General features: G+C 60.5%; 56 protein-coding genes (1 of these 56 cut by a window edge). 26 read left to right on the top strand and 30 right to left on the bottom strand.

The features are described 5' to 3' along the window. Positions 1-503 precede the first annotated feature (503 nt). Positions 504-1,997 carry a YifB family Mg chelatase-like AAA ATPase gene (locus tag BLR16_RS12970; RefSeq protein WP_074806554.1) on the top strand — a complete coding sequence of 498 codons (1,494 nt, stop codon included), beginning with the start codon at positions 504-506 and terminating at the stop codon, positions 1,995-1,997. Between the two features lie 68 nt (positions 1,998-2,065). On the opposite strand, the gene BLR16_RS12975 is transcribed toward BLR16_RS12970, so the two are convergent. Continuing rightward, a complete protein-coding gene (locus tag BLR16_RS12975) occupies positions 2,066-3,373 on the bottom strand; it encodes a CitMHS family transporter (RefSeq protein WP_003432156.1) in 1,308 nt (435 codons plus the stop codon). Between the two features lie 296 nt (positions 3,374-3,669). On the opposite strand from BLR16_RS12975, the gene BLR16_RS12980 reads away from it, so the two are divergent. Continuing rightward, positions 3,670-4,071, top strand: coding sequence for a GFA family protein (locus BLR16_RS12980; protein ID WP_054081206.1), 402 nt, complete (start codon positions 3,670-3,672; stop codon positions 4,069-4,071). A 62-nt stretch (positions 4,072-4,133) separates the two neighbouring features. Here BLR16_RS12980 and BLR16_RS12985 read toward each other — a convergent pair whose 3' ends face one another. From BLR16_RS12985 to exbB, 6 genes are all read right to left on the bottom strand, one after another. Continuing rightward, positions 4,134-5,531: an aminoacyl-tRNA deacylase and HDOD domain-containing protein gene (locus BLR16_RS12985; RefSeq protein WP_003432160.1), complete on the bottom strand. Its 1,398-nt coding sequence runs from the start codon at positions 5,529-5,531 to the stop codon at positions 4,134-4,136. An 86-nt stretch (positions 5,532-5,617) separates the two neighbouring features. Then, positions 5,618-7,693: an ATP-dependent DNA helicase RecG gene (gene recG / locus BLR16_RS12990; RefSeq protein ID WP_003367498.1), complete on the bottom strand. Its 2,076-nt coding sequence runs from the start codon at positions 7,691-7,693 to the stop codon at positions 5,618-5,620. Between the two features lie 11 nt (positions 7,694-7,704). Beyond that, positions 7,705-8,628, bottom strand: coding sequence for a hydrogen peroxide-inducible genes activator (locus BLR16_RS12995; protein ID WP_002551493.1), 924 nt, complete (start codon positions 8,626-8,628; stop codon positions 7,705-7,707). Positions 8,629-8,720: 92 nt separating this feature from the next. After that, complete coding sequence (locus BLR16_RS13000) at positions 8,721-9,467, bottom strand: energy transducer TonB (RefSeq protein WP_054081208.1); 747 nt, start codon at positions 9,465-9,467, stop codon at positions 8,721-8,723. Then, positions 9,464-9,889, bottom strand: coding sequence for a TonB system transport protein ExbD (exbD, locus tag BLR16_RS13005; RefSeq protein ID WP_002551495.1), 426 nt, complete (start codon positions 9,887-9,889; stop codon positions 9,464-9,466). Before exbD ends, BLR16_RS13000 begins: the two co-directional genes overlap by 4 nt. Before the next feature lie 3 nt (positions 9,890-9,892). Then, positions 9,893-10,846, bottom strand: a complete 954-nt coding sequence (gene exbB / locus BLR16_RS13010; RefSeq protein ID WP_074806557.1) for a tonB-system energizer ExbB — start codon at positions 10,844-10,846, stop codon at positions 9,893-9,895. Positions 10,847-11,055: 209 nt separating this feature from the next. On the opposite strand from exbB, the gene BLR16_RS13015 reads away from it, so the two are divergent. Beyond that, positions 11,056-11,904 carry an NAD-dependent epimerase/dehydratase family protein gene (locus tag BLR16_RS13015; RefSeq protein WP_074806559.1) on the top strand — a complete coding sequence of 283 codons (849 nt, stop codon included), beginning with the start codon at positions 11,056-11,058 and terminating at the stop codon, positions 11,902-11,904. Positions 11,905-11,956: 52 nt separating this feature from the next. On the opposite strand, the gene BLR16_RS13020 is transcribed toward BLR16_RS13015, so the two are convergent. The 6 genes from BLR16_RS13020 to BLR16_RS13045 form a co-directional block, all read right to left on the bottom strand. Continuing rightward, complete coding sequence (locus BLR16_RS13020) at positions 11,957-12,694, bottom strand: lipoprotein (protein WP_003432171.1); 738 nt, start codon at positions 12,692-12,694, stop codon at positions 11,957-11,959. Positions 12,695-12,748: 54 nt separating this feature from the next. Beyond that, positions 12,749-13,129 (bottom strand): RidA family protein, encoded by a 381-nt coding sequence (locus tag BLR16_RS13025; RefSeq protein WP_003367486.1) that lies wholly within the window; start codon positions 13,127-13,129, stop codon positions 12,749-12,751. Between the two features lie 24 nt (positions 13,130-13,153). Then, positions 13,154-15,259, bottom strand: a complete 2,106-nt coding sequence (spoT, locus tag BLR16_RS13030; protein ID WP_003367484.1) for a bifunctional GTP diphosphokinase/guanosine-3',5'-bis pyrophosphate 3'-pyrophosphohydrolase — start codon at positions 15,257-15,259, stop codon at positions 13,154-13,156. A 60-nt stretch (positions 15,260-15,319) separates the two neighbouring features. Next, on the bottom strand, positions 15,320-15,583 hold the full coding sequence (rpoZ, locus tag BLR16_RS13035; protein ID WP_003320174.1) for a DNA-directed RNA polymerase subunit omega: 264 nt from the start codon (positions 15,581-15,583) through the stop codon (positions 15,320-15,322). A gap of 147 nt (positions 15,584-15,730) precedes the next feature. Further along, the gene (gene gmk, locus BLR16_RS13040; RefSeq protein ID WP_003344442.1) at positions 15,731-16,375 is read right to left on the bottom strand and encodes a guanylate kinase; all 645 of its coding nucleotides are present in this window, start codon (positions 16,373-16,375) and stop codon (positions 15,731-15,733) included. 13 nt (positions 16,376-16,388) lie between these two features. Next, complete coding sequence (locus tag BLR16_RS13045; RefSeq protein ID WP_003432173.1) at positions 16,389-17,252, bottom strand: YicC/YloC family endoribonuclease; 864 nt, start codon at positions 17,250-17,252, stop codon at positions 16,389-16,391. Between the two features lie 313 nt (positions 17,253-17,565). Between BLR16_RS13045 and rph the strand changes: the two genes are divergently transcribed. Together rph and BLR16_RS13055 are read left to right on the top strand one after the other, a co-directional pair. Beyond that, entirely contained in the window at positions 17,566-18,288 is a 723-nt protein-coding gene (gene rph / locus BLR16_RS13050) for a ribonuclease PH (RefSeq protein ID WP_003313989.1), read from the top strand. 20 nt (positions 18,289-18,308) lie between these two features. Further along, positions 18,309-18,677, top strand: coding sequence for a DUF4870 domain-containing protein (locus BLR16_RS13055; RefSeq protein WP_003367477.1), 369 nt, complete (start codon positions 18,309-18,311; stop codon positions 18,675-18,677). Positions 18,678-18,745: 68 nt separating this feature from the next. Here BLR16_RS13055 and BLR16_RS13060 read toward each other — a convergent pair whose 3' ends face one another. Next, entirely contained in the window at positions 18,746-19,525 is a 780-nt protein-coding gene (locus BLR16_RS13060; RefSeq protein ID WP_002551505.1) for an exodeoxyribonuclease III, read from the bottom strand. An 82-nt stretch (positions 19,526-19,607) separates the two neighbouring features. On the opposite strand from BLR16_RS13060, the gene pyrE reads away from it, so the two are divergent. Beyond that, positions 19,608-20,249, top strand: a complete 642-nt coding sequence (pyrE, locus tag BLR16_RS13065) for an orotate phosphoribosyltransferase (RefSeq protein ID WP_002551506.1) — start codon at positions 19,608-19,610, stop codon at positions 20,247-20,249. Positions 20,250-20,259: 10 nt separating this feature from the next. Continuing rightward, positions 20,260-20,892 (top strand): DUF4124 domain-containing protein, encoded by a 633-nt coding sequence (locus BLR16_RS13070; protein WP_074806565.1) that lies wholly within the window; start codon positions 20,260-20,262, stop codon positions 20,890-20,892. A gap of 350 nt (positions 20,893-21,242) precedes the next feature. Here the strand turns inward: BLR16_RS13070 and argB are convergent, their stop codons facing one another. From argB to coaBC, 4 genes are read right to left on the bottom strand one after another with little or no spacing between them, the layout of a single operon-like run. After that, entirely contained in the window at positions 21,243-22,148 is a 906-nt protein-coding gene (argB, locus tag BLR16_RS13075) for an acetylglutamate kinase (RefSeq protein ID WP_002551508.1), read from the bottom strand. A gap of 28 nt (positions 22,149-22,176) precedes the next feature. Then, complete coding sequence (locus BLR16_RS29285) at positions 22,177-24,762, bottom strand: phosphomannomutase/phosphoglucomutase (RefSeq protein ID WP_054081213.1); 2,586 nt, start codon at positions 24,760-24,762, stop codon at positions 22,177-22,179. 51 nt (positions 24,763-24,813) lie between these two features. After that, complete coding sequence (gene dut / locus BLR16_RS13085; protein ID WP_058397843.1) at positions 24,814-25,269, bottom strand: dUTP diphosphatase; 456 nt, start codon at positions 25,267-25,269, stop codon at positions 24,814-24,816. Positions 25,270-25,275: 6 nt separating this feature from the next. Further along, on the bottom strand, positions 25,276-26,484 hold the full coding sequence (coaBC, locus tag BLR16_RS13090) for a bifunctional phosphopantothenoylcysteine decarboxylase/phosphopantothenate--cysteine ligase CoaBC (protein WP_003367473.1): 1,209 nt from the start codon (positions 26,482-26,484) through the stop codon (positions 25,276-25,278). A gap of 135 nt (positions 26,485-26,619) precedes the next feature. On the opposite strand from coaBC, the gene radC reads away from it, so the two are divergent. Beyond that, positions 26,620-27,294: a RadC family protein gene (radC, locus tag BLR16_RS13095; RefSeq protein WP_003432182.1), complete on the top strand. Its 675-nt coding sequence runs from the start codon at positions 26,620-26,622 to the stop codon at positions 27,292-27,294. A gap of 168 nt (positions 27,295-27,462) precedes the next feature. On the opposite strand, the gene BLR16_RS13100 is transcribed toward radC, so the two are convergent. Continuing rightward, the gene (locus BLR16_RS13100) at positions 27,463-29,049 is read right to left on the bottom strand and encodes an ABC transporter substrate-binding protein (RefSeq protein ID WP_072365182.1); all 1,587 of its coding nucleotides are present in this window, start codon (positions 29,047-29,049) and stop codon (positions 27,463-27,465) included. 364 nt (positions 29,050-29,413) lie between these two features. On the opposite strand from BLR16_RS13100, the gene rpmB reads away from it, so the two are divergent. Next, on the top strand, positions 29,414-29,647 hold the full coding sequence (gene rpmB / locus BLR16_RS13110; RefSeq protein ID WP_002551514.1) for a 50S ribosomal protein L28: 234 nt from the start codon (positions 29,414-29,416) through the stop codon (positions 29,645-29,647). An 11-nt stretch (positions 29,648-29,658) separates the two neighbouring features. Then, on the top strand, positions 29,659-29,814 hold the full coding sequence (gene rpmG, locus BLR16_RS13115) for a 50S ribosomal protein L33 (RefSeq protein WP_002551515.1): 156 nt from the start codon (positions 29,659-29,661) through the stop codon (positions 29,812-29,814). Between the two features lie 164 nt (positions 29,815-29,978). Here rpmG and BLR16_RS13120 read toward each other — a convergent pair whose 3' ends face one another. After that, complete coding sequence (locus BLR16_RS13120; protein ID WP_057432204.1) at positions 29,979-30,182, bottom strand: I78 family peptidase inhibitor; 204 nt, start codon at positions 30,180-30,182, stop codon at positions 29,979-29,981. Between the two features lie 77 nt (positions 30,183-30,259). Beyond that, the gene (locus tag BLR16_RS13125; RefSeq protein ID WP_004666557.1) at positions 30,260-30,628 is read right to left on the bottom strand and encodes a cupin domain-containing protein; all 369 of its coding nucleotides are present in this window, start codon (positions 30,626-30,628) and stop codon (positions 30,260-30,262) included. 239 nt (positions 30,629-30,867) lie between these two features. On the opposite strand from BLR16_RS13125, the gene BLR16_RS13130 reads away from it, so the two are divergent. Continuing rightward, a complete protein-coding gene (locus BLR16_RS13130) occupies positions 30,868-32,361 on the top strand; it encodes an aldehyde dehydrogenase (protein ID WP_058397904.1) in 1,494 nt (497 codons plus the stop codon). A gap of 306 nt (positions 32,362-32,667) precedes the next feature. Next, the gene (locus BLR16_RS13140) at positions 32,668-33,816 is read left to right on the top strand and encodes an MFS transporter (protein ID WP_074806574.1); all 1,149 of its coding nucleotides are present in this window, start codon (positions 32,668-32,670) and stop codon (positions 33,814-33,816) included. On the opposite strand, the gene BLR16_RS13145 is transcribed toward BLR16_RS13140, so the two are convergent. After that, entirely contained in the window at positions 33,813-35,393 is a 1,581-nt protein-coding gene (locus BLR16_RS13145; protein WP_003432186.1) for a phospholipase D family protein, read from the bottom strand. The two genes, BLR16_RS13140 and BLR16_RS13145, sit on opposite strands and share 4 nt — an antisense overlap. A gap of 72 nt (positions 35,394-35,465) precedes the next feature. After that, complete coding sequence (locus BLR16_RS13150; RefSeq protein WP_003432187.1) at positions 35,466-36,887, bottom strand: aminotransferase-like domain-containing protein; 1,422 nt, start codon at positions 36,885-36,887, stop codon at positions 35,466-35,468. 175 nt (positions 36,888-37,062) lie between these two features. On the opposite strand from BLR16_RS13150, the gene BLR16_RS13155 reads away from it, so the two are divergent. Further along, positions 37,063-37,314: a DUF1127 domain-containing protein gene (locus BLR16_RS13155; RefSeq protein WP_054081215.1), complete on the top strand. Its 252-nt coding sequence runs from the start codon at positions 37,063-37,065 to the stop codon at positions 37,312-37,314. Between the two features lie 2 nt (positions 37,315-37,316). On the opposite strand, the gene BLR16_RS13160 is transcribed toward BLR16_RS13155, so the two are convergent. Continuing rightward, a complete protein-coding gene (locus BLR16_RS13160) occupies positions 37,317-38,630 on the bottom strand; it encodes an NAD(P)/FAD-dependent oxidoreductase (RefSeq protein WP_074806577.1) in 1,314 nt (437 codons plus the stop codon). Positions 38,631-38,735: 105 nt separating this feature from the next. On the opposite strand from BLR16_RS13160, the gene BLR16_RS13165 reads away from it, so the two are divergent. Continuing rightward, entirely contained in the window at positions 38,736-39,089 is a 354-nt protein-coding gene (locus BLR16_RS13165; RefSeq protein WP_003367455.1) for a YkgJ family cysteine cluster protein, read from the top strand. Positions 39,090-39,096: 7 nt separating this feature from the next. On the opposite strand, the gene dadR is transcribed toward BLR16_RS13165, so the two are convergent. Beyond that, positions 39,097-39,585 carry a transcriptional regulator DadR gene (gene dadR / locus BLR16_RS13170; protein ID WP_003314011.1) on the bottom strand — a complete coding sequence of 163 codons (489 nt, stop codon included), beginning with the start codon at positions 39,583-39,585 and terminating at the stop codon, positions 39,097-39,099. Between the two features lie 157 nt (positions 39,586-39,742). Here dadR and dadA point away from each other — a divergent pair, with 157 nt between their 5' ends. From dadA to BLR16_RS13205, 6 genes are all read left to right on the top strand, one after another. After that, on the top strand, positions 39,743-41,044 hold the full coding sequence (gene dadA / locus BLR16_RS13175; protein WP_003367454.1) for a D-amino acid dehydrogenase: 1,302 nt from the start codon (positions 39,743-39,745) through the stop codon (positions 41,042-41,044). Beyond that, a complete protein-coding gene (locus BLR16_RS13180) occupies positions 41,016-41,369 on the top strand; it encodes a RidA family protein (RefSeq protein ID WP_003367452.1) in 354 nt (117 codons plus the stop codon). Before dadA ends, BLR16_RS13180 begins: the two co-directional genes overlap by 29 nt. A gap of 74 nt (positions 41,370-41,443) precedes the next feature. Then, on the top strand, positions 41,444-42,517 hold the full coding sequence (gene alr, locus BLR16_RS13185) for an alanine racemase (RefSeq protein ID WP_060708518.1): 1,074 nt from the start codon (positions 41,444-41,446) through the stop codon (positions 42,515-42,517). Positions 42,518-42,642: 125 nt separating this feature from the next. Continuing rightward, positions 42,643-43,191, top strand: coding sequence for a cupin domain-containing protein (locus BLR16_RS13190; protein ID WP_003314015.1), 549 nt, complete (start codon positions 42,643-42,645; stop codon positions 43,189-43,191). Positions 43,192-43,215: 24 nt separating this feature from the next. Beyond that, positions 43,216-43,539, top strand: coding sequence for a c-type cytochrome (locus BLR16_RS13195; RefSeq protein ID WP_074806580.1), 324 nt, complete (start codon positions 43,216-43,218; stop codon positions 43,537-43,539). Positions 43,540-43,840: 301 nt separating this feature from the next. Then, complete coding sequence (locus BLR16_RS13205; protein ID WP_074806583.1) at positions 43,841-45,772, top strand: acetyl-CoA hydrolase/transferase C-terminal domain-containing protein; 1,932 nt, start codon at positions 43,841-43,843, stop codon at positions 45,770-45,772. Positions 45,773-45,826: 54 nt separating this feature from the next. Here the strand turns inward: BLR16_RS13205 and BLR16_RS13210 are convergent, their stop codons facing one another. Further along, positions 45,827-46,351, bottom strand: coding sequence for an Mpo1 family 2-hydroxy fatty acid dioxygenase (locus BLR16_RS13210; protein ID WP_074806586.1), 525 nt, complete (start codon positions 46,349-46,351; stop codon positions 45,827-45,829). Positions 46,352-46,432: 81 nt separating this feature from the next. Here BLR16_RS13210 and BLR16_RS13215 point away from each other — a divergent pair, with 81 nt between their 5' ends. The 5 genes from BLR16_RS13215 (at position 46,433) to gcvH (ending at position 51,805) form a co-directional block, all read left to right on the top strand. Next, the gene (locus BLR16_RS13215) at positions 46,433-47,143 is read left to right on the top strand and encodes a Crp/Fnr family transcriptional regulator (protein WP_074806589.1); all 711 of its coding nucleotides are present in this window, start codon (positions 46,433-46,435) and stop codon (positions 47,141-47,143) included. A 116-nt stretch (positions 47,144-47,259) separates the two neighbouring features. Further along, positions 47,260-48,261, top strand: coding sequence for an extracellular solute-binding protein (locus tag BLR16_RS13220; protein ID WP_003432198.1), 1,002 nt, complete (start codon positions 47,260-47,262; stop codon positions 48,259-48,261). A gap of 259 nt (positions 48,262-48,520) precedes the next feature. After that, positions 48,521-50,137, top strand: a complete 1,617-nt coding sequence (locus BLR16_RS13225) for an ABC transporter permease (RefSeq protein WP_074806592.1) — start codon at positions 48,521-48,523, stop codon at positions 50,135-50,137. Positions 50,138-50,291: 154 nt separating this feature from the next. Further along, a complete protein-coding gene (gene gcvT / locus BLR16_RS13230) occupies positions 50,292-51,374 on the top strand; it encodes a glycine cleavage system aminomethyltransferase GcvT (RefSeq protein ID WP_003367434.1) in 1,083 nt (360 codons plus the stop codon). Positions 51,375-51,418: 44 nt separating this feature from the next. Further along, positions 51,419-51,805: a glycine cleavage system protein GcvH gene (gene gcvH / locus BLR16_RS13235; RefSeq protein ID WP_003367432.1), complete on the top strand. Its 387-nt coding sequence runs from the start codon at positions 51,419-51,421 to the stop codon at positions 51,803-51,805. 69 nt (positions 51,806-51,874) lie between these two features. Here gcvH and BLR16_RS13240 read toward each other — a convergent pair whose 3' ends face one another. The 3 genes from BLR16_RS13240 to BLR16_RS13250 form a co-directional block, all read right to left on the bottom strand. After that, a complete protein-coding gene (locus tag BLR16_RS13240; RefSeq protein ID WP_002551535.1) occupies positions 51,875-52,195 on the bottom strand; it encodes a DUF2388 domain-containing protein in 321 nt (106 codons plus the stop codon). Positions 52,196-52,335: 140 nt separating this feature from the next. Next, a complete protein-coding gene (locus BLR16_RS13245; protein WP_003432204.1) occupies positions 52,336-54,120 on the bottom strand; it encodes a type IV pilus assembly ATPase TfpB in 1,785 nt (594 codons plus the stop codon). A gap of 110 nt (positions 54,121-54,230) precedes the next feature. Continuing rightward, complete coding sequence (locus tag BLR16_RS13250; RefSeq protein ID WP_003367427.1) at positions 54,231-54,578, bottom strand: hypothetical protein; 348 nt, start codon at positions 54,576-54,578, stop codon at positions 54,231-54,233. Positions 54,579-54,703: 125 nt separating this feature from the next. Here BLR16_RS13250 and BLR16_RS13255 point away from each other — a divergent pair, with 125 nt between their 5' ends. After that, positions 54,704-55,183: an Lrp/AsnC family transcriptional regulator gene (locus tag BLR16_RS13255; protein ID WP_003432206.1), complete on the top strand. Its 480-nt coding sequence runs from the start codon at positions 54,704-54,706 to the stop codon at positions 55,181-55,183. 306 nt (positions 55,184-55,489) lie between these two features. Here BLR16_RS13255 and BLR16_RS13265 read toward each other — a convergent pair whose 3' ends face one another. Beyond that, positions 55,490-55,855: the 3' portion of a CYTH domain-containing protein gene (locus BLR16_RS13265; protein ID WP_161437947.1), read on the bottom strand. 1,002 nt of this gene lie beyond the right edge of the window; the window shows 366 of its 1,368 coding nt (coding positions 1,003-1,368); its start codon lies off the right edge, out of view — the gene reads right to left on this strand; it ends in the stop codon at positions 55,490-55,492.

Raw genomic sequence — 55,855 nt, forward strand, 5'->3', positions numbered from 1 at the left:
GCGACGTCAGGTCCCCGGAAGGGACACAGGCTGGTGGCCGTGGCGGGAGTTTTGGCGAACGTTGCAGCACGTCGTTGAGTATGGGTGCCGGATTTGTCGGTCATGCATGGAATCTCTGCGCAGAAACGGTCGATATCGCCCGCTGTATGCAGAGGTGCATTCCAAGATATGTGCCGACTGTCTACTTATCTATAAAAAACAAATAGATAGGAATTTAAAGCAAAGACATCGAGCAAGAAAAGCGTGAAATAGTGCGCAAGTATCTGCACACGTGCGCTGACTCGCGCATGCTCGCTGCATCGCTTTGAATATAGAGCTTTGCTGGTTAAGCCCCGGCCATCGGATGCGCAAAAATTTGCGCATCTATGTTTTGCATGCAGCCTTTAGCCGACTAAGTGTCGTGCCTGTCGAACCCTACTCACACCCTGTATCCATTCCCCCCTCACCCCCATCCCACAAATAAAGCACGATACCCGCCCATCGCTCATATCAAGGAATGATCCATGTCGCTGGCTATCGTCCATAGTCGTGCCCAGGTCGGGGTGGAAGCCCCGGCGGTTACTGTTGAAGCGCATCTGGCCAACGGCCTGCCGGCCCTGACGCTGGTGGGCTTGCCGGAGGGGGCGGTCAAGGAGAGCAAGGACCGGGTGCGCAGCGCCATTCTCAATTCCGGGCTGGATTTTCCAGCGCGGCGGATCACGCTCAATCTTGCGCCGGCTGATTTGCCCAAGGATGGCGGGCGGTTCGATCTGGCGATTGCGCTGGGTTTGCTGGCGGCCAGCGGGCAGGTGCCGCTGGTTGCGTTGCAGGATGTCGAGTGTCTGGGCGAGTTGGCGTTATCGGGGGCGATTCGGCCGATTCAGGGTGTGCTGCCTGCTGCGCTGGCGGCACGTGCGGCGGAGCGGACGCTGATCATTCCGGCGGTGAACGCCGAGGAAGCGTGTTTGGCGTCGGGGCTGCGGGTGATTGCGGTGAGCCACTTGCTGGAGCTGGTCGCGCATTTCAACGGGCGCACGGTGATTGCGCCGTATCAGTCCAGCGGCCTGCTGCATCATCCCAAGCCGTATCCGGATTTAAGCGAAGTGCAGGGCCAGACGGCGGCCAAGCGTGCGCTGGTAATCGCCGCTGCCGGTGCGCATAACCTGCTGTTCAGCGGGCCGCCCGGCACTGGCAAGACGCTGCTTGCCAGCCGCCTGCCGGGTTTGTTGCCGCCGCTGGACGAGCACGAAGCGCTGGAGGTGGCGGCGATTCAGTCGGTTGCCAGCCAGGTGCCGCTGACCAGTTGGCCGCAGCGGCCGTTTCGCCAGCCGCATCACTCGGCGTCCGGGCCGGCGTTGGTAGGCGGTGGCAGTCGTCCGCAACCTGGCGAAATCACGTTGGCGCATCACGGCGTTCTATTCCTTGATGAGCTGCCGGAGTTCGACCGCCGCGTGCTGGAGGTTTTGCGCGAGCCGCTGGAGTCCGGGCATATCGTGATTTCCCGGGCGCGGGATCGCGTGCGCTTTCCGGCGAGGTTCCAGTTGGTGGCGGCGATGAACCCGTGTCCCTGTGGCTATCTCGGTGAGCCGACCGGGCGCTGCCGCTGTTCCACTGAGCAGGTGCAGCGCTATCGCAACAAGTTGTCCGGCCCGCTGCTGGACCGGATCGACCTGCACCTGACCGTCGCCCGCGAAGCTACCGCCCTCAACCCTGACCCGACCACCAGTGAAAACACCGCCAGTGCCGCAGCTGTGGTCGCTGAGGCGAGACACCGTCAGCAACGTCGTCAGGGCTGTGCCAATGCGTTTCTCGATCTGCCGGGGCTGCGTGAGTACTGCGCGCTGTCCAGTGTCGATGAAAGCTGGCTGGAGACGGCGTGCGAGCGTCTGACCCTGTCGTTGCGCTCGGCGCATCGATTGCTGAAGGTGGCGCGGACTTTGGCGGACCTGGAGCAGGTGGATGCGATCAACCGCAGCCATCTGGCCGAGGCGTTGCAGTATCGGCCCTCAACCAATTGACCGTCCAAACGCAAAAACTCGCCGTCAACGATCAAGTCGACGGCGAGCCTTGGGTCAGCCAAAGAAGCTTACATGCTGCTATAAAGCGGGAAGATCCCCATCAGCAGCGCGGCAACCAGAATGCACATGCACACCAGAATCGCCCATTTCAGGGTGAAGCGCTGGTGGTCGCCGAACTCGATACCGGCCAGAGCCACCAGCAGGTAGGTCGAAGGCACCAGCGGGCTGAGCAGGTGGACCGGCTGACCGACGATCGAGGCGCGGGCCATTTCCACCGGGCTGATGCCGTAGTGGGCAGCGGCTTCGGACAGCACTGGCAGTACGCCGTAGTAGAACGCGTCGTTGGACATGAAGAAGGTGAACGGCATGCTCACCAGCGCGGTGATCACGGCGAGGTACGGGCCCAGCGCATCCGGGATCACGGCCAGCAGGCTTTTCGACATCGCGTCGACCATGCCGGTGCCGGACAGGATGCCGGTGAAGATCCCCGCGGCGAAGATCAGGCCGACCACCGCCAGTACGCTACCGGCGTGGGCCGATACGCGGTCCTTCTGGTCCTGCAGGTTCGGGTAGTTGATGATCATCGCGATACTGAACGCGATCATGAACAGGACCGGCAGCGGCAGCAGGCCCATGATCAGGGCGACCATCAGTGCCAGGGTCAGGGCGGCGTTGAACCAGATCAGCTTTGGACGGCGCGCGTCAGGGAATTGCGAGACGCTGATTTCGCTGTGGTCGACTTCATCACCCTGCAGGTGCAGTTCACCCAGTCGGGCACGTTCGCGTTTGCCGTAGAAGTAGGCAATCGCCAGGATCGCGATCACACCTGCCAGCATGGCCGGGATCATCGGTACAAAGATGTCGGAGGCATCGACGTGCAGGGCGCTGGCCGCACGAGCGGTCGGGCCGCCCCAAGGGGTCATGTTCATCACGCCGCCGGCGAGAATGATCAGGCCGGCCATGATGCGCGGGCTCATGCCCACGCGGCTGTACAGCGGCAGCATGGCGGCAACGCAGATCATGTAGGTGGTCGCGCCGTCACCGTCGAGGGACACCACCAGCGCCAGCACGGCGGTGCCGACCGAAATGCGCATCGGGTCGCCCTTGACCATTTTCAGGATCTTGCGCACGGCCGGGTCGAACAGGCCTGAGTCGATCATCAGCGCAAAGTACAGAATGGCGAACATCAGCATCACGCCGGTCGGCGCCAGCTTGGTGATACCTGCCAGCATCATCGGGCCGATCTGCGACGCGAAGCCACCGAACAGGGCGAAGATGATCGGAACCAGGATCAGGGCGATCAGCGCAGTCAGGCGCTTGCTCATGATCAGGTACATGAACGCAATAACCATGGCAAAGCCAAGGAAAGTCAGCATGGGAATACTCCAGACGTCATACGGCTACAGAACGTGAAATGAACGAGTCAGCTCAGCAGATCGGTACGTGGAGTGGGGGCGCAAGGAGAGTGTGGAGCGAGAAGTCAGCAAGCATCGGAATCACCATTATTGTTGTTAATTGGGCCTGAAACACCTTGGAGTCCGTTCCTGGCTAACCGGTCTTTTTGCCGGAAGTGAGCTGATGCTAATTGGCCAAGCTTTCACCGAGCTTTCATTCGGCAGTTGCCGGAATTTTATTGTCACAGGGATTATGGGCATGAACGGGAGAAGCACGGATGAGCGAGATACACTCGGGTGGCTGCCATTGCGGCGGGCTGCGTTATCAGTTCGATGCGCCGTTGCGGGACATCGCTCACTGTCATTGCTCCATCTGTCGACGCACCTCGGGTGCAACGGTCGTCACCTGGATAAGTGTGCCGCTGGCGTCGTTCACGTGGCTGACGGGCAGCCCCTGCGCTTATGACTCTGCACCCAGCTGCGTCCGATATTTCTGCGGCAAGTGCGGCGCTCAGCTGGCGTTGTTCACGCGCAACAGCCCGGACGAGATCGACGTCACCATTGCGACGCTTGACCAACCTGAGCTGGCTGCGCCCTCTCGACACATCTGGATAGAGAACCGGCTTCCATGGCTACGCCTGGATGAGCACCTGCCGGGGGTTGAAGGCGAGCCTTTCTAAGGTTCGAGGGGAGAGTGCCAAGGCCGGAGCCTTCGGCACTATTCGTACGTTACATCCGCAGGTTACTTGCTGAACTGTGACGCCAGTTCGCGCAGAAGCACCTCGGCCTCGAGCACCTTTTTCACCGATTCGTTGGCCTTGTCGCGGGTCAGGCCCAGGCGTTCGAACAGTTCGTCCGGGATATCCTGTTCGGGACCGGAGCCGATACCGTTGGCTCGCAGCAGGCGCACCGCCAGATAGACCAGGTTGGCATAGACGTGATGCTCACCCTTGTAGTGCGGGTCGTGCTGGAAGCGCAGCGCGATGGCGAGCTCATCCGGCATGTCCCAGTAGCGCATCAGCCACGCACCGATCTGCTCGCGGCTGATGCCCAGCAGGTGCTGCTCGATAAAGCTGTGGTGCAAATGCGGGTTCACTTCCAGTTGGCGGCAAATCAGGGTGAAGTGCGGTGGAAACACGTGCGCCAGCAGCAGGTAACCGAAGTTGTGCAGCAAACCGGCGAGGTAGCTCAGGCCACCCTCCGGACGGCTGGCGCGCGGAATGGCGCGGGTCAGGCCTTCGATGACGGCAGCGGTGTAGATGGATTGCTGCCAGTACGGCGTGGTCTGTTGCGGCTGATCCTTGGGCAGGCTCAGGGTTTTACCCAATGCAAGGCCCAGCGCCAGATTGATCACCAGATCGAAGCCCAGTACACGGACGATTGCGTCTTCGACAGAGCGAATCTTGCCAGTCGACGCGTAATACGGCGAAGCGGCCCAGCTGACGACTTGAGCGGCCAGCGCAGGATCGGTTTCGACGACGCCGGTGATGTCATCGATGGTTGCGTCAGGGTCGACACGCAGTTTGATGATTTTCTGCGCAGTGCCGGCCAGCGGTGGAATCTCCAGAGTCGCTTCCAGGCGTTGCTGGATGCGGCGCGCCGTGAAGACATGCATGGCTTGGGTGATTTCTGCCGGATCGTCGTGAGGACGATCAAGATTGGGATGAATCTTCGCCAGCGGCTCGCCGAAGTTCGCCGCACTGGCCTTGTTCACCATGACTTTGAACGCATCATTGCTGATTTCCAGCAGCACGCCTGGCTCGCCCGAGCCCACCAGCAGCATGGGCTCGTCCAGCAGATGTTTGTCGTAAAGGCACGGTGAGCTAGTCAGTGCCGGGACCCCCGGCAGCACTTGCAGGTTGTGCTTGGTGAGCATGCGCTGCAAACGATCATGCGGCACAGCGGTCAGTTGGCGGCCGGTCAGCTCGGTGATGCGGGAGAGGTCGAGCAACTGGCTTTGCGGAAACAGGATAAGCAACGCACCGACAGCATCCTCGACAAGCACGGCCTGCACCTTGCGCGCTGGAGGGAGGGTCTTTTCGTCCACGACTTCGTTGTAGCTGATAGCCAATTTTTCAAGCAGCTGTCGGATTACCGGCGGCGCATGGTGCGGATCATTGACGTGGGCGACTTCTGTCATGAGCTATGTCCAAATTCCTACATTTTCTGAAGTATAACCACGTTATTCGATTTGGGTCGCACGCGGTTTATAAAGCGTAGCCTGCATCACACCTGGCCATACTGTTGGCCATGACGCAGCCATCTGTCGAGCAGGGGGCTGACATGTTGGGGCCAGCGCTCCAACAGGGCCTGAGCCGCGTCGCGTACGGCCGGCAGCAGATCCGCGTCACGCATCAGGTCGGCGACCTTGAATTGCAGAAGGCCCGTTTGTCGGGTGCCGAGCATCTCACCGGGGCCACGCAGTTCGAGGTCTTTTTCGGCGATGACGAAACCATCGTTGGTTTCGCGCATGATGCCCAGTCGTTGCCGTCCGATCTGTGAAAGCGGCGGATGGTAGAGCAGCACACAATGACTCACCGCGCTGCCGCGCCCGACGCGGCCGCGTAGCTGGTGCAGTTGCGCCAAGCCGAGGCGCTCGGGGTTCTCGATGATCATCAGACTGGAGTTCGGCACGTCGACACCGACTTCGATGACCGTCGTCGCCACCAGCAATTGCAGTGCACCCTGCTTGAACTCGGCCATGATCGCGGCTTTTTCTGCGGGCTTCATGCGTCCGTGAATCAGTCCGACGCGCACGTCACCCAACGCACTGCTCAATTCTTCGTACGTGGTTTCAGCGGCCTTGCAGGTCAGCTCTTCGGATTCTTCGATAAGCGTGCACACCCAATAGGCCTGGCGACCTTCTGCGCAGGCGGCGCGCACCCGCTCAACGACTTCCAGGCGGCGGCTATCGGCAACCAGCACGGTATTGACTGGCGTCCGGCCCGGCGGCAGTTCGTCGAGGATCGACGTGTCCAGATCGGCGTAGGCGCTCATGGCCAGCGTGCGCGGGATCGGTGTGGCAGTCATGATCAACTGATGCGGGCACATCAGACCGCCAACCCCTTTTTTGCGCAGCGCCAGGCGTTGCTGCACGCCGAACCGGTGTTGCTCGTCGATGATCACCAGCGCCAGGTTCTTGAACTGCACTTCGTCCTGAAACAGCGCATGGGTGCCGACCACCATGGGTGTGCCACCGGCGATCTGCTCCAGAGACGCGACGCGCGCCTTGCCCTTGAGCTTGCCCGCCAGCCATGCCACGCCCACGCCCAAGGGCTCGAGCCAGCGCTGGAAGTTGATGTAGTGCTGCTCGGCGAGAATCTCGGTGGGCGCCATCAGCGCCACTTGATAACCTGCTTCCAGTGCTTGCAAGGCTGCCAGCGCGGCGACCACGGTCTTGCCCGACCCCACATCGCCCTGAATAAGCCGCAGCATCGGTTCGGGCTGACTCAGGTCATAGGCCACTTCCTTGCCGACACGCTGCTGCGCGCCGGTGGGGGCAAAGCCGAGGTTGGCGAGAAACTGTTTCGGCAGCTTTTTCGCAACGGGTAATGCCGGTGCGCGCTGTGAACGCAGGCTTTCACGCAGGCGCTGCTGGGAAAGCTGGTGAGTCAGAAGTTCTTCGAACGCCAGCCGGTGCTGCGCCCAGTGATGCCCGAGGGCGAGCTCCTCCACGTCGGCATCGGCGGGTGGGTGATGCAGGTAACGGATCGCATCGTCCAGCGGCGCCAGCTGATAATCGCGGGCCAGTTCGTCAGGCAGCCAGTCCGGTAGACTTTTGGGGCCGAGCATCGCCAGGCTCTGCTGGCACAATTGGCGCAGACGTTGTTGGGTCAGGCCTTCGGTCGTCGGGTAGATCGGCGTGAGGGTCTGTTCGACAGGTGCGGGCTCATCACCGGTAATCGCCCGATATTCCGGGTGATAGATTTCCAGTCCGGAAGCACCGGGACGCGCTTCGCCGAAGCAACGCAGGTGCGTGCCACGCTTCATGCTTTCTTTCTGGGCGTTGCTGAAGTGGTAGAAGCGCAGGCTGACGACCCCGGTGCCGTCGCCCAGCCGTACCAGCAGACTGCGACGCTTGCCCATCACCACATCGGCACCGCTGACCACGCCTTCGATGACGGCATCCTGACCAGGACGCAACGCACCGATCGGTACGATGCGCGTGCGGTCCTGATAACGCAGCGGCAGATGGAACAGCACGTCCTGCAGGGTTTCCAGCCCGACCTTGGCCAGCTTTTCTGCCATCGCTTCGCCGACACCCTTGAGCGCCGTGACCGAGACCCTGGAAAGCTCGCTCATTTCTGTTCTGCCTAGCTAGCGACTGTTTTCGGACGTGCCACCGAGCACAGGCGTGCAGAGTCAGCGAGGATTTCGATGGCTTTGGGCCTCGGGAAGCTTGCACGCCAGGCGATGGCGACCGTGCGGAAAGGCACGGGCGGCGTCAGTGGGCGCACTTCGATCACGCCGGGCGCGTAGTGATGGCTGTCGACTGCCGACAGCGGCAGGATCGAAATGCCCAGCCCGGAGGCGACCATGTGCCGAATGGTTTCCAGCGAGCTGGACTCTACTGTCGTGTGCTTGGCACCTTCGTTGCCTTTGCCCAGCGTCGGGCAGGCCTCCAGAACCTGATCACGGAAGCAGTGACCTTCGCCCAGCAATAGCAGGCTCTTGTCGTTGAGCGCCGAGGCATCGATGGTCTCTTTCTGAGTCCAGGGATGGTCGGCCGGCATCAGGACAGAGAACGGTTCGTCGTAAAGCGGCAGGGTCAGTACGTCGGCTTCGTTGAACGGCAAGGCAATGATGACGGCATCCAGCTCACCGTTACGCAGCTTGTCGCGCAGCACATGCGTGAAGTTTTCCTCGATGTACAACGGCATCTGCGGGGCGACCCGGTGCAGTTGCGGGATCAGGTGAGGAAACAGGTAGGGACCGACGGTGTAGATCGCGCCGACTTTCAGCGGGGCGGTCAGCTGGTTCTTGCCGGCTTGGGCCAGCTCGCGAATACCCTGGGCCTGCTCCAGCACTTTCTGCGCCTGCGCAACGATGCCTTCACCGACCGGTGTCAGGCGCACAGCGCTCTTGCTGCGCTCGAAAATGAGCACGCCGAGTTCGTCTTCGAGTTTTTTGACACCCACCGACAGCGTTGGCTGGCTGACATGGCAGCGTTCCGCCGCATGGCCAAAGTGCTGCTCCTGGGCGAGCGTAACGATGTAGCGCAATTCTGTAAGAGTCATAACGTGCGTCCATGAAGTTGCGACCCCAGCATAGCGGGTGCGATCGATAGACGCACGTTATCAGAAGTACTTATGGGTAACAAAAGTACAATTCAGCGTTTATCCAGCGAATAAACGAACGGTGCGAGGATTTCAATGGTGCCGTTGTTGAGAATTTCCTTCGGCGGCTTGGGCAAAGGCTGAGCGCGACGGATCATTTCCATGGTCGCTCGATCCAGCGAAGGGCTGCCTGAACTGTTGGCAATCGAGTAGGAAAGCACGTTGCCGTCAGCGTCCACCACAAAGCGCAAGCGAGCGACACCCTGCATGCCACGACGGCGTGCATCCTCAGGGTACTTCTTGTACTTGCTCAGATGACCGAGCAAATCGCCCTGCCAGTTCGGCAATGCGTTGCTGGGTGGCGAAGGTGCAGGAGCAGGCTTGGGAGCCACCGGCTTTTCCGGTTGCGCCGTGGTCGGCGGTGTATCGACCGGCTTTTCGTCAGCAGGCTTCTCCTTGGGCGGCTCAGGCTTCTTCTGCGGCTTTGGCGGCTGCGGTTTGGGCTTGGGCTTCTCGACCTTCTTGGGCACCACGATTTCCGGCTTCGGCGCCTGCACGACTTCCGGCACCGGTGTCGGCTCCTCCGGTGCTGGCGGCGGGGGTGGCTGAACGACCTTCGGTGGTGGCGGCGGTGCGGGCTCTGGCAGAGGCGCAAGCTCGACCATCATGGCTGCCGGTGGCAGCTCGATCGCCTGAGAGGCGGGCCAGCGAACGGCAATGATGATTGCGATGGCGTGCACGGCCAGCACCAACAACAGACTACCGCTATAGCGCGTCAGTTTTTGGCGCGTACTGATCATTTCTTACCAGCCGTCTCGAGACCTACCAGACCGACCTTCAGGTAACCCGCACCCCGAAGCGTGTTCATGACCTCCATCAGATCGCCGTAATCCACGCCCTTGTCGGCCTGGAAGAAGATCGTGGTGTCTTTCTTGCCCTTGGTGCGGGCGTCCAGCACCTGACCGATCTGCTCGCGGGCAACCTTCTCTTCGCCCAGGTACAGGCTCTTGTCGGTTTTCACGCTGAGAAAGATCGGCTTCTCGGGTCTGGGCTGCGGTGTGGCGGTAGACGCCGGTAGATCAACCTTGATGTCTACGGTCGCCAGCGGCGCAGCCACCATGAAGATGATCAACAGCACCAGCATGACGTCGATGAACGGCGTCACGTTGATTTCATGGTTCTCGGCGAGATCGTCGCCGCCTTCATTAAGATGCAGGCCCACGTGTTAGCCCACCTTGACCATGTGCGGTTGTTGTTGATTGCGCTCGGACGGCTCAGGCAGATGATCCAGATCGCGGCTGACCAGCAGCAGAACATGTGCCGAGGCATCGGACACCTGAGCCTTGTAACCGGCGATGGAGCGGGCGAAGACGTTGTAGATCACCACCGCAGGGATCGCGGCGACCAGGCCCAGGGCAGTGGCCAGAAGGGCTTCGGCGATGCCGGGGGCGACCACGGCGAGGTTGGTGGTCTGGGTCTTGGCGATGCCGATGAAGCTGTTCATGATGCCCCATACCGTACCGAACAGGCCCACGAACGGCGCAGTCGAACCGATGGTCGCCAGCACGCCGGTGCCCATGCTCATGTTGCGGCCACAGGCGGCGACCAGGCGCTCGAGACGGAAGCTGACACGCTCCTTGATCCCTTCACGCTCACGGCTGTTGGCCGAAAGGCGCATCTCCTCGAGGGCGTCATGCACCAGCAGGTGGGCGAGGGTGCCTTCCTTGCTGGCGGTGGCGCTCGCTTCAGTCAGGGAGCGGGCTTTTTTCAGATTAACGATTTCGCCGCGCAACCGGCGCTTGGCACCCAGCAGCTCGAAACCCTTGGAGATCCAGATGGTCCACGTAATGATCGAGGCAATGGCCAGACCGATCATGACCGCTTTGACCACGACGTCGGCATTCTGATACATGCCCCACGGCGACAGGTCATGCGCCATGCCCAGGCTGTTGTCTTCGGCGGCAGGCTCCATGGCCTGCACCGGGGCTGCTGCGTCAGGTGCAGCAGGTGCCGTTGCCGCAGGTGCGCTTGAGGTCGCAGGGGCCGCGGTCGGAGCCGACTGATCCGCAAGTGCCATGGGGACGAACATCAGGCTCAAGACAAGGGCTGCGATACCGCGCCATGCACGAGGCAGGCGAGGTATCTGGGTAGGCGAAGCGATTGATTGAATGCGTTTCATGCTGGCCGGACCTGAGAGGAAAAAGGGGATGGTTCCAGTGCGTCGCGTGGTGCTGTCGGCGCTTACGGGGAACGAATGGGCCGCCATTATTGCAAATCGTTCTTGTTAACAAAAGTAATACAGTATCTTTTTTTACATATTCGTCCGAACGCTTGCCTGTCGATGAGCGTTTTTAACGATATTGACACTGCCTTTTCTGGAGATACCGAATGACTGCTCCCTCACTTCTGATCGCCGGCTGTGGCGACATTGGTTCGCGACTCGCTAACCGCCTGCTGCCTCACGGCTGGACCATGCATGGGCTGCGGCGCACTGTTTCCGAGCTTCCTGCCGGTGTTCACGGTGTGGCGGGCGATCTGTTCGAGACGCCAAAACCTGCCCACTGGCCAGCTGCGGCACTGGATTATGTGGTGTATTGCGCGACCCCCTCGCAGCGTGACGAAGCGGGTTACCGGATGGCTTACGTCGAGGGGCTGCGTAATGTATTGAGCTGGCTCGAGCAGACCGGGCAGCGGCCAAAGCGCTTGATCTTTGTTTCAAGCAGCGGTGTTTATGGTCAGCAGAATGGTGAGTGGGTGGATGAAACCTCCGCCACCGAGCCCGGCAACTACACCGGCACGGTGATGCTGGAAGCCGAGCAGGTCGCGCTGAACAGCGGACTGCCGGCCACGGCGGTGAGATTGACCGGTATTTACGGCCCAGGCCGCAGTGACCTGTCGAACCGCGTTCGTCAGGGGCACAGCGTGAGGATTGATCCGCCGGTCTACGCCAATCGCATTCATGCCGACGATGCGGCCGGTCTGCTCGGGCACCTGCTGCTGGCGGATCAACGCGGCGTTGCGCTGGAGAGTTGCTATCTGGGCGTCGACGACGATCCGGCCGCGCTGGCCGATGTGGTGGCGTGGATACGTGAGTATCTGGGGGTGACCGAGTGGTCGGAGGAGGTCAGCGTGCAGCGCGTGGGCAGCAAGCGTTGCAGTAATGCCAGGGCGCGAGCATTGGGATGGGCGCCGATGTACCCGGATTATCGGGCCGGCTATGCGGCGTTGCTGGGCTAGAACGGTGGTTGATCAGGAGCGCCGTGAAGAGCGCTCCTGATACCTGAATCGCTTACTGCTGTTCGAGCAACCAGCGACGTGGGCCGGGGCGCAGCTCGGGCATCTGGTCGGCGCCAGCGTTGTTCACCGCCTGGAATATCTCCAGCTGCTTGCCTTTGCGGGCGAAAATCCACGGGTTGCCTTTCTCTGCTTTCTCCAGCCACATGCTGTCGTATTCGCCGCTCATGGCTGCACAATCGCCTGCCAGGCAGAGCGCGTAACGATCGTTTTCCGGAAGCCCCTGCACACTGCCGTCAGGCATGAATTGCACGGTGCTGCCCTGACCGTCGCCCTCTACGACCGTCCATTTGCCGCCCATGTAGGCGCCATACAGCGCTTTCTCGAAGCTGCTGCCTGGCTGAGCGCCGTCCGGAGCCGGATCTTCGGGTTTCTGGAAGTGCTGTTCAGGGCCTGACTCGCTGGCCGCCTGGACCAGTTCGTCACCCTTGACGCTCAGGTCTTCGAAGAAGTTGCCGTAGAAATCGACATGCAGCTTGCCTTCGGCAGCGCTGACGATCTTGCCTTCGCCGAGCTCGAAGCCATTGGAGTAAATGGCCTGATTGGCCTTGGAGTTGATTTTCCACTCCAGGTTGGGGCCATTGGCGAGCAGGGCCTGGCGCAAGTTGCCTTGCTTGACGGCGGCGTCGATGGCGGTCTGGTTGATCCAGGTGCCGTCCGGATTGCGGTCGGCGTGGCTGGCGCAGCCGCCCATAATGACGGCGAGCAGCGAGATGGCGAGCGCGGAGCGCATAACGGATTCCTTCCTTCAGGGAGAACGGAGCGCAAGGCACGCTCCGTCGGGGATTTATTCGATGACGAGAATCGCGTCCATTTCAACCTGGGCGCCACGCGGCAATGCCGCAACGCCGATGGCCGCACGGGCCGGGTAAGGCTGAGTGAAATAGGTGCTCATGAGCTCGTTGACCTTGGCGAAGTGGCCCAGATCGGTCAGAAAGATGTTCAATTTGACGATGTCCTTGAACGATCCGCCCGCCGCTTCGGCAACCGACTTGAGGTTTTCGAAAACCTGAGTGATCTGGGCTTCGATGCCTTCAACCAGTTCCATGGTGCTCGGGTCCAAAGGGATCTGTCCAGACATGTAGACGGTATTGCCAGCTTTGATGGCCTGTGAGTAAGGGCCGATGGCCGCAGGGGCTTTATCGCTGGTGATGACAGTCTTGGTCATGAGAACTCCTGATAGTGGGATGGCCTACGCGCGCATCCGGGTGATGCGTGTGACACCGGTCAGGGCGCGCAGTTTCTTGATCACACGAGCCAGGTGCACGCGGTCGTGCACGCTGACCACCAGTTGGACCACGCTGATGCGACCATCGCGTTCGTCCATGCTGATTTTTTCGATATTGCCGTCCGCCGCGTTGACGCTGCTGGCCAGCAGCGCGATCAGGCCGCGCTGATGCTCAAGTTCGACACGCAGCTCGACGTTGAATTCGCCAGTCACATCCTTGGCCCAGGACAACTGGATGCATTTTTCCGGGTTGTGGCGGATTTCGCTGATGTTGCGGCAGTTGTCCAAGTGCACAACCATGCCCTTGCCTGCAGACAGGTGGCCGACAATCGGGTCGCCCGGGATCGGTGTGCAGCACTTGGCGTAGCTGAGCACCAGGCCTTCGGTGCCACGAATCGCCAGCGGACCTTCAGGGCTCGGCAACTGATCGCCTTCGCCCAGCAGGCGGCGGGCAACGACATAAGCCATGCGGTTACCCAGGCCAATGTCTTCGAGCAGGTCTTCCAGCACTTCGACACGGTATTCGTTGAGCACCAGTTGAATGCGTTCCTGGCTGATCTTGTCGAGGCTGCATTCAAAGCCGTTGAGGACCTTGTTCAGCAGTCGCTCGCCCAGATTGATCGACTCGGAGCGGCGTTGCAGCTTGAGTGCGTGACGAATATGGGTGCGCGCCTTGCCGGTGACGACGAAGTTCAGCCAGGCCGGATTCGGACGTGCGCCGGGTGCGCTGACAATCTCGACCGTCGAGCCGCTTTGCAGCGGTTCGGAAAGCGGTGCCAAGCGGCGGTTGATCCGGCAGGCAATGCAGCTGTTGCCGACATCGGTGTGTACCGCGTAGGCGAAATCCACTGCCGTAGAGCCTTTGGGCAGCTCCATGATCCGGCCTTTGGGGGTGAAAACGTAGACTTCGTCCGGGAACAGGTCGATCTTGACGCTTTCGATGAATTCCAGAGAGTTGCCGGCGCGCTGCTGCATTTCCAGTACGCCCTTGACCCACTGTCGGGCGCGAGCGTGAGTACCCTTGGGCTGCTCATCGTCACTGGACTTGTACAGCCAGTGCGCCGCGATGCCGTTATTGGCCATTTCTTCCATTTCGCGGGTGCGAATCTGGATCTCGATAGGCACGCCATGCATCCCGAACAACGTCGTGTGCAGGGACTGATAGCCGTTGGCCTTGGGGATCGCGATGTAATCCTTGAATCGGCCGGGCAGCGGCTTGTACAAATTATGTACAGCGCCAAGCACGCGATAGCAGGTGTCGACCTTGTCGACGATGATGCGGAACGCGTAGACATCCATGATCTCGTTGAAGGCGCGACGCTTGCCGCGCATCTTCTTGTAGATGCCATACAGATGTTTCTGCCGCCCACTGACGTCGCCTTCGATGCCATCGACGGCCAGACAATGACTCAGGGACTCTTCGATCTTGTTGACCAGTTCCTTGCGATTGCCCCTGGCGCGCTTGACCGCCTGGTTGATTCGCGAGGAGCGCATCGGGTACATCGCCTTGAAGCCCAGGTCCTCGAATTCGATACGCACACTGTGCATGCCCAGCCGATTGGCGATGGGCGCATAGATTTCGAGGGTTTCCTTGGCGATGCGCCGACGCTTTTCGCCAGACAGGACTTCCAGCGTGCGCATGTTGTGCAGGCGGTCGGCGAGCTTGACCAGAATCACGCGAATGTCGCGCGCCATGGCCATGGCCATTTTCTGGAAGTTTTCCGCCTGGGCTTCGGCCTTGGTCTCGAAATTCATCTGGGTCAGTTTGCTGACCCCGTCGACCAGTTCCGCGACGGTCTCGCCAAATTGGGCGCTGAGCGCTTCCTTGGCAATCCCGGTGTCTTCGATGACGTCATGCAGCATCGCAGCCATCAGGCTCTGATGGTCCATGTGCATGTCGGCAAGAATGTTCGCCACCGCAAGGGGATGGGTGACGTAGGCTTCACCGCTGCGACGGCGTTGGCCATCGTGGGCTTGTTCGGCGTAGAAATACGCTCGGCGGACCAGATTGACCTGGTCCTTGCCGAGGTAGGCCGACAGTCTGTCGGCGAGGGCGTCTATGCTCGGCAAGGCGCTACCCCTTGCCAATGGCTTTTACCCTGCGCCGTACTACGTCGACCTGGCATAGGCTTAGACGGCCTCGTTGGACTCGTCCTCGAACGCTGCGAACAATGGCTCATCTTCAACGATTTCAGCTTCTGCGATTACAGAGTAATCCATTACGCCAGCGGCGATTTCACGCAGGGCCATAACGGTAGGCTTGTCGTTTTCCCAGGCCAGCTTTGGTTCTTTGCCGCCGGTTGCCAGTTGACGGGCACGCTTGGTAGAGAGCATGACCAGCTCAAAGCGGTTATCCACGTGTTCTAGGCAGTCTTCAACGGTTACGCGGGCCATGGGTATTCCTCGTAGCAAATGCGGATGCGCGATGCCCGGATGGGCGAGCGGACTCGGTAGTTTACAAGCGGACAGCACCAGTCATCAAGCGGCATGCCACCAACGGCATGCTTTTAACCTGTTGCCTGATGGCTGGAAACGTTTCGATCAAGCCAGCAACTCCTGAAAAAGCTCGCTGTATTGCTCTTGCTGATGCTGTTGAGTGAGGCGATTGGCGCGGAAAATCGCCTTGAGGTCTTCCAGTGCGCCGGCGAAGTCATCATTGACCACGACGTACTCATACTCGTTGTAGTGGCTCATTTCGCTGACCGCTTCACGCATCCGGGCTTCGATGATCTCGTCGCTGTCCTGGCCGCGATTGGTCAGGCGCTGGCGCAAGGCCTGCTGAGTCGGCGGCAAAATGAAGATGGAGCGGGCCTGGGGCATCTGCGCACGAACCTGACGCGCACCCTGCCAGTCGATTTCCAGAATCAGGTCGTGGCCTTCGTCCAGCGTCTGCTGCAGGTGGCTCTGCGACGTGCCGTACAGGTTGCCGAAGACCTCGGCCTGCTCGAGAAAGTCGCCGTGCTCGATCATGCTCAGGAACGTGGCACGATCGACGAAGTTGTAGTTCACGCCGTCCACTTCACCGGGGCGCATGGCGCGTGTGGTGTGCGAGACAGAGACGCGAATCTTTGCCTGCGCGCCGTGCTGAGGCTCTTGCTGAGCGTCCATCAGCGCCTTGACCAGACTGGTCTTGCCCGCACCGGACGGAGCGGAAATGATGTACAGGGTGCCAGTGATATGGGTCATGTCAGGTTCAGCCTTACTCAATATTCTGCACTTGCTCACGCATCTGCTCGATCAACACTTTAAGGTTGACGGCGGCCTGCGTGCTGCGTGGGTCAAAGGCCTTGGAGCCCAGTGTATTAGCTTCGCGGTTAAGCTCTTGCATCAGGAAATCAAGGCGGCGTCCTGCCTGGCCGCCAGCCTTGAGTACGCGACGCACTTCGGTGACGTGTGTGCTGAGGCGGTCCAGTTCTTCGGCGACGTCGCTTTTCTGTGCCAGCAGGACCATTTCCTGCTCCAGACGCTGAGGGTCGAGTTCGGCTTTCATGTCGGCAAAGCGATCCAGCACCTTCTGACGCTGGGTTGCGAGCATCTGTGGCACCAGCGTGCGCAAGGTGGCGACTTCTTCGACGATGGAAGACAAGCGCTCGTCGAGCAGCCGCGCCAGGTCTGCACCTTCGCGCCCGCGGCCGCGTTTCAATTCGGTCAGCGCATCATTGAACAGCTTCAGGGCCTCGGTGTTCAACACCTGCGGATCGTTGGCATCGGCCACCAGCACGCCCGGCCATGCCAACACCTCGAGCGGGTTCAATGCAGCAGGCTGTTTGATCAAGCCGGCAACCGACTCGGCTGCGGCGATCAATTGGCCTGCGCGTTCAAGATCCACCTGCAGCGGCTTGCCGGCGGTTTCCTCGACAAAGCGCAGTGTGCACTCGACCTTGCCGCGCGACAGGCCCTGACGCAATGCTTCGCGAATCGCGCCTTCCAGATCGCGGAACGACTCCGGCAGGCGCAGGTGCGGCTCAAGATAGCGGTGGTTGACCGAGCGCAGTTCCCAGCTCAGTGTGCCCTGGGCACCGGCCCGCTCTACTCGGGCAAAGGCAGTCATACTGTGCACCATGGGAAATACCTCTTGGTTCGCTTTCAAAAGCGTGGTTCGGTTCATGAGCGCGCAGAAGTGGCGGTCATGGGCGTCGTGAAAGCCAGCTGGCTGTAGAGGCGCAGGATTGTAGCGCAGTGCGGCGCAGGCTCCCAATCCGACAGTGTGACAAGTGACGCAAGGCGTTGTTTTAACCGACATCTGCGCGTCGAAAGCCTTGGTCCAGGGCCTTCAATTGTCGCTGGATCGGCATTGGCGGCTTTTAGAGATGCCCAGCGGCAGCTGTGACCTCTATAATGCCCAGCAGTTTTCCGTCTCAGTACAGGTATCCCAGATGAAACGTCCAAGTGGTCGCGCCGCCGATCAGCTCCGCTCGATCCGCATCACCCGCAACTACACCAAACACGCCGAGGGTTCTGTACTGGTCGAGTTTGGTGATACCAAGGTGATTTGCACCGTCAGCGTCGAAAACGGCGTACCACGCTTTCTCAAAGGGCAGGGCCAGGGTTGGCTGACCGCCGAATACGGCATGCTGCCACGCGCTACCGGCGAGCGTAATCAGCGCGAAGCCAGCCGCGGCAAGCAGGGTGGTCGCACACTCGAAATCCAGCGCCTGATCGGTCGTTCGCTGCGCGCTGCGCTGGACATGTCCAAGTTGGGCGACGTTACCCTATACGTCGATTGCGATGTCATTCAGGCTGACGGTGGCACTCGTACGGCTTCTATTACCGGCGCGATGGTTGCTCTGGCGGATGCGCTGAAGGTGATCAAGAAGCGCGGCGGCCTGAAAGGCGGCGACCCGCTCAAGCAGATGATCGCGGCCGTTTCGGTCGGCATGTATCAGGGTGAGCCAGTGCTCGACCTGGACTACCTCGAAGACTCGGCTGCCGAAACCGACCTGAACGTGGTCATGACCAGTGCAGGCGGCTTCATTGAAGTACAGGGCACTGCCGAAGGCGCGCCATTCCAGCCTGAAGAGCTGAACGCGATGCTTGCGCTGGCGCAAAAAGGCATGACCGAGCTGTTTGAATTGCAGCGCGCCGCGTTGGCCGACTGATAGCCAGAAGGGGTCCGATAATGAGTGACAGCTTGCAACCGTTCAGCAAACCGCCGCAAAGCGCTCGCCAGTGGGCGATGTTCTGTCACTTGTCGGCGTTTGCCGGGCTGATGTTTCCGTTCGGCAATCTGCTGGGCCCGCTGATTATCTGGCAGTTGAAGAAAGATGCCGATCCGTTTATCGACGCGCAAGGCAAGGAAGCGCTGAACTTTCAGATCACGGTCGCCATTGCGGCCACCGTCAGCATGTTGCTGGTGCTGCTGATCATCGGCTTTGCGTTACTGACGCTGGTGGGGATCGGAGCCGCAGTGCTTGCGATCATTGCCGGGATAAAAGCCAATGACGGCGTCGATTATCGCTATCCGTTCACCTTGCGCCTGATCAAGTAGCATCATTTCAGGCAACGCAAAAAGCCGACTTCAAGTCGGCTTTTTCGTGTGCGCTGTTCGCCTGGCTATCAGATAGTCAGGGTCCAGTCGTAATCCACGATCAGCGGCGCGTGCTGCGAGAAGCGCGGCTGGCGTGGCAGACGGGCGCTGCGCACGAAGCGGCGCAGGCCTGGGGTCAGGATCTGATAATCGAAGCGCCAACCCAGATTCAGCATCTCGGCCTGCTCGTTGTCCGGCCACCAGCTGTACTGGTCACCTTCACGGCTGACTTCACGCAGGGCATCGACGTAGCCCATGGTGCCGACGATCTCGTCCATCCAGGCGCGCTCGGGCGCGAGAAAGCCCGGCGACTGCTGGCTGTCGCGCCAGTTCTTGATATCGAGCTTCTGCTGCGCCACATAGAGCGATCCGCAGTAGATGTATTCGCGACGCTTGCGGCGCTGCTTGTCCATGTACTTGCCGAAATCGTCCATGAGCTTGAATTTCTGATTCAGGTCTTCATCGCCATTCATCCCCGACGGAAAGAGCAGGGTAGCGATACTGACCTTGTCGAAATCTGCTTGCAGGTAGCGCCCGTAGCGGTCGGCTGTCTCGAAGCCGAGGCCGCTGATTACCGCCTTCGGCTGCAACCGCGAATACAGCGCCACACCACCTTGAGCGGGAACCTCGGCTTCGCAGGCATAGAGGAAGTAACCATCCAGCTGAAAGGCTGGATCGTCCAGTTCAAAGGTGGAGGCGCGGGTGTCCTGTAAGCAGATGACGTCGGCATTCTGAGCTTGCAGCCAGCTGAGCAAACCACGCTCGACCGCAGCCTGAATGCCATTTACGTTCACACTGATGATCCGCATAAATGGCCCCAAAAATCACGTGCGTGTATGATACCCGAGCTCTACCTAATTAGCTAAATCCGTGGTATTCGGAGCTTTTTTCATGCAAGCGTATCAACGCGATTTCATTCGTTTTGCCATCGATCGCGGTGTTCTGCGCTTCGGTGAGTTCACTCTCAAGTCCGGGCGCACCAGCCCGTACTTCTTCAATGCGGGGCTGTTCAACACCGGTTCCGCACTGGCACAGCTGGGGCGTTTCTACGCGGCAGCCGTGGTTGAAAGCGGTATTGCCTTCGACGTTCTTTTTGGTCCGGCCTACAAGGGCATTCCGCTCGCATCGGCCACTGCTGTGGCGCTGGCCGAGCATCATGACCGTGATCTGCCGTGGTGTTTCAACCGCAAGGAAGCCAAGGCGCACGGCGAAGGCGGCAGTCTGGTGGGGTCCCCGCTGACCGGTAACGTGCTGATCATCGACGACGTGATCACTGCGGGCACTGCGATCCGTGAGGTCATGCAGATCATCAAGGACCAGGACGCGACAGCTGCGGGCGTGCTGATCGCGCTCAATCGTCAGGAGCGTGGCAATGGCGAGCTGTCGGCGATTCAGGAAGTCGAGCGTGACTTCGGGATTCCGGTGGTGAGTATCGTGTCGCTGAATCAGGTGCTCGAGTTCCTGGCCGACGATCCGCAACTCAAGCAGCATCTGCCTGCTGTCGAAGCCTATCGCGCGCAATTCGGAATCTGAGGACGTGCCTATGGCAGTCGGCGGCAGGTCTTGGCGATCGGTTTCAGGCGCGCTGAGCGGTTTTCGGGCCTTGCTGGCTGTGGTCATGCTTGCGCCCATGCTCGCCCAAGCGGCCGACGCACCTGAGCCACGGCTTTATCGCTACGTCGACAGCCGCGGGGTGACGGTGATCGACACGCAAGGCGTGCCGCCCGACTACGTTGCCAAAGGCTATGAAGTGCTCAACAGTCGTGGTCGGGTGGTTCAGGTCGTACCGCCTGCGCCAACGGCCGAGCAGATTCGCCAGTCCGAGGCAGACAAACGCCAGGCCGCTGCCGATGCACAACTGCTGAGCCTGTACAGCAGCGTCGCTGAAGTGGACCGCATGAAGGCCCGCAAACTGGCCGAGCTGGACACGCTGGTTGGCGTTGCCCAGGGCAACATTCAGGGGCTGGCGGCGCAGCAGCGCAGTCTGCAAGGGCAGGCCGCCGACCTTGAGCGCGCAGGACGACCGGTCCAGCAGGCACTTGTCGATCAACTGAACGATCTGCGCGATCAGCAGCAGAAACTGCAAGCCGACATCGCCGGGTATCAGGCCGCACGGGTAAAGGCCGAAGCAGACTTCGCCGTCGACCGCGCCCGCGTCCAGCGCCTGACTCAATGACAGGACGCAGAGCGTCCAGAGCGGCGTGCCCGCGCGGAGCACTCAACGTTATACATAAGTCTTGAAGAGCCCGGGAAACGTGACTTTCGGGCTTCTGACCTAAGTGCGTGAGAGTGACCGGGCGGCGATCCGCATGGCTCACGAATAGCAGGGTTCAGACGCCCCATTTTCAGGGGGTCTACTGGCCTCTTCGCGAGCAAGCTCGCTCCCACGGCCTGCTGCGAGAATCAAGAGCAGACTTGTGTATAACGCTGAGCGCGGAGCATGGACACAATAGTGTTCTCGATCATCAGCCAACAAAAAGGCCCCGTGAGGGTTAGCTCACGGGGCCTTTGGGTGTTGCGTCTGAATCAGTGCCGCTTGCGGTTGGTGATCTGAGTGCCTACACCGCTGTCGGTGAAGATCTCCAGCAAGACCGCGTTGGGCACTCGACCGTCGATGATGTGCGAGCTGTTGACGCCGCCCTGAACCGCTTCCAGCGCGCAACGAATCTTCGGCAGCATGCCGCCGTAGATGGTGCCGTCGGCGATCAGGCCGTCGACCTGCTCGGTGGTCAGGCCGGTCAGGACTTCGCCCTGCTTGTTCATCAGGCCGGCGATGTTGGTCAGCAGAATCAGCTTCTCGGCCTTGAGGGCTTCGGCAACCTTGCCTGCGACCAGGTCGGCGTTGATGTTGTACGACTCGCCGTCCGGGCCCACGCCGATAGGCGCGATGACCGGAATGAAATCCCCTTTGACCAGCATGTTGAGCAGCCCGGTGTTGACCCCGACCACTTCACCGACCTGACCGATGTCGATGATTTCGGGCTTGGTCATTTCCGGCGTCTGGCGCGTGACGGTGAGCTTCTTCGCACGAATCAGCTCAGCGTCCTTGCCGGTCAGGCCGATCGCGCTGCCGCCGTGACGGTTGATCAGGTTGACGATGTCCTTGTTGACCTGGCCGCCCAGTACCATCTCCACGACATCCATGGTTTGCGCATCGGTAACCCGCATGCCGTCGATGAAGTGGCTCTCGATGGACAGACGCTTGAGCAGATCACCGATCTGCGGCCCGCCGCCGTGAACCACCACCGGGTTGATGCCCACCGCCTTCATCAACACGATGTCGCGCGCAAAGCCGGTTTTCAGCTCTTCGCTCTCCATGGCGTTGCCGCCGTACTTGATAACCAGCGTCTTGCCGACAAAGCGGCGAATGTAAGGCAGCGCTTCGGAAAGGACCTTGGCTACATTAGAGGCGGCATCGCGTTCGAGGGTCATTCAGGGCTCCAGTCAAAAGGAAAAACAATCAAAATGGCAGGTCGAGGTCCGGCGCAACTTTCTTGAGTTCTGCGTGGAACACGTCCTTGATACGCTGCAATTCGGCCTCGGTTTCGGCTTCAAAACGCAGCACCAGCACCGGCGTGGTATTGGAGGCACGAACCAGACCCCAGCCCTTCGGATAGTCCACACGGACACCGTCGATGGTGGTCAGTTTGGCATCGCCCCACTGCGCATCCGTTTCAAGGGCCTTGATGATGCTGAACTTGGTGACATCCGTCACCTTGATGTTGATTTCAGGCGTCGAAATATCGTTCGGGAAGGTCTCGAACAGGTCTTCGGCATTGGCCTTTTCCTGGCTGAGGATCTCCAGCAGGCGTGCTGCGCTGTAGATGCCATCATCGAAACCGAACCAGCGTTCCTTGAAGAAGATGTGGCCGCTCATTTCGCCTGCCAGCAGCGCACCGCTTTTCTTCATTTCTTTTTTGATCAGCGAGTGACCGGTTTTCCACATCACCGGACGACCGCCATGTTCGCTGATCAGCGGAGTCAGGCGGCGTGTGCATTTCACGTCGAAAATGATGTCGGCACCCGGATTGCGCTTGAGCACGTCCAGCGCGAACAGCATCAACAGGCGGTCCGGGTACACCACGTTGCCCGCGTTGGTCACGACACCGACACGGTCGCCGTCACCGTCGAAGGCCAGGCCCAGGTCGGCACCGGTTTCCTTGACCTTGGCAATCAGGTCCTGCAGGTTTTCCAGCTTGCCCGGATCCGGGTGGTGGTTGGGGAAGTTGCCGTCCACTTCCGCAAACAGCGAGATCACTTCACAGCCCAGCGCTTCGATCAGTTGCGGAGCGATCACGCCTGCCGCGCCATTGCCGCAGTCGACCACGACCTTCAGCTTGCGCGCCATGACGATGTCATTCTTGATCTGCTGGAAGTAGCGATCAAGGATGTCGACTTTGGTGATGCTGCCTTTCTGCGACGTCAGGTTGTTGGTCTTGATGCGCTCGTGCAGTGCCTGGATCTGCTCGTTGGCGAGGGTGTCGCCGGCGATGACGATTTTGAAGCCGTTGTAGTCCTTGGGGTTGTGGCTGCCGGTCAGCATGACGCCGGTCTTGCCGGCCAGCACGTTGGCTGCGTAATACAGCGCAGGCGTTGGCACCAGGCCCACATCGCTGACGTGGCAGCCGCTGTCGTGCAGACCTTGAATCAGTTGCTCTACCAGTTCAGGGCCGGAAAGGCGACCGTCGCGGCCAACGCTGACGTTGGGTTCGTTCTGCGCCAGGCTTTCAGAGCCAATGGCGCGGCCGATCCAGTAAGCCGTTTCAGCGTTGAGGGTGTCCCCGACCACGCCACGAATGTCGTAGGCACGGAAAATAGTCTCGGGAAGGTTGGGTGCCACGGATGCTGGGCTGTTCATAGCGAGGTTATGCTCCGATCTCAGGAAGTCCTGGTTTTCGTCGAGAAGGTCGATATCAAGGATATCGGTATCTTGAAACAGCGGATCGGTCCAGTCGGTGCGTGATGCAGCCACGGTGGACGAAGCACTGCCTTTGGCAATATCTGCATCGCGCTGCTCGCCCGCCGCCAGGACAGGCGCTGCCTGAGGCTGACTACGAAGCGAGACACGAGCAAGTGCCTGAGCCAGACCACTAAGGGCCGGGAGGCTCAAACCGAAGGGTTTGACGGCTTTTCCGCGTGAGAGTTCTTGGAGCAGCTGATCCAGTTGCCGTGCGTCGGCGCAAATACGCTTCTGCAGGGCCCGTTCATTACGGTGCAAGCCAAGCAGCACGCCCGCTGCAGCGATAATCAATGCCAGCAGCAGAAGCATCACGGATGGAGAGGTTTTCAGCCCGGGACCGGGCGTGAACTCGAGTTTCCAGCCTGGATAACCGGTATCGAAGGCCTGGGCTTTGCCGTCATCGGCCTGACCGCGCTGCAGGAAAACCTGAGCAGGCCCGCTGCCGAATTGCTGGCTGAGCACCACTTGCCCGGCATCGGCAGGCAGCGTCGGCAAGGCATTGAGCAAGCGCTGCAGGTCAAAGGCCAGCAGCAACGTACCCATCACCGGCTGAGTGGCAGTGGCACGCACCGGTGCGGCGCTGTAGATCAACCAGCGCTCGCCGACCTTGCGCGCCTCCGGGGCGACAGTCTCACCTTGTGCGGCCTTGTTGAGCATGTCCAGGGTGGCGAAACTGACGGGCAGTGCGCCTTGCGTGTCCACATCGGCCAGCCCCTTGGAGTACAGCCGAGCACCTGCAAGGCCGTCCCAACGGGTAAATCGCTCCTGAGCGGCCAGCAGGGCAGCGGCGTCATTGCTCTGAAGCGTCTGCACAAGTGCTGCGCCGGAGGCCGCCGACTGGGTGTCCGCGTTGATCTGATGCAGCGCCAGACCCACCGCTGCTGCCTGACTGCCGCCCCAGGCCTGAACAAGCTGGTCCTGTTGCTGCGGACCGGTGGCCAGAGCTGTCCAGACCAGTGCCGCAGCAATCAGCAGGCCGATGGCGGCAGGCACCAGGCCCGGCGCGAGTCCTTTGAGGCTCGCAGCCGGAGGCGAGTTATCGGCGGGTATGGCGTGCTGTGAAGCGCTGTGCTGACTACCTTTCACCGACCTCTCCCTGAGTCTTGTCCCGAACCCGGATTATGTGCCGAATGGCGATCAATGATTGCCGGAATGACCGAAGCCGCCAGCGCCACGCTGACTTTCGTCGAACGCTTCAACCAGCTCGAAATGCGCCTGTACGACCGGCACCAGGACCAATTGGGCGATGCGCTCGCCGACGGCGATGTTGAAGGCAGCCTGGCCGCGGTTCCAGCAGGAGACCATCAGTTCGCCCTGATAATCGGAGTCGATCAGGCCCACCAGATTGCCCAGCACGATGCCGTGTTTGTGGCCCAGGCCGGAGCGCGGCAGGATCAGCGCAGCAAGGCCCGGATCGCCAATGTAAATCGACAGGCCGGTAGGGATCAGCAGGGTCTGCCCCGGTTCGAGGACCGTGTCCTCCTTGAGCATGGCGCGCAGGTCCAGGCCAGCCGAGCCGACAGTGGCGTAGGCCGGCAGCGGGAATTCGTTGCCAATGCGAGGGTCGAGGATCTTGGCTTGTAGAGCGTGCATTCGTAGTTAAACCTGATTCATGCGGTCGGCGATAAAAGTGACCAGCTGGCGGGCAATCTTGGCCTTGCTGGTCTGGGCAAAAAGCGTTGCGTGCAACGCCCGGTCAATCACGCTGCAGGCGTTTTCCTCGCTGTTGAAGCCGATGCTCGGGTTGGCGACATCGTTGGCGACAATCAGGTCGAGGTTCTTGTCCTTGAGCTTGCGGGCAGCGTAGTCGAGCAGGTGTTCGGTCTCGGCGGCAAAGCCGACACTGAAGGGGCGATCAGGGCGGGTTGCGATGGTCGCCAGAATATCCGGATTGCGCACCATCTGCAGCAGCAAGCCGTCACCGTTCGAAGGATCTTTCTTCAATTTGTGCGGGGCAACGACTTCCGGACGGTAGTCGGCCACGGCTGCAGAAGCGATGAACAGGTCGCAGGGGATGGCCGCCTCGCACGCTGCCAGCATGTCGCGCGCGCTGACCACGTCGATGCGCGAGACGCGATCAGGTGTAGGCAGGTTGACCGGTCCGGTGATCAGCGTGACGCGAGCGCCGGCCTCCACAGCCGCTTCGGCCAGAGCAAAGCCCATTTTTCCCGAGCTGTGGTTGGTGATGTAGCGCACCGGGTCGATGTTTTCCTGGGTCGGGCCTGCGGTAATCAGCACATGCTTGCCGGTCAGCGTCAGGCGCTGGAAGCAGTCGGCCGCGCACTGGGCCAGATCGTCGGCCTCCAGCATGCGCCCGAAACCGACATCGCCACACGCCTGACTGCCGGACGCCGGCCCGAACACACGAAAATCGCGCTCTTCGAGCAGACGGGTATTGGCCTGCACCGAGGCGTCACGCCACATTGCCTGGTTCATCGCCGGGGCAATGGCGACGGTCGCGTCGGTGGCCAGCACGATGGTGGTCAGCAGGTCGTTGGCGATGCCTTGCGCCAGGCGCGCGATGAGGTCGGCGGTGGCCGGTGCGATGAGGATCAGATCAGCCCACTTGGCCAGTTCGATATGGCCCATCGCGGCCTCGGCGGCCGGGTCGAGAAGGTCCAGGTGCACCGGGTGCCCGGACAGGGCCTGCATGGTCAGCGGGGTGATGAACTCTGCACCGCCCCGGGTCATGACTACACGCACTTCAGCGCCCTGATCGCGCAGGCGGCGGACCAGCTCAGCGCCCTTGTAGGCCGCGATGCCGCCGCCGACGCCAAGAACGATGCGTTTTCGATACAGCCGCTGCATAGACCTGCCTTTTTGGTCAAGTGAACACACAACGGCCATGACGCCTCCCCAGGCCAGATCGTCGTGCAAAAAAGATGGGCTAAGATAGCACAGCGACCGCACCGGAACAGCGGTGCCCAATCACATGGAGGTGCTATGAGTATTCGCAGTTGGCCCGCGGCTGAACGCCCCCGGGAACGCTTGTTGGAGTTGGGGGCGGCAAGCCTTTCCGACGCCGAGTTGCTGGCTATCTTTTTACGCACCGGCGTGGCTGGAAAAAGCGCCGTAGATCTTGCGCGTCATCTGCTGAATCAATTTGACGGGCTCAGACCGTTACTGGATGCGGATCTGTCGGCATTCACCTCGCAACTGGGGCTTGGGCCCGCCAAGTTCGCTCAGTTGCAGGCGGTCATGGAAATGGCGCGTCGGCATATGGCCGAGTCCTTGCGCCGTGAGTCAGCGCTGGAAAATCCGACCCAGGTTCGCAGCTATCTCAAGGCCCTCCTGCGGCATGAGCCGCACGAAGTCTTCGGCTGCCTGTTTCTCGATAACAAACACCGGGTCATGACCTTCGAGATATTGTTTCGCGGGACGATCAACGCGTCCTACGTGCACCCGCGCCAGGTGGTAAAACGAGCGATGGCGCATAACGCTGCGAGTCTGATCCTCTGCCACAACCATCCTTCCGGTATCACTACGCCCAGCCGTTCCGACATCGACCTGACCAAGCGCCTCAAGGAAGCGCTGATGCTGGTGGATGTTCATGTGCTTGACCACGTGATCGTGGGAGACGGTGAGCCACTGTCGATGGTGGAACGCGGTTTGATGTAAAGAGCTGACGCAGAGCAATGTGCGCGATGGGGCGGGCACCCGGATTATCGCTCCCACGCTCTGCGTGGTAATGCCGTTCTGGACGCTCTGCGTCCGGTCTCCAGAGGGTCGTGCCAATGCAGGCATTGGCACGACGTCACCCAGAGAGCCTCAGGTCAGCCAAGGGACTTACTTGACCTGCACTTTATAGAAATCCTGCCTGCCGAACGGGCTGACCTGATAGCCAGTGACATCCTTGCGTACCAGGGCTGCAGCCGTCGGGTGGGCAAGGGGGATCCACAGTGCCTGCTGTTGAATCTGCTGCTGGGCCTGGTGATACAGCTTGCTGCGTTCGGCCTGGTCACTGACTGATTTACCGTCTGCGATCAGCTTGTCCAGTGTCTTGTCGCAATAGCGGGCGAAATTGGTGCCCGACTGCACGGCTGCACACGAGAACTGCGGGGTCAGGAAGTTATCCGGGTCGCCATTGTCGCCTGCCCAGCCCATGAACAGCAGGTCATGCTCGCCAGCCTTGGCGCGGCGAATCAGTTCGCCCCACTCAATAATCTTGATCTCGGCATCAATGCCGACCTGCTTCAAGTCAGCCTGCAACAATTGAGCGCCCAGGCTCGGGTTCGGGTTCAGCAGGCTCCCGGAAGGTCGCGTCCAGATAGTGGTCTTGAAGCCTTCCTTTACACCAGCCTTGGCCAACAGCGCCTTGGCCTTGGCAACATCGTGCTGATAGCCAGGCAGGTCCTTGGCGTAACTCCAGGTATTGGGCGGATAAGGACCACTGGCTTTTTCAGCGGTGCCTTCGAACACGGCTTTCAGGTAATTATCCTTGTCGAACGCCAGGTTGATGGCCTGGCGAACTTCCGGCTTGTCGAACGGCGGGTGCTGGCTGTTGATCGCGACAAACGCGGTCATGAACGCTTCAGTCTTCTCGACCTTGAGCGAGTCGTCCTTGCTGGCTGCCTGAATATCCAGAGGCTTGGGCGAGAGCGCTATCTGGCATTCGTCCTGACGGATTTTCTGCAGGCGCACATTGGCGTCCGGCGTGATGGCATACACCAGCGTGTCGATATCAGACTTGCCGGCGAAGTAATCGTCGAACGCCTCATAGCGCACCGCGGCGTCTTTCTGGAAGCGCTTGAACACGAACGGCCCGGTGCCGATCGGCTGGCTGTTGAGTTTCTCCGGCGTGCCCGCCTTCAACAGCTGCGCGGTATATTCGGCTGAATAGATCGAGGCGAAACCCATGCTCAGCGTGGCCAGGAAGGTCGAGTCCGCATGGTTGAGCGTAAAGCGCACGGTGTGTGCATCGGGCGCTTCGATACTCTTGATCAGCGCGGGCAACTGCATGGATTGCGCATGCGGAAAACCGCTCTGGGCGATCTTGTGCCACGGGTTCTGCGGGTCGAGCATGCGCTGAAAGCTGAACAGCACGTCATCCGCGCTCAGCTCGCGAGTCGGCTTGAAATAGTCAGTGGTGTGGAATTTCACTCCGGCGCGCAGCTTGAAGTCGTAAGTCAGGCCGTCTTTGGACACGGTCCAGCTTTCTGCCAGGCTCGGCACCAGCTTGCCGCTCTTGGCATCGAAGTCCACAAGGCGGTTCATCAGCACGTCGGCCGATGCGTTGGTGGTGGTCAGCGAGTTGTACTGTACAACGTCGAAGCCCTCAGGGCTGGCTTCGGTGCAGACCACAAGGTTCGATGCCTGGGCAGCGACGGGAAGCAGGAGTGGAACGAGTAGAAAAGGGAGTGCAGCTAGGCGCATGGCGTTATTTCCTGTTCAGAAAGGGCCCCATCTGCCGGTGCAGTCTGGTGAGGGACTAACCCTAGACCATGTACTGGCGCAGAACAATCGTCTCGGCGCGACGAGCGGTCGATTTGCCTGTGCCCCCGCAGTGCTTGAGCATGCCGCTGCGCGAGGCGTGATCATTCGGGGCAAAGTGCTTTGCCTGTTGTTGTGCCAAAGGCTTTCTGGTATAAAGCAGCGCTCTTTTCTAGGGGCCCGGTTCCTTCACTGTAGGTGTAGCCGGTAAGACCCTTAAAGAAACGCGGCGCCTGGCGCCAAATGACTGAGAGATTAAGCGGCCAACCCATGCCGGGTTGGGCATGTGGTTTTAGAGGGCTGAGGCATGTCGAGAGTATGTCAAGTTACCGGTAAGGGTCCGGTGACTGGGAATAACATTTCCCACGCAAACAACAAAACCCGTCGTCGTTTCCTGCCAAACCTGCAGCATCACCGCTTCTGGGTTGAAGGCGAGAAGCGTTTTGTTCGTCTGCGCGTATCTGCTAAAGGCATGCGTATCATCGACAAGCGTGGCATTGAAGTTGTGCTCGCTGAACTGCGTCGCGACGGCAAAATTTAAGGGAGAAAATCATGCGTGAATTGATCCGTTTGGTGTCGAGCGCTGGTACAGGCCATTTCTACACCACCGACAAGAACAAACGTACTACCCCGGATAAAATCGAAATCAAAAAATTCGATCCGGTTGTACGCAAGCACGTGATCTACAAAGAAGGCAAAATCAAGTAATTGATTCTGTCGGCTACAAAAAAACCCGCCTTGGCGGGTTTTTTTGTGCCTGCGTTCCTGGCGTAGCTGCCAGCAGTATCCAGGCAGCAAAACGCCCGACGCGATGCGCCGGGCGTTTCAAGCATGTGAAGCTGCTGTCGGGCGACGAAGGTACGGTCGCCTGATCAGCCGAAGCTGAAGCCGGCCACCAGACCGTCCTTGTCGACATTGACGTACAGACGGTTCGGGTTGAGGTCGTTGGTCGTGATGTCGCCAGGGCCGATCACCTTCTGAAGACCGGTAATTTCGCTGATATAGGCTTTGACGGTAGGCACATAGCGGCTGCCTACAAGGTACTGAAGCGCTTGGGCGATAACTTCGTTGGTCATTTTCAAAATCCTTTTTGAGTGAATGTCCTCACTGGACGCGCTCAGAATCCTCCAGAAAACCCGATGTGATGCGGTACTTATTTATCTGCAGCCGCCTCAAACACCACATAAATCTTGCGGCATGTTTCCAGCACCTCCCAGGTGCCCTTGAAACCGGCCGGGATCACAAAGCGGTCGCCTGCGCGCAGGGTTTTCGCGTTGCCCTGCTCGTCGCGCAGGACTGAAACACCCTGCACAATCTCGCAATACTCGTGTTCCGAATAATTCACCTGCCACTGCCCGGGCTCGCCATTCCAGACGCCCGCGCTCATCTGTCCGCAGGGGCTGTTGTAGTGGTTGTAGAGGGTTTGTGCCGGATCGCCCTTGAAGACCTTTTCCGGTGCAGGGCGATAGTGCTCGGCGGCGGTGCTGGCTTCACTGAAGTCGACGATGCTTTCGATGCTCATGAGGGGCCCCTTGTCCTGAATGCGTTGAAGGTTTGACGTGCGTGCAGTGCGTTAGTGTCTCGGCGCGCGTGCTGAGCTGTTTAATAAAATCAACATAAAGGCACCGTAGCGGCTATTTATGTCAAATATATTGGTTTTGTCGGGCCGCTGGTTTAGGGTAACGGCCGTCCTGAAAAATTTCAGATTGTGTCTTTAATCAACCATGACACACCCACATTCAACAAGAGGAGGACATGCAAATGACCACCCTGACTCGTGCTGACTGGGAGCAACGCGCCCAGAATTTGAAGATCGAAGGCCGTGCCTTCATTCAAGGTGAATACACCGCAGCCTCCTCCGGCGAGACGTTTGACTGCATCAGCCCGGTCGATGGCCGGATGCTTGCCAAGGTTGCCAGTTGCGATACCGCTGACGCACAACGCGCGGTCGACAGTGCGCGCAGCGCCTTCAACTCCGGTGCCTGGTCGCGACTGGCTCCGGCCAAGCGCAAGGAAACGATGATCCGTTTCGCCGAGCTGCTCAAGCACAATGCCGAAGAACTGGCTTTGCTTGAAACCCTGGACATGGGCAAGCCGATTGGCGACTCGTTCGGCGTCGACATTCCCGGTGCTGCCAGAGCCCTGAGCTGGAGCGGTGAGGCCATCGATAAACTGTATGACGAAGTCGCGGCAACGCCTCATGACCAACTGGGTCTGGTAACGCGCGAGCCGGTGGGTGTCGTGGCCGCCATCGTGCCGTGGAATTTTCCGCTGATGATGGCCTGCTGGAAGCTGGGCCCTGCGCTGTCCACTGGCAACTCGGTCATCCTCAAGCCATCGGAAAAATCTCCGCTGACGGCCATTCGTATCGCACAACTGGCCATTGAGGCGGGTATTCCTGCGGGCGTACTCAACGTGCTGCCTGGCTATGGCCACACCGTCGGCAAGGCGCTTGCCCTGCATATGGACGTGGACACCGTGGTCTTCACTGGCTCGACCAAAATCGCCAAGCAGCTGATGATCTATGCGGGCGAATCGAACATGAAGCGCGTGTGGCTGGAAGCCGGCGGCAAGAGCCCGAATATCGTCTTCGCCGACGCGCCTGATCTGCAGGCCGCCGCCAGCGCCGCCGCCAGCGCGATTGCCTTCAACCAGGGCGAAGTCTGCACCGCCGGTTCACGCTTGCTGGTCGAGCGCTCCATCAAGGATCGCTTCCTGCCGATGGTGATCGAGGCGCTGAGCGCCTGGAAGCCCGGCAACCCGCTCGACCCTGCGACCACCGTGGGCGCGCTGGTCGATACCCAGCAGATGAATACTGTGTTGTCCTACATCGAGGCGGGGCACTCCGATGGTGCCAAGCTGGTTGCGGGCGGCAAGCGCATTCTGCAGGAGACCGGCGGCACCTATGTCGAGCCGACCATTTTCGACGGTGTGAACAACGCGATGAAAATCGCTCAGGAAGAAATCTTTGGTCCGGTGCTTTCGGTGCTGACGTTCGATTCTGCCGAAGAGGCGATCCAGATCGCCAACGACACGCAGTATGGCCTGGCGGCTGCCGTATGGACCGCGAACATCTCCAAGGCACACCTGACCGCCAAGGCTTTGCGCGCAGGCAGTGTATGGGTCAACCAGTACGACGGCGGCGACATGACCGCACCGTTCGGCGGCTTCAAGCAGTCGGGCAACGGTCGTGACAAGTCGCTGCATGCGTTCGACAAATACACCGAACTGAAGGCGACCTGGATCAAGCTTTAGTCATTTGCCTATCGCTCCGAGGCTCTGCCCTCGGAGCATTGGCAAGATGGGGTCTCAAGATCATCGCTCCCACGCTCTGCGTGGGCGTGTGGTTCTGGACGCTCCGCGTCCTGGCTTGGATGTGCGCAACGGCGCAGATCTGTGACGCGGAGCGTCACGGGATGCATGCCAACGCGGAGCATTGGCACGATGGGACCTCAAGATTGCTCATCGTTCCCAAGCTCTGCGTGCCATTGGCTCGATGGACATTTCAGGATTTGTACAAGGCGAAGAGCGCGTAGCGCAGCGCTGGGCAGGAGCGTGGAAATGCGTTGGGGTACTTATTTTGCTGTGCTGGCGTCCGTGCTGGGCGTTGGTCTGGCAATGGGCGTCAGCATGCCGCTGGTTTCATTGCGGCTGGCAGGCTGGGGCTATGGCTCGTTCGCCATTGGCATCATGGCGGCGATGCCTGCGGTGGGCGTGCTGCTCGGCGCGGCGCTGGCCAGTCGTCTGGCGGCGCGCTTCGGCACGGCCAATCTGATGCGCCTGTGTCTGTGGGCCGGGGCGTTTTCGGTCGGCGCGCTGGCGCTGCTACCGTATTACTGGATCTGGCTGGTCTTGCGCCTGACCCTCGGGGTCATTCTGACCATCGTCTTCGTGCTGGGTGAAAGCTGGATCAATCAGTTGGTCATCGAGCGCCTGCGCGGGCGTCTGGTGGCGCTGTATGGCAGCACCTACGCATTGAGCCAACTGGCAGGTCCGCTGCTGCTGGGCGTGATCGGCACCGAGGCCGACTACGGTTTCTGGATTGGCGTGGCGCTGCTGGTCGGCTCACCGTTTCTGCTGCTGGGGCGCACCGGTGCGCCGTCGACCGAATCCTGCAACGTGACGTTTGCCGACCTGTCCGGCTTCTGTCGCGGCATGCCTGCCATCGCCTGGGCGGTCGCCCTGTTTGCTGCGTTCGAAGCGCTGATCCTCACCCTGTTGCCGCTTTACTGCATACGCCACGGCTTCACCCCGGAAATCGCCCTGATCATGGTCAGCGTGGTGGTGGTCGGTGACGCGCTGCTGCAACTGCCGATCGGCATGCTCGCCGACCGCATTTCACGTCGCGCGATGTTCACCGGCTGTGCCGCCTTGCTGCTGGCGTCCAGTCTGCTGGTGCCATTGCTGATCGACACTGTTCTGATCTGGCCGCTGTGGACCGTCTTCGGTGCCAGTGCCGGTGGGCTGTTTACCCTGTCGCTGATTTTGATCGGCGAACGCTATCGCGATGATTCGCTGGTCCGCGCCAACGCGCATGTCGCTCAACTGTGGGGCATCGGCTGCCTGCTCGGCCCGTTGATAGCCGGCGCGGGCAGCCAGTGGGTCAGCGGTGAGGCCTTGCCGCTGATGATGGCTGCAGGTGCCTTGGGCCTGCTGATACTGATCCGGCGACGCTGCGCTTTCGGCGATACGCAGGCTGCGCCCGCTTAAAGCATTCTTTCCAGGCCGATGGCGCGGCTCATCCACGCATTGAAACGCCGCCACCAGTCGCCCGGTTCGGTATACAGGGTGTGGATCTGCCCGTTGTCTTCGGTCACCCACACCACTTTGCCGTCCTCCAGCCGCGCTTCGTAGGTGAGCGACGGGGCCATGCCCTGCAAGGTCAGTTCGCGCAGTTGTTCGGCCAGTTGCGGGCTGTCGACCAATACGCCCACTTCGGTATTCCACAGCACAGAGCGCGGGTCGAAGTTGAATGAGCCGACAAAGACCTTCTGCCGATCAAAGATCATCGCCTTGCTGTGCAGGCTCGATTCGGAACTGACCAGAGAATGGCTTTTCTTGAACAGATGCGGACCGCTGCCGCGCATCGTCTCGGTATCGCCAGGCTGTCGGCGCAGCTCGAAGAGCTTCACGCCATGCTCCAGCAGTGCCTTGCGGTACGGCGCATAGCCGCCATGCACGGCAGGCACGTCGGTGGCTTCCAGGGAGTTGGTCAGCAGGCTGACATTGACACCGGCATCGGCCCGCCCGGTCAGGTACAGCAAGCCTTCCTGGCCCGGCACAAAGTAGGCCGAGATCAGCATCAGTTCCTTGTGCGTGTTCAACAGTTCAGGCGCCAGTTGCGTGGTCAGCAGCAGGTGCGGATCAGGCTCGCCCTGCGCCAATACCTTGGTCGGTGCATCCCACAGCGCCTGGTTGTACGCCCAGACCAGCTCGTTGAGCCAGGTTTTCATGCGCGGCTGGGTCTTGTAGGCCATCAATCGCTCATACAGCGCCTTGTGCTGCTGGTGCGCCTGCTCCAGAGAATCGTCCAGCTTGCGCCGGGCCTCGGCCAGATCCTCTCCGTCTGGCCGGAAATAGATGAACTCATCGATAGGCTTGCTGAGTGTACTGTTCCAGTACTGGTCGAAGCTGTGGCCGAGCTGCTCGGCCACCGGCCCCACGCTGAGCATGTCGATATCGGTGAAATTCAGGTTCGGCTCGGCATCGAAGTATTCATCGCCCAGGTTGCGCCCGCCGACGATGGCCACGCTGCTGTCGGCCAGCCATAGCTTGTTGTGCATGCGCCGGTGCTGGCGCGACAGGTTCATCAGGCGCCCGAGGCTGCGGGTGATGCCGGTCTCGCGCCCCAGGTTTTGCGGGTTGAACAGGCGAATCTGAATGTTCGGGTGAGCGGCCAGGGTGGCGATGGCCTGATCCAGACCGTCGCTGGTGGTGTCGTCCAGCAGGATACGCACGCGTACGCCACGGTCTGCCGCCTTGAGCAGTTCATCGATCAGGGCGCGCGTGCTCAGGCCGTCGTGGACGATGTAATACTGCAGATCAAGGCTGCTTTTGGCATTGCGGATCAGTTCGGCGCGAGCCTTGAAAGCGTCACTGCTGTCAGGCAGCAGACGAAAGCCAGAACGTCCCTCGTGGGGCATGGCCATGGCCTGGATCGAACGGCCGAACGCGGAGCCTGAAGACGGCATGGCCTGGCTTGGCTCACTGGCGACCTGTTGATGCGCGCAACCGCTGACGCATAACGCAACCAGCAAGCAAAAGGGCAAGGCCCATGAGTTATTCAAATTGATCTTCCGCGTCTGGACATGGCTCGACTTGGCGATATGACCCGCGAAACCGGGAAAGATTTGCCCGCATCAGTCAGTTTGCGCATTCAGTAGTGCAATTGTCTCGCCCACGATACGCACAGCGCTCTCGATTTCGCGGTTGGGTTTGGTCGCGAAGTTCATGCGCATGCAGTTGCGGTACTTGCCCGATGCCGAAAAGATACTGCCCACAGCGATCTGCACACCCTTGCCCAGCAAGGCGCGGTTCAGGCGCAGGGTGTCGAAGCCTTCGGCCAGTTCCACCCACAGCATGAAGCCGCCTTGTGGTCGGCTGGCGCGGGTGCCTTCAGGGAAGTAGCGCATCACCCAGTCGATCATCTGGTCGCGACTGCGCTGATATTGGCTACGCATGCGCCGCACATGTGGCTCGTAATGGCCGCCTTCGATGAAGTCGGCGATGGCCAATTGTGGCTGCGGGGCGGTCGAGCCGGTGCCGATGTATTTCATGTGCAGCACCTGCTCCAGATAGCGGCCCGGCGCTACCCAGCCGATTCGCAGCCCGGGCGCCAGGGTCTTGGAAAACGAACTGCACAACAGCACGCGACCGTCCTCGTCGAAGGATTTGATGGTGCGCGGGCGAGGGTAGTTGTAGGCCAGGTCTCCATACACATCATCTTCGATGATCGCCACGTCGAAGCGCTGCGCCAGGGTCAGCAGTGCCCGCTTGCGTGCTTCAGGCATGACATAACCCAGCGGGTTGTTGCAGTTGGGCGTCAGCTGAATGACCTTGATCGGCCATTGCTCCAGCGCCAGTTCCAGTGCTTCGAGGCTGATGCCGGTCAACGGGTCGGTAGGGATTTCCATGGCTTTCATGCCCACGCCCTTGAGCGTTTGCATGGCGCCGAAGAAGCTTGGCGAGTCCACCGCCACGATGTCCCCCGGCGAGCAGATGGCCCGGACACTCGCTGACAGCGCTTCATGACAGCCATTGGTGACGATCAGGTCATTGGCGGTCAGGTTGCAGCCCGAGTCGAGCATCAGCCTGGCAATCTGCTCGCGCAGCCTGCGCACGCCGTAGATGTTGTCGTAATACAGGCCCGGCATGTCCTGATGGCGACTCAACTGACTCAGCGCGCGCATCAGCGGTTTCAGGGTCGGGCTGGTGACATCGGGCATGCCGCGCCCCAGTTGCGTGACGGCTTCAAGAGGTGCCACGCGAATCAGGTCCAGTACCTGATCCCATTGAGAGATATCCACAGGCCGCTGCACTGGCCTGCCGACCGCTGGCAGCGCAGGGGCTTTTCGGCTGACCGAGACGAAATAGCCGGACTTGGGTTTCGGCGCGGCCAGGCCATTGTCTTCCAGCACCCGGTACGCCTGCTGCACGGTACTCAGGCTGACGCCATGTTCGACGCTCAACGCGCGCACTGAGGGCAGGCGGTCGCCGGGGCGATAGAAGCCGTTTTCGATGCGCGAGCCGAGCAGTTCGGCGAGGTTGACGTAGAGCGTCATGGCGTACTCTCAGAAATTCGAACGCGTTAAAGCAATACAGATTGGCCGAAAATATAGCATTCAGTGGCGTTTTTGAATCTTCTGTATGGAAAATATAAAGGACTTTTGAATCTGTATTGGTTTTGCTGTTCGCTGCATCATGAACCCACACCCACCCAGGATGAGGGAGCAGGACATGAACGGGTTCAGCGATGTGCGCCTTGCGCTTCACAGCCATGAATTGAATGAGTATCGGCCAGCGGCGGTCAAAACGGTCCGCTCGAACAAGGCCGATCTGTTGGCAGGCATGGGGCGCTGGGCACTGTATCGCCATCGCTGGTTGTCACGCCGTACCTTGCTGACACTGACGGACGACCAGTTGCGCGACATCGGACTGGATTTCCGCCAGGCGCGGGTCGAGGCGATGAAGCCGTTCTGGAGGCCCTGAGCCTAGCGCAGCTCTTTAAGGCGGTGCCAGAGCATGCCCAATGCCAGCAGAGGCGAGCGCAAGTGCTTGCCGCCGGGAAAGGTCATGTGCGGCACTTTGGCGAACAACTCGAAGCCATCGCTGTGTTGCCCGGCGATGGCTTCGGCCAGCAGTCGGCCTGCCAGATGCGTGGCATTCAGACCGTGGCCCGAGTAGGCCTGAGCATAAAATACGTTGGGGTGCTGCTTGAGCCGGCCAATTTGCGGCAGGCGATTGGCGCCGATGCCGATCATTCCGCCCCACTGGTAATCGATCTTCACTGAGGCCAGCTGTGGAAACACATCGAGCATCTTCGGTCGCATGTACGCGGCGATATCCTGAGGGTCACGCCCCGAGTAATGGCAGGCGCCGCCGAACAGCAAACGGCGGTCAGCAGACAGCCTGTAGTAATCCACTGTCACGCGCTGATCGCAGACCGCCATGTCCTGCGGCAACACTTCACGGGCCTGCGCGTCGCTCAATGGCTCGGTGGCGATGATGTAGCTGCCGGCAGGCAACACCTTGCCGCTGATTTCCGGATTCAAGTCATTGAGGTAGGCGTTGCAACCCAGCACCAGGGTCTGCGCCTGCACCGAACCGCCCGCTGTATGCACCCGGACCTGCGGGCCATAATCGATGTTCGTCACCGCTGAGTGTTCGTACAACTGGACGCCGAGCGACTGCGCCACAGCCGCTTCGCCCAAGGCAAGGTTCAACGGATGCAAATGCCCCGAGCCCATGTCGATCAGGCCACCGACATAGCGTGAGGAGCCCACCACGCTGTGCATCTCTTCGGGTTGCAGCAACTGCAGTGCATGGCGATAACCCAGGCCGCGCAACTCTTCTGCATCTTCGGCAAGGCTGTGCAGGTCGCGCGGTTTGTTGGCCAGATCGCAATAACCCCATTTCAGGTCGCAATCGATAGCATGCCGTTGGATGCGCTGACGTACGATCTCGACGGCCTCGATGCCCAGCAGCTTGAGCTGCCGCACGCCTTCGCTGCCGATGACATTGGCGAACTGTTCGACGCCATGACCGACCCCGCGAATCAACTGACCGCCATTGCGCCCGCTGGCCCCCCAACCGATCTTGCGCGCTTCGAGCAGCGCCACGCTGAACCCGCGCTCGGCCAGTTCGATGGCAGTGTTGAGTCCGGAGAATCCACCGCCTACCACGCACACATCCACCTTCACCTCACCTTGCAGCGCAGGATGATCCGCTTGCGCATGACTGCTGGCGGCGTAGTAGGAAGCAGGGTGCTGATCGTGACGAGTCGGGTGCTGAACGCGGGCGTTCATGAGCGTGTCCTGTTGGTGGCGGATGGCGTGTCGGGAGGATAAGCCGCTGTCATGAGCCTGCCAACTGAGGCAAACTTGCGGCCTTATGTATGAGTGGTCGAGTCAATGAGCTGCAACCGTCAGAAAATAGCGGATCTGCGTCGCCAGATTCCTTCGTTCGAGTGTGTGCCCGGCTGCCACGACTGCTGTGGGCCGGTGACCACGTCGCCCGAGGAAATGTCGCGTCTGCCGCGCAAGACGGCCGCCGAACAGGACGCTGCACTGGACGAACTCAATTGCGTACACCTTGGTCCGCAAGGCTGCACCGTGTATGACGAACGCCCGCTGATCTGCCGCCTGTTCGGCACCACCGCAAGCCTGCCCTGCCCGAATGGCCGTCGCCCGGCCGAGTTGATCCACCCACGGGTCGAAAAGCAGATTCATGAGTACATGGCCTCGACTCGCCAGGTACTTGTATAGCGGGCAATCAGTCGGGAATCGGCAGATTCAGGCTCTCTTTGACTTCCTCCATGACGATGTAGCTCTTGGACTCACGCACGTGCGGCAGTTTGAGCAAGATATCGCCCAGCAGTTTGCGGTAGGACGCCATTTCGGAAATCCGCGCCTTGACCAGGTAGTCGAAGTCGCCGGACACCAGATGGCACTCCAGCACATGGGGAAGCTTCAGCACGGCACGGCGGAATTCTTCGAAGGTGTCGCCAGACTTGTAGTCCAGGCTGATCTCGACGAATACCAGCAGGCTGGCCTTGAGGCTTTGCGGATTCAGCCGGGCGGTGTAGCCCATGATGATCCCCTCGCGTTCCAGCCTGCGCACCCGCTCTGTACAGGGCGTAGTTGACAGGCCGACCCGCTCGCCAAGCTCGGTGAACGAGATGCGCCCGTCGGCCTGCAGGATGCGCAGAATATTGCGATCGATCTTGTCCAGCTCACGATTTGACTGGTGTTGAGTGCGCACGGGTCATTTCCCCTCTAGCAAAGCGTTTATCGCCGCGAATAAACACCAAATATAGATCTTTATACAGTGAGAAGCACTGCCCATTGCTCAATATACTGCGCACATCCTTGCTTAAAACTTCGAATTATCAGCGGATATCCGCGATGAGGTCATCGACATGCGCGTTCTGGTTCTGGGTAGTGGCGTTATCGGTACAACCAGTGCTTATTATCTGGCGCGTGCCGGTTTCCAGGTGACCGTCGTTGACCGTCAGCCTGCTGCCGCCATGGAAACCAGTTTTGCCAATGCTGGCCAGGTTTCTCCGGGCTATGCCTCGCCATGGGCTGCGCCGGGTGTTCCGCTCAAAGCGCTCAAATGGCTGCTGCAGCGCCATGCGCCATTGGCGATCAAGGCGACGGCGGATATCGATCAGTACCTGTGGATGGCGCAAATGCTGCGCAACTGCACGGCCAGCCGTTATGCCGTCAATAAAGAACGCATGGTACGCCTGTCCGAATACAGTCGCGATTGCCTGGATGAACTGCGCCTCGAGACCGGCATCGCCTACGAAGGGCGCAGCCTGGGCACCACGCAGTTGTTCCGGACCCAGGCCCAGCTGGACAACGCCGCCAAGGACATCGCTGTGCTCGAGCAGTCCGGTGTTCCTTACGAACTGCTGGATCGCGAAGGCATCGCCCGTGTCGAGCCCGCACTGGCCGGTGTGACCGGCATCCTCAGCGGTGCGTTGCGCCTGCCCAATGACCAGACGGGTGACTGTCAGTTGTTCACCACGCGCCTGGCGGAAATGGCCGTGGCGCTGGGTGTCGAGTTCCGCTACGGGCAAAACATCGAACGCCTTGATCACGCTGGCGACCGCATCAATGGCGTGTGGATCGACGGCAAGCTCGAAACCGCCGATCGTTACGTGCTGGCGCTGGGCAGTTACTCGCCGCAGTTGCTCAAACCGCTGGGCATCAAGGCGCCGGTCTATCCGCTGAAGGGCTACTCGCTGACCGTGCCGATCACCAACCCGGACATGGCACCGACTTCGACCATTCTCGATGAAACCTATAAAGTCGCGATCACCCGTTTCGACAACCGGATTCGCGTCGGTGGCATGGCGGAAATAGCCGGTTTTGACCTGTCGCTCAATCCGCGTCGACGCGAAACACTGGAGATGATCGTCGGTGACCTCTATCCTCAGGGCGGCGACCTGACCCAAGCCGATTTCTGGACCGGGTTGCGTCCGACCACGCCCGACGGCACACCGATTGTGGGTGCAACACCGTTCCGTAACCTGTTCCTCAATACCGGCCATGGCACTCTGGGCTGGACGATGGCGTGTGGTTCCGGTCGCTTGCTGGCAGACCTCATTGCCCGCAAGACACCCCGTATCAGTGCTGAAGGCCTTGATATCTCTCGTTACGGCAACACTCAGGAGAATGCACAGCATGTCAATCCAGCGCCAGCTCACCAATGAGCGCATGAGTCAGGTCGTTGTCCACAATGGCACCGTCTATCTGTCGGGCCAGGTCGGCAATGACATGACTGCGGATGTCGAGCAGCAGACCCGAGAGGTACTGAACAGCATCGAGCGCCTGCTTAACCTGGCCGGCACCGACAAGACGCGTATCCTGTCGGTCACCATTTACCTGAAAGACATCAATGCCCACTTCGCCGGCATGAACAGCGTCTGGGACAAATGGCTGCCCAAGGGTTTCGCGCCTGCACGCGCAACGGTCGAGGCCAAGTTGTGCCAGCCCGAAATGCTTGTTGAACTGTCGGTGGTCGCCGCGCTGCCTTGACCCTTGTTGCCCGGCGCGTCCCTGCGTCGGGTTCGTCCTCTCCCTTTCCATCCTTTCAGGCAAGTAACGTCATCATGCGTCCAGCCCGCGCCTTTATCGATCTTCAGGCACTGCGTCACAACTACCAATTGGCCCGTGAAAACAGCGGCGGCAAAGCGCTCGCCGTCGTCAAGGCCGATGCCTATGGTCACGGCGCGGTGCGCGTCGCACAGGCACTGGAGTCACAGGCCGACGGTTTTGCAGTGGCTTGCATTGAAGAAGCTCTGGAGCTGCGTGCGGCAGGCATTCGTGCGCCGGTCCTGCTGCTTGAAGGCTTTTTCGAGGCCGACGAGCTGGCGCTGATTGTCGAGCATGACTTGTGGACTGTTGTGCACGCGGTCTGGCAACTGGAAGCCATCGAGCAGGCGCGCCTGGGCAAGCCGATAACCGTCTGGCTCAAGCTCGACACCGGCATGCACCGGGTTGGCCTGCATCCTCACGAGTACCAGGCGGCTTATCAGCGTCTGCTGGCAACCGGCAAAGTGGCCAGAATCGTGCTGATGAGCCACTTCTCCCGCGCCGATGAGCTGAACAGCGCCTGCAGTGATGAGCAGCTCGCCGTATTCGAGACCTTTCGCAAGGGACTGGCAGCGGAAACCAGCCTGAAAAACTCCCCGGCGGTGCTGGGCTGGCCACAGATCCCGAGCGACTGGTCGCGTCCGGGCATCATGCTCTACGGTGCTACGCCGTTTGATCAGGTGCACCCGCTGGCGGATCGCCTGCAACCGGTGATGACCCTGGAATCGAAGATCATCAGCGTGCGTGAACTGCCCGTTGGTGAGCCCGTGGGCTATGGCGCGACATTTGTCTGTGACCGGCCTTTGCGTATCGGCGTAGTAGCGATGGGCTACGCCGACGGCTATCCGCGTCACGCGCCGACCGGCACGCCCGTGCAGATCGACGGCCAGCCGTCCAGACTGCTCGGACGGGTGTCCATGGACATGCTCTGCGTCGACCTCACCGATGTGCCGCAGGCCGGGCTCGGCAGCCGTGTCGAGCTGTGGGGCAAGCAGGTGCTCGCCAGTGAAGTGGCCCAGCGTGCAGAAACCATTCCCTACGAAATCTTCTGCAACCTGCGTCGCGTTCCGCGCATCTATTCCGAAGACTGATTCATCTCTCTGTGCCCCAGGCCGCAGTGGGTCAGGTGTCTGTCGAAGTGTTGTAAATATCGAACGCTGTTGCCATGATGGCGTTCATACCGACTAGACCTGACAAAACCTGGGGGAATATCGCATTGGACGTGGGTGAACGACTGCAATCGATTCGCAAGCTCAAGGGCCTGTCCCAGCGTGAACTCGCCAAGCGCGCAGGTGTGACCAACAGCACCATCTCCATGATCGAAAAAAACAGCGTCAGCCCTTCGATCAGTTCGCTGCGCAAGGTGCTTGGCGGCATCCCCATGTCCATGGTCGAATTTTTCTCGGAAGAATCCGTGCCCGAGAACGCAGCTCAAGTGGTGTACAAGGCCAGCGAGCTGATTGATATCTCGGACGGTGCAGTGACCATGAAGCTGGTCGGCAAATCGCATCAGGGCCGCGCCATCGCCTTTCTCACCGAGACCTACCCACCGGGTGCCGACACCGGCGAAGAGATGCTCGTTCACGAAGGCGAAGAGACCGGCATCCTCGTCGAGGGGCGGCTGGAACTGGTGGTCGGGCTGGATACCTATGTGCTCGAAGCGGGTGACAGCTACTATTTCGAAAGCACCCGGCCGCATCGCTTTCGTAACCCGTTCGACGTGCCGGCACGATTGATCAGTGCGGCCACCCCGGCCAATTTCTGACCCGCCCCTTGCGATGAGTGATGCGTGAAACTGACCCGGAAGATTCTGAGCAGCGCAGGCGTTCTGGCGTTGTGGGCGTTCAATGCGCAAGCCGCCGATACCGCCCCAGCGCCTGACGACATCATCGCGGCCCATTGCGTCGCCTGTCACAGCGTCGGCCTGCTCAACGCGCCGAAGATCGGTGACACAGCGGCCTGGGAACAGCGGGCCCAGCAAAAAGGCGGCCTTGATGGACTGCTGGCCAGCACCATCAAAGGCCTCGGCATCATGCCCGCGAAAGGCACCTGCGGCGATTGCACAAACGACGAACTGAAGAGTGCCATCCAGAGCATGTCCGGGCTGAAGTGATGTGAGCTCTCGTTCATACGCTGGAGCGCCTGGCGCTGTACATGCGTTTTGTGAGAGCGAGCCGGGCGACGCTTCGCTCGCTGGCGAAGATGATGTTTAGATCGACGCTTTTTTGGCGATAGTCCACGCCCTTTCGCGAACAAGTTCGCTCCTGCGCCCTTCGGGCAGAAGCCTGGGAGCCTTTTGTTCCGGGCGTTCCAGGACTTGTGTATAACGATGATGCTCTGCGCGGCAGAGCATGCAGCACTTTGACGTTGTCGTCGGTCCAACCTGCACCCAATAACAATTCAGGAGAGCTGGGATGCCGTATTCCTGTTCCATCGAGCATGCCGTCGATCACGTTCTTGCGCAGCTACCCGAGCATATCCACCTCGGCATGCCGCTGGGGCTGGGCAAGCCCAACCGCTTCGTCAATGCGTTATACCAGCGCATCAGCGAGTTGCCCGAACGACGGCTGACGATCTACACCGCGCTGACACTCGGGCGGCCGACGCCAGGGGAGGGTTTGCAGGCGCGGTTTCTCGAACCGTTTCTGGAGCGTGTCTTCGCTGACTATCCGGAGCTCGATTTCCTCGCTGCACTGCGCCGCGACAAACTCCCTGCCAATATCCATGTGCAGCAATTCTTCATGCAGCCAGGCAGTTTGCTCAACAGCCAGTCAGCCCAGCAAGACTACGTCAGCAGCAATTACAGCCACGCCGCCCGCGACATCAACGCCAACGGCCTGAATCTGGTCGCGCAACTGGTGGCCCGTGACGAGCAGCGTCCAGGCACGTTGAGCCTGAGCTGCAACCCGGACGTGACCCTCGACCTGTTGCCCATGATCGCCAAGCGCCGGGCCGCCGGGGAGACCATTCTGATGCTCGGCCAGGTGCACGCCGACCTGCCGTACATGCCGGGCGACTCGGAACTGGATGTCGACGCCTTCGATGTGCTGATCGACGAAGACGAGCGCAGTACGCTGTTTTCCACCCCCAATATGCCAGTCGGCTATCAGGACCACCTGATCGGCCTGCACGCCAGCACGCTGGTGCGTGACGGCGGCACGTTACAGATCGGCATCGGCTCGATGGGCGATGCACTGACCGGCGCGCTGCTGGCCCGTCAGGCCGATAACGAAACCTGGCGCGGCCTGCTGGCCGAGTTGAACATGAGTAACTGGCAGACCCTGATAGATCGGGAGGGCGGCGTTCAGCCGTTTGCCAGCGGCCTTTACGGTTGCAGCGAAATGTTCGTCAACGGCCTGCTGGTACTCGCCGACGCGGGCGTCGTGCGGCGCAAGGTGTATGCCGATGCAGAACTGCAACGGCTGGCCAACATGGGCACGCTGGATGAGGATGCCCATCCTGGTGGCGTAGTCGTGCATGGCGGCTTTTTCCTCGGCCCGCGCAGTTTTTACGCGCGGCTGCGCGAGCTGCCCGCCGAGCGGCTGGCGCAGTTCAACATGACCGCCATCAGCTACATCAACGAGCTTTACGGCCAGGAAGAACTCAAGCGCCTGCAACGCCGCGATGCGCGCTTCATCAACAGCGCGTTTACCGTCACCCTGATGGGTGCGGCAGTGGCTGATCAGCTGGAAGACGGCCGGGTGCTCAGTGGCGTGGGCGGTCAGTACAACTTCGTGGCGCAGGCCCATGCACTGGAAGGCGCCCGTTCGATTCTGATGCTGCGCAGCTGGCGTGAGTCGGGCGGCGAGGTCAGCTCCAACATCGTTTGGCAGTACGGCCACACCACCATTCCCCGACACTTGCGCGACATTGTCGTGACCGAATACGGCATCGCCGATCTGCGTGGGCAGACCGATGCGACGGTGATCGAGCGGATTCTGAACATCACCGACTCACGGTTTCAATCGGGCCTGATCGAACAGGCGCAAAAGGCTGGCAAGCTACCCAAGGACTTCCGTCTCGATCCGCGCTTCACTGACAACACCCCCGAGCGCCTCAAGGACACCGCATCACGCTATCCGTCGCTGTTTACCGAGTACCCGCTGGGGTGCGACTTTACCGCCGAGGAGCGCGATCTGCTGAGAGCCCTGAACTGGCTGAAGAGCAAGCTCAAGCTCACTGAAATCCTCGAGCTGGGCAAGGCGACCCTCGATGCTCCGGACCCCGAAGCCTTCCTTGCGCACTTGCAACGCATGCAGCTCGACCAACCGCAGGGCTTGCGCGAAGAGTTGTATCAGCGGCTGTTGCTGGCCGGGTTGCAGAACAGCACCGGGCTTGCCGGCTAAGAGGCGGGCACTGATCGTTGTTGCTGGTGACGATCGGTGCCCGGCGCTTGGCGCCTAGGTCGTCGCCTTGCGGGTCGCACGCCCGACCGGGCCGACGCGCTCTTCGATGGCGTGCTGCAGCGGTTTGCGCTGGCCCATCAGGAACGCCAGCTCCGCGACCACAAACAGCGGGCCGATGATCAGCCCGGTCAGGTCATCGATGAAGGCCGGTTTGCGCCCCTCGTAGTAATGGCCGACGAACTGGATGATCCAGCCAATCACAAAGAGCCCGACGCCCGCACTCAGCCAGACCATGGTTGGCTGCTGCGCAAGGTCGGCCCCGGCCCAGATGCACAGCGCCAGTAATATCGCCATGAGGATGCCCAGAGCGCGGTCAAGTCGCAGGTAAAAGACCGTCGAGCCCAGGGCCAGAAGCGCCGCCGGTGAAAGCCACAGCCCGCTTATATTCCATCCCGGTCGTGAGAGAAGCACCGCCACGGCCAGCACGATCAGAGGGATACCCACGAAGTGCGTCACGATATTGCGCGAATCACGGTGATAAGCCGCGTATTGGCTGAGATGATCGACAAGGTTTTTCATTATTATTCCTGCCTGAGACGATGGCCGGCGTGAGCCTGATTTCTTGTACAACATGCATGGCTGAAAGAGAAGGGAGCAAAAATGACAAATGGAGTGTCGTGGCGGTCACGATTGCTATCCGATTACTGGTTTTCCCATCTGCCTGCCGATCTGCAGGATAGCCTGCTGGAGGCTGCCCGCCAGCGCCGCAAGACGCCCGGCCAGCGGCTGTTCGACAAGGGCGATCTGCCCTGCGGTGTTTATGTGCTGCTGGAGGGCCGCGTGCGGATCGGCGGTGCCCACGAGCAGCGGCTGCTGAGGCACGTGGAACCTGCAAGCGCGCCGTGCTGGTTTGGCGAAGTCTCGCTGTTTGACGGGCTGCCGCGCCGTTTCGAAGTCTGCTCGCTGGAACAGAGCATCTTCCTGCACATCCCGCAGCCATTCCTGGCCCGGCTGCTCGACAGGCACCCCGAGTACTGGCGCTGGTTTGCCGCACTGCTCAGCCAGAAGGTCGGCTTGCCACTGCAGAGCCCCGAGAAAATGCGTCGCCTGCCGCCGCGGGCGCGGGTTGCCTGGCGTCTGTTGATGCTCAGCGAGGGGTATGGCCCGTTGAGCCAGGCAAGACGCCTGATTGCGCTGGACGACATTCAGGCGTCGGAGCGTCTCGCGCTTGCCTCGCCGGCCTTGCTGGAAGTGCTTCAGGACCTGCATGAGCGCAGGATCGTGCGCTTGGGAGAGGGGCACCTGGAGGTGTTCGATGTGGACAAGCTGCGCCGGGTCGCGAACTTTTCCAGAGCCAGGGCTGTGTGCTGATCACCGGTCATGATCGAGCCTGGACACATCCGGTAACGGCTCCGCTGCCGCTTCGATTGAGATAGCAAATGGGATTCACTACCATTTTGCCTCCTTTGCGAACGCGAGATACCCCGATGCAGGCAAGCAAGCGTCTTCTGGCTGCTCTGACACTGACTTTACTGGGCAGCACCGCTCAGGCTGCCGATGAAGTGGTGGTGTATTCATCCCGGATCGACGAGCTGATCAAGCCGGTATTCGATGCGTACACAGCCAGTACCGGGGTGAAGATCAAATTCATCACCGACAAGGAAGCGCCGCTGATGCAGCGCATCAAGGCCGAGGGCCAGAATGCGACCGCCGACCTGTTGCTGACGGTCGATGCGGGCAACCTCTGGCAGGCCGAGCAGATGGGTATCCTGCAGCCGTTCACCTCCCCGGTGATCGAAGCCAACATTCCGCCGCAGTATCGCTCATCGACGCACGGCTGGACCGGTCTGAGCCTTCGCGCGCGCACCATCGCCTATTCCACCGACCGCGTGAAGCCTGCCGAGCTGAGTACCTACGAGGCGCTGGCCGACAAGAACTGGGAAGGCCGCCTGTGCCTGCGTACCGCGAAGAAGGTCTATAACCAGTCGCTGACCGCTACGCTGATCGAAACCCACGGTGCCGAAGCGTCGGAGAAAATCCTCAAGGGCTGGGTCAACAACCTGTCCACCGACGTGTTCTCCGATGACATCGCAGTGCTTGAGGCGATCAATGCCGGGCAATGCGACGTGGGCATCGTCAATTCCTATTACTACGGCCGCCTGCACAAGGAAAAACCGGACCTGGCGGTGAAGCTGTTCTGGCCGAACCAGGCGGATCGCGGTGTGCACGTCAACCTGTCGGGTATCGGTCTGACCCAATACGCTCCGCACCCTGAAGCGGCCAAGGCACTGGTCGAGTGGATGACCGGCCCTGAGGCGCAGAAGATTTTCTCCAGCGTCAATCAGGAGTTCCCGGCCAACCCGAACGTGGCGCCTTCAGAAGAAGTGGCGAGTTGGGGGCAGTTCAAGGCCGACACCCTCCCGGTCGAAGTGGCAGGCAAGCGTCAGGCAGAAGCGATACGCATGATGGATCGCGCAGGCTGGAATTGATTTAATACTCAGTGCCTTATCGTTATAAAAGACTCGTGGGAGCGAGCTTGCTCGCGAAGAGGCCGGCACAGCCCCGTAAATGAGGTGTTTGGACCGTTGCTTTCGTGAGCAAGCTCACTCCCACAAAGGTGTATGTCCTGCCTGATACTACGGTTCATTCCCCCCATTTTTCGGGTGTGTAACGGTGGGCGCTCCAGCGCCCTAGACGAATGACGCAGAGACTTGTCACTCACTCATCCATCCCGATTTCGAGAACACCGTGGCCCATCCTGCCCAACGCCGCTGGTACCCCCTGGTTTTCGCCATCGCAGCGCTGGTCGTGCTGCCGCTGAGCGTTTTGCTGCTGTCGTGGGAGACGGTTGACCAGCAGATATGGTCGCACCTGCTCGAAACCCAGATGGCGCGTCTGCTGGGCAATACGCTGATCCTGGTGCTGGGTGTCGGCGTGGGCGTGACGTTGCTGGGGGTGAGCCTGGCGTGGCTCACCAGCCTGTGTGAATTTCCCGGTCGCCGCTGGCTGGACTGGGCGCTGATGCTGCCTTTCGCGATCCCCGCCTATGTGCTGGCGTTCGTATTCGTCGGGCTGCTGGATTTTTCCGGTCTGGTGCAGACCCTGTTGCGCGAATGGTTCGGCTCCGGTCTGCGCCTGCCTCGGGTGCGCTCCACCGGTGGGGTGATCATCGTCCTGGTGCTGGTTTTCTATCCTTATGTCTACCTGTTGGCGCGCACGGCGTTTCTGGCGCAGGGCAAGGGCTTGATGGAAGCTGCGCGAGTGCTGGGCAACACACCCCTGCAGGCGTTCTGGCGCGTGGCGCTGCCAATGGCGCGTCCGGCCATCGGCGCGGGGGTGGCGCTGGCCCTGATGGAAACCCTGGCCGATTTTGGTGCGGTGTCGGTGTTCAACTTCGACACGTTCACCACTGCCATCTACAAGACTTGGTACGGCTTCTTCAGCCTGTCCAGCGCTGCGCAACTGGCCAGCCTGCTGCTGTTGGCCGTGCTGGTGCTGCTGTACGGCGAACGCCGCGCCCGGGGTGCAAGCCGACCGGCCAACGAGCGTCCGCGTGGCGCTGCGCTTTACCGGTTGCGCGGCCTCAAGGCATTGGCCGCGAGCTTCTGGTGTGGGCTGGTGTTTCTCTGTGCTTTCGTGGTGCCAATGCTGCAACTGATCGTCTGGGTCTGGCAGCGTGGCCGCTTCGATCTGGATGAGCGCTACACAGGGCTGATTCTGCACACGCTCTATCTGGGTGGCATGGCGGCGTTGATCACCGTCAGTGTGGCGCTGATTCTAGCATTTGCCCGACGTATGGCGCCCACGCCTGCGATCCGCTGCGGCGTCAGCCTCGCCAATTTGGGCTACGCATTGCCTGGCTCAGTACTGGCGGTTTCAATCATGCTGGCGTTCAGTTACCTGGACCGCGAACTGGTCATTCCGCTGTCCGGCTGGCTGGGCGGCGCAGGCAAGCCTTTGCTGCTGGGCAGCCTCTCGGCCTTGCTGCTGGCTTATCTGGTGCGCTTCATCGCCGTCGCCTTCGGTCCGTTGGAGCACAGCCTGTCGCGTATCCGCCCGTCATTGCCTGAAGCGGCGCGCAGTTTGGGGGTCAGCGGACCAAAGTTGTTTCTCAACGTGTATCTGCCGTTGCTGGTGCCAGGGGCGCTGAGCGCGGCGCTGCTGGTGTTCGTCGATGTGCTCAAGGAAATGCCGGCAACCCTGCTGATGCGCCCGTTTGGCTGGGATACGCTGGCGGTACGCATCTTCGAAATGACCAGCGAGGGCGAGTGGGCACGGGCTGCGTTGCCGGCTTTGTCGCTGGTGCTTGTAGGACTATTACCCGTCATTGGGCTGATTCGCCGCTCTGCCCGTCAGACTGGCTAGGTGCGGGGTTCTCACCTTGCGGCTACAATGCGCCGCAATTGGTGCGGTCTGTCAGACAATTCGGTCAGCTGTTACGTGCTGCAAACTCCGGTTTATTGGGGGGCTTGCCGATCTCGTCTGCCCGCACCTTCGCCACGCCCGGAAGGAGAAACCCATGGGACAGCGTACCCCCCTGTTCGACCTGCACCTCGCCCTTGGCGCGAAAATGGTCGATTTTGGTGGCTGGGACATGCCGTTGCATTACGGATCGCAGGTCGAGGAACACCATCAGGTGCGTCGCGACTGTGGGGTCTTCGATGTCTCTCACATGAACGTGATCGATGTGCTCGGCCGTCAGGCCCGGGTCTGGCTGCGTCGTCTGCTGGCCAATGATGTAGACAAGCTCAAAACCCCCGGTCGTGCCTTGTACAGCGCCATGCTGGACGAGAGCGGCGGGGTGATCGATGACATGATCGTCTACCTCACGCCTGAAGGTTATCGGCTGGTCGTCAACGCGGCGACCGGCGTCAAGGATCTTGCCTGGATGCAGGCGCAACTGGGCGACTTCGACGTGCAACTGGTCGAGCGCAGTGAAATGGCAATGCTCGCCATTCAAGGCCCCAAGGCCAGAACCCGTATCGCCGAGCTGGTTTCAAGCGCCCGCGCCGAACTGATCCACCAGCTCAAGCCGTTCGAAGGGCTTGATGACGGTGACTGGTTTATCGCGCGCACCGGCTACACCGGCGAGGACGGCCTGGAGATCATGCTGCCTGCCGAAGAGGCTCAAAGCTTTTTCAATGAATTGGTTGGCGCGGGTATTTCGCCGATCGGCCTGGGCGCTCGCGACACGCTGCGTCTTGAGGCGGGCATGAACCTGTATGGCCAGGACATCGGTGAACATGTTTCGCCCTTGGCCTCGAATATGGCCTGGAGCATCGCCTGGGAGCCTGCCGACCGTGATTTTATCGGTCGCAAGGCACTGGAGAGCGAACGGGCTGAGGGAACCGCCTTCAAACTCGTGGGATTGGTGCTCGAAGAACGCGGCGTTTTGCGGGCGCATCAGGTGGTACGTGTCGCAGAAATTGGCGAAGGAGAGATCACCAGTGGTAGTTTCTCTCCTACGTTGAGCAAATCGATTGCACTGGCTCGCGTTCCGATGGCGACCGCTGACCGGGCCGAGGTGGAAATCCGCGGCAAATGGTACCCGGTGCGCGTGGTGCAGCCTGCGTTCGTGCGCCACGGCAAAACCTTGATCTAACCTAATGGCGGGTTTTCCGCTGACCCGATGTTGAGGATGACTAAATGAGCAATATTCCCGCCGAGCTGCGTTTCGCCGAAAGTCATGAGTGGGCACGTCTGGAGTCAGACGGCACCGTGACCGTTGGCATCTCGGACCATGCACAGGAAGCACTGGGCGATGTGGTCTTCGTCGAACTGCCGGAAATCGGCAAAGTGTTCGCTGCCGCTGACACTGCCGGTGTTGTGGAGTCGGTCAAGGCTGCTTCGGATATCTACTCGCCGGTTGCGGGCGAGGTGATCGAAGTCAACGCAGCGCTGGGCGATTCTCCCGAGTCGCTCAACAGTGATCCGTACGACGCCTGGATCTTCAAGCTCAAGCCAAGCGACGCCAGTGGCGATCTGGCCAAGCTGCTGGATGCAGCCGGGTACAAGAGCGCTATCGGCGAATAACCTATTGCCGCTCACAAAAATGCCGCTCATGGAGCGGCATTTTTTATGCGCGAAGCTAATCGGCAAGACTTACTGGTTTTCAGCGACCAGATTCTTATCCAGGATCGCGTTGGCCAGTTCCATGTCGGTGGCTTTCAGGCCTGGATTGTCTTTGCGCACCTGCTCGATGGCCGCTTCCAGGAACGGACCGCGGATGCCACCGTCGCTGGCGACGAAGCTGCCTGCGTCGTCCTGGGCGGCAACGATCAGCTTGTGATCCTTGAAGGTCAGGTAAGTCGAGCCGGTGGTTGCACCGGAAGACAGCACATTACGCCAGAAGGTGTCAGCCATCGCTGAACCCATTGGGATGGAAAGCAAGGCTACGGTGGCGACAGCGAACTTGAGACGCATGATGAATTACTCCAGCTGTGGTTGTTCTGAGGGGTTGGATAGCCAAAGCTACGAACTAGTTCAATCAAGGTGTACCGCGTAGTTCACTTTAGCGGGCTCGCCATGCCGCGCGGCCTTCTGGAACAACGCTTTCACCCTGATCAACGTTGTTCGCTCTGCGGTGTCACCCTCAACACTTCCTCGAGTGTAGTCAGGCCTGCCGAGACTTTCTGCGCGCCGGACAGACGCAGGCTGCGCGTACCTTCCTTGAAGGCCTGACGACGCATGGCGGTCAGGTCGAGGTCCGCCGAGATCAATGCCTTGATGTTGTCGGACATGACCATGATCTCGTAGACACCCGCCCGGCCCCGATAGCCGGTATCTCGGCATTCCACACAACCGACTGCCTGATGCGCGCCGGGTGGCACCGGTGCCTGCCAGGGGCGCGTCAGGGTTTGCCAGTCGGTTTCGTTCAGGTTGATCGGGGCCTTGCAGTGCGGGCAAAGGGTACGCACCAGACGCTGGGCCATGACGCCGAGGATGGTCGCCTTGAGCAGGTAGTGCGGCACACCCAGTTCGAGCATCCGGCTGATGGCGCTGGGTGCGTCGTTGGTGTGCAGCGTCGACAGCACCAGGTGACCGGTAAGCGCTGCCTGAATCGCCATTTCAGCGGTCTCCAGGTCGCGAATCTCGCCGATCATGATGATATCCGGGTCCTGTCGCATCAGCGCGCGCACGCCGGCGGCAAAGCTCAGTTCGATGTTGTGCTGCACCTGCATCTGGTTGAAGGCCGGCTCGACCATCTCGATGGGGTCTTCGATGGTGCACAGGTTGACCTCGGAGGTCGCCAGTTTCTTGAGGGTGGTGTACAGCGTGGTGGTCTTGCCCGAACCGGTCGGGCCGGTGACCAGAATGATGCCGTTGGGCTGGCGGGTCATTTCCTGCCAGCGCCGCAGGTCGTCACTGGAGAAGCCCAGTTGGTCGAAGTCCTTGAGCAACACCTCGGGGTCGAAGATCCGCATGACCATTTTTTCGCCGAACGCGGTCGGCAGGGTCGACAGGCGCAACTCCACTTCACGATTTTCAGGCGTGGTGGTCTTGACCCGCCCGTCCTGTGGCTTGCGTTTTTCGGCGACGTTCATCCGCCCCAGGCTTTTCAGGCGGCTGACAATCGCCATGATCACCTGCGCCGGAAACTGGTAAACGTTATGCAGCACCCCGTCGATTCGAAAGCGTACGGTGCCCTGTTCGCGGCGCGGCTCGATGTGAATATCGCTGGCGCGTTGCTGGAAGGCGTACTGGAACAGCCAGTCGACGATATTGACGATGTGCGCGTCGTTGGCGTCAGGCTCCTGATCGCTGGCGCCGAGCTTGAGCAACTGTTCGAAGTTGCCCATGTTGCTCATTTTTTGCTCAGAGGCGCTGGCACCGCTTACCGACTTGGCCAGCCTGAAAAACTCCATCGCCATGCGCTGGATGTCTGACGGGTTGGCGACCACACGTTTGATCTGCAGCTTGAGCACATGCGCCAGGTCGGCTTCCCATGAGCGCACATAAGGCTGCGCGCTGGCGATGGTCACCGATTCGCGATCGACCGCCACGGCCAGAATCTTGTGGCGCTGGGCAAAGGCGTAGGACATCAGTGGTGTGACCGCCGCGACGTTGATCTTCAGCGGATCGATACGCATGTAAGGCTGGCCACAGGTTTTGGCCAGCCAGGCGGTCAGGGTTTCCACGTCCAGCTTCTTGCCCGGCCGCTTGAGGTCGTCAAACTGCAGCGAAGCGAGAAACTCGAGGGGATGCAGCTGGATGTTCACCGCGCTGCGACGTTGGGTGAGTGCCGTTTCCGCGTCGTCCTGGCCGAGATAGCCTTCGGCAACCAGATCACGCAACACATCATTCAGATCGAGCCAGCGATCCTGTGAAGAGGGGGCCAGGGCTGCCATGTGCGCTCCTTGAGGCAATTCGTCATTGGACGATGAACAAGAGTAGACGCCAAGCGTGACAGCGTTGTTCGTTCTATGCGACCGGGAATTGCCGGAGCAGGCGAATTGATTCAGCCCGTCGCCAGGGCGACACGGGATTGCGCGGTATTGCGGGCGTCGACTTGCTCGACCTCCACTGAGCAGACGTCGATCAGGTTGCGCATTTTTTCACCAATCACTTGTGCCCGATGCCAGCTCAATCTGGAGACCTGAAGATCGATGAGCAGCAGGTTCTCTTGCTGCACGGCACTCAATTGGTCGGGAATCAGGTACTGCATGGCAAACAGGTTCAACACCTGACAGAGCAAGGCAGGCTCGGCTTCGGCGCAGACACGGTAGCGTGCGCAGCACTGCGCATTGCTCGACGACCAGCTATCTGGACGCTGCGAAGGGGGGGTGACGGCTTCGAGATTGGGCATGCTGGTACTCCAGAAGGATGCTGGAAATCTTTGCATGCGTGAAAAGAAATTTCTGGTCCATCATTGGGTGGATTAGTCTTTATAAGACTTGTTAATGCGCCACAGACTGTTTGAGAAAATTAATTATGCAAATCGAGCTGGACAGTTACGATCGCAGGATTCTGGCGCTGCTGCAGGAAGACGCTTCGCTTTCCAGTGCGCAGATCGCCGAGCAGGTCGGTCTGTCGCAATCACCCTGCTGGCGCCGCATCCAACGGCTCAAGGATGAAGGCGTGATTCGCCGTCAGGTGGCGTTGCTGGACCGCAAGAAAATCGGTCTGAACACACAGATATTCGCCGAGGTAAAACTCAATGCCCACGGGCGCTCCAACTTCACCGAGTTCACCGATGCGATTCGTGGTTTTCCGGAGGTGCTGGAGTGCTATGTGCTGATGGGGTCGGTGGATTTTCTGCTGCGCATCGTGACCCCGGATATCGAGGCGTACGAGCGGTTCTTCTTTGAAAAGCTTTCGCTGGTGCCCGGCATCCAGGAAGTGAACTCGACAGTAGCGCTGTCAGAGATCAAATCCACCACCAGCCTGCCGCTGCTGCGCCAGGGAGGCTGAACTCATACCGGATGCCGAGGTGCGCTTTTGACTATCGTGCCAATGCTCCGCGTTGGCATGCAGTTCGTGACGCTCTGCGTCACAAGTTTGCGCCGCGCCGCACACTCAAGATCGGACGCAGAGCGTCCAGAACGGCGTCCCCACGCGGAGCGTGGGGACGATAGTTAACCTACGCATCAAGATGACTATCGTGCCAATGCTCCGCGTTGGCATGCAGTTCGTGACGCTCTGCGTCACAAATTTGCGCCGCACCACATGTTCAAGATCGGACGCGGAGCGTGGGGACCAATGCCACGAATCCAGCCCTTACAAGCGCAGCAGGGTTTTCCACGCGCGGCTCTGGAATACGGTGATGGCCTGTTGCACGCGGGCATCGAGGACTTCGTCGCTGATGTCCAGATGCGCCAGTTCTTCCAGCTTGCGCAGTTCGCCATACAGGCGATCCAGTTCCGGCAGGTCCAGCGCGCCGCGTGCCCAGTGCAGCCATGACTGGATGCGCTCGATGCGGGGCAGTTGCTCTGCCAGGTCTTCCGGCTGCTGCTGATAACGACTTAATTGCAGGGACGTGGCTTCTTCGCCCAGCAGGCGTGGCAGCCAACTGCTCAACAGTGCGGCGCCCTGACGATTGCCGCGGGTGTTGCGTTCGGTGGTCCAGCTGCGGGCCAGCAACCA

Origin of the sequence: Pseudomonas sp. BS3767 (assembly GCF_900099665.1) — a bacterium.
Classification (GTDB): Bacteria; Pseudomonadota; Gammaproteobacteria; order Pseudomonadales; family Pseudomonadaceae; genus Aquipseudomonas; species Aquipseudomonas cerasi.

Excerpts from the sequence above, each read along its gene's own strand:
- BLR16_RS12970 (WP_074806554.1), top strand. The coding sequence starts at position 504 with ATGTCGCTGGCTATCGTCCATAGTCGTGCCCAGGTCGGGGTGGAAGCC.
- BLR16_RS12975 (WP_003432156.1), bottom strand. The coding sequence starts at position 3,373 with ATGCTGACTTTCCTTGGCTTTGCCATGGTTATTGCGTTCATGTACCTG.
- BLR16_RS12980 (WP_054081206.1), top strand. The coding sequence starts at position 3,670 with ATGAGCGAGATACACTCGGGTGGCTGCCATTGCGGCGGGCTGCGTTAT.
- BLR16_RS12985 (WP_003432160.1), bottom strand. The coding sequence starts at position 5,531 with ATGACAGAAGTCGCCCACGTCAATGATCCGCACCATGCGCCGCCGGTA.
- recG (WP_003367498.1), bottom strand. The coding sequence starts at position 7,693 with ATGAGCGAGCTTTCCAGGGTCTCGGTCACGGCGCTCAAGGGTGTCGGC.
- BLR16_RS12995 (WP_002551493.1), bottom strand. The coding sequence starts at position 8,628 with ATGACTCTTACAGAATTGCGCTACATCGTTACGCTCGCCCAGGAGCAG.
- BLR16_RS13000 (WP_054081208.1), bottom strand. The coding sequence starts at position 9,467 with ATGATCAGTACGCGCCAAAAACTGACGCGCTATAGCGGTAGTCTGTTG.
- exbB (WP_074806557.1), bottom strand. The coding sequence starts at position 10,846 with ATGAAACGCATTCAATCAATCGCTTCGCCTACCCAGATACCTCGCCTG.
- BLR16_RS13015 (WP_074806559.1), top strand. The coding sequence starts at position 11,056 with ATGACTGCTCCCTCACTTCTGATCGCCGGCTGTGGCGACATTGGTTCG.
- BLR16_RS13020 (WP_003432171.1), bottom strand. The coding sequence starts at position 12,694 with ATGCGCTCCGCGCTCGCCATCTCGCTGCTCGCCGTCATTATGGGCGGC.
- BLR16_RS13025 (WP_003367486.1), bottom strand. The coding sequence starts at position 13,129 with ATGACCAAGACTGTCATCACCAGCGATAAAGCCCCTGCGGCCATCGGC.
- rpoZ (WP_003320174.1), bottom strand. The coding sequence starts at position 15,583 with ATGGCCCGCGTAACCGTTGAAGACTGCCTAGAACACGTGGATAACCGC.
- gmk (WP_003344442.1), bottom strand. The coding sequence starts at position 16,375 with ATGACCCATATCACTGGCACCCTGTACATCATTTCCGCTCCGTCCGGT.
- BLR16_RS13045 (WP_003432173.1), bottom strand. The coding sequence starts at position 17,252 with ATGGTGCACAGTATGACTGCCTTTGCCCGAGTAGAGCGGGCCGGTGCC.
- rph (WP_003313989.1), top strand. The coding sequence starts at position 17,566 with ATGAAACGTCCAAGTGGTCGCGCCGCCGATCAGCTCCGCTCGATCCGC.
- BLR16_RS13055 (WP_003367477.1), top strand. The coding sequence starts at position 18,309 with ATGAGTGACAGCTTGCAACCGTTCAGCAAACCGCCGCAAAGCGCTCGC.
- BLR16_RS13060 (WP_002551505.1), bottom strand. The coding sequence starts at position 19,525 with ATGCGGATCATCAGTGTGAACGTAAATGGCATTCAGGCTGCGGTCGAG.
- pyrE (WP_002551506.1), top strand. The coding sequence starts at position 19,608 with ATGCAAGCGTATCAACGCGATTTCATTCGTTTTGCCATCGATCGCGGT.
- BLR16_RS13070 (WP_074806565.1), top strand. The coding sequence starts at position 20,260 with ATGGCAGTCGGCGGCAGGTCTTGGCGATCGGTTTCAGGCGCGCTGAGC.
- argB (WP_002551508.1), bottom strand. The coding sequence starts at position 22,148 with ATGACCCTCGAACGCGATGCCGCCTCTAATGTAGCCAAGGTCCTTTCC.
- dut (WP_058397843.1), bottom strand. The coding sequence starts at position 25,269 with ATGCACGCTCTACAAGCCAAGATCCTCGACCCTCGCATTGGCAACGAA.
- coaBC (WP_003367473.1), bottom strand. The coding sequence starts at position 26,484 with ATGCAGCGGCTGTATCGAAAACGCATCGTTCTTGGCGTCGGCGGCGGC.
- radC (WP_003432182.1), top strand. The coding sequence starts at position 26,620 with ATGAGTATTCGCAGTTGGCCCGCGGCTGAACGCCCCCGGGAACGCTTG.
- BLR16_RS13100 (WP_072365182.1), bottom strand. The coding sequence starts at position 29,049 with ATGCGCCTAGCTGCACTCCCTTTTCTACTCGTTCCACTCCTGCTTCCC.
- rpmB (WP_002551514.1), top strand. The coding sequence starts at position 29,414 with ATGTCGAGAGTATGTCAAGTTACCGGTAAGGGTCCGGTGACTGGGAAT.
- rpmG (WP_002551515.1), top strand. The coding sequence starts at position 29,659 with ATGCGTGAATTGATCCGTTTGGTGTCGAGCGCTGGTACAGGCCATTTC.
- BLR16_RS13120 (WP_057432204.1), bottom strand. The coding sequence starts at position 30,182 with ATGACCAACGAAGTTATCGCCCAAGCGCTTCAGTACCTTGTAGGCAGC.
- BLR16_RS13125 (WP_004666557.1), bottom strand. The coding sequence starts at position 30,628 with ATGAGCATCGAAAGCATCGTCGACTTCAGTGAAGCCAGCACCGCCGCC.
- BLR16_RS13130 (WP_058397904.1), top strand. The coding sequence starts at position 30,868 with ATGACCACCCTGACTCGTGCTGACTGGGAGCAACGCGCCCAGAATTTG.
- BLR16_RS13140 (WP_074806574.1), top strand. The coding sequence starts at position 32,668 with ATGCGTTGGGGTACTTATTTTGCTGTGCTGGCGTCCGTGCTGGGCGTT.
- BLR16_RS13150 (WP_003432187.1), bottom strand. The coding sequence starts at position 36,887 with ATGACGCTCTACGTCAACCTCGCCGAACTGCTCGGCTCGCGCATCGAA.
- BLR16_RS13155 (WP_054081215.1), top strand. The coding sequence starts at position 37,063 with ATGAACGGGTTCAGCGATGTGCGCCTTGCGCTTCACAGCCATGAATTG.
- BLR16_RS13160 (WP_074806577.1), bottom strand. The coding sequence starts at position 38,630 with ATGAACGCCCGCGTTCAGCACCCGACTCGTCACGATCAGCACCCTGCT.
- BLR16_RS13165 (WP_003367455.1), top strand. The coding sequence starts at position 38,736 with ATGAGCTGCAACCGTCAGAAAATAGCGGATCTGCGTCGCCAGATTCCT.
- dadA (WP_003367454.1), top strand. The coding sequence starts at position 39,743 with ATGCGCGTTCTGGTTCTGGGTAGTGGCGTTATCGGTACAACCAGTGCT.
- BLR16_RS13180 (WP_003367452.1), top strand. The coding sequence starts at position 41,016 with ATGTCAATCCAGCGCCAGCTCACCAATGAGCGCATGAGTCAGGTCGTT.
- alr (WP_060708518.1), top strand. The coding sequence starts at position 41,444 with ATGCGTCCAGCCCGCGCCTTTATCGATCTTCAGGCACTGCGTCACAAC.
- BLR16_RS13205 (WP_074806583.1), top strand. The coding sequence starts at position 43,841 with ATGCCGTATTCCTGTTCCATCGAGCATGCCGTCGATCACGTTCTTGCG.
- BLR16_RS13210 (WP_074806586.1), bottom strand. The coding sequence starts at position 46,351 with ATGAAAAACCTTGTCGATCATCTCAGCCAATACGCGGCTTATCACCGT.
- BLR16_RS13215 (WP_074806589.1), top strand. The coding sequence starts at position 46,433 with ATGACAAATGGAGTGTCGTGGCGGTCACGATTGCTATCCGATTACTGG.
- BLR16_RS13220 (WP_003432198.1), top strand. The coding sequence starts at position 47,260 with ATGCAGGCAAGCAAGCGTCTTCTGGCTGCTCTGACACTGACTTTACTG.
- gcvT (WP_003367434.1), top strand. The coding sequence starts at position 50,292 with ATGGGACAGCGTACCCCCCTGTTCGACCTGCACCTCGCCCTTGGCGCG.
- gcvH (WP_003367432.1), top strand. The coding sequence starts at position 51,419 with ATGAGCAATATTCCCGCCGAGCTGCGTTTCGCCGAAAGTCATGAGTGG.
- BLR16_RS13240 (WP_002551535.1), bottom strand. The coding sequence starts at position 52,195 with ATGCGTCTCAAGTTCGCTGTCGCCACCGTAGCCTTGCTTTCCATCCCA.
- BLR16_RS13245 (WP_003432204.1), bottom strand. The coding sequence starts at position 54,120 with ATGGCAGCCCTGGCCCCCTCTTCACAGGATCGCTGGCTCGATCTGAAT.
- BLR16_RS13250 (WP_003367427.1), bottom strand. The coding sequence starts at position 54,578 with ATGCCCAATCTCGAAGCCGTCACCCCCCCTTCGCAGCGTCCAGATAGC.
- BLR16_RS13255 (WP_003432206.1), top strand. The coding sequence starts at position 54,704 with ATGCAAATCGAGCTGGACAGTTACGATCGCAGGATTCTGGCGCTGCTG.